56 protein-coding genes and 1 other RNA gene (2 of these 57 only partly in view) are annotated in these 54,643 nt (G+C 66.9%); 31 read left to right on the plus strand and 26 right to left on the minus strand.

Annotation, left to right across the window (positions count from 1 at the left end; translation table 11 throughout):
* From AC13F7_RS02970 to AC13F7_RS02980, 3 genes are all read left to right on the plus strand, one after another.
* Window positions 1-523, plus strand: the 3' portion of a protein-coding gene (locus tag AC13F7_RS02970; protein WP_482999194.1) for a winged helix-turn-helix domain-containing protein. It extends 1,811 nt beyond the left edge of the window; 523 of the gene's 2,334 nt are visible here — the last part of the coding sequence; its start codon lies beyond the left edge, outside the window; its stop codon occupies window positions 521-523.
* A gap of 114 nt (window positions 524-637) precedes the next feature.
* On the plus strand, window positions 638-1,519 hold the full coding sequence (locus AC13F7_RS02975; protein WP_481468996.1) for a helix-turn-helix transcriptional regulator: 882 nt from the start codon (window positions 638-640) through the stop codon (window positions 1,517-1,519).
* Between the two features lie 69 nt (window positions 1,520-1,588).
* The gene (locus AC13F7_RS02980; protein ID WP_482999195.1) at window positions 1,589-4,447 is read left to right on the plus strand and encodes a TonB-dependent receptor domain-containing protein; all 2,859 of its coding nucleotides are present in this window, start codon (window positions 1,589-1,591) and stop codon (window positions 4,445-4,447) included.
* 436 nt (window positions 4,448-4,883) lie between these two features.
* On the opposite strand, the gene AC13F7_RS02985 is transcribed toward AC13F7_RS02980, so the two are convergent.
* Window positions 4,884-6,005 carry an HDOD domain-containing protein gene (locus AC13F7_RS02985; RefSeq protein ID WP_482999196.1) on the minus strand — a complete coding sequence of 374 codons (1,122 nt, stop codon included), beginning with the start codon at window positions 6,003-6,005 and terminating at the stop codon, window positions 4,884-4,886.
* Between the two features lie 154 nt (window positions 6,006-6,159).
* The gene (ppa, locus tag AC13F7_RS02990) at window positions 6,160-6,696 is read right to left on the minus strand and encodes an inorganic diphosphatase (RefSeq protein WP_019183821.1); all 537 of its coding nucleotides are present in this window, start codon (window positions 6,694-6,696) and stop codon (window positions 6,160-6,162) included.
* Between the two features lie 223 nt (window positions 6,697-6,919).
* On the opposite strand from ppa, the gene AC13F7_RS02995 reads away from it, so the two are divergent.
* The 5 genes from AC13F7_RS02995 (at window position 6,920) to AC13F7_RS03015 (ending at window position 12,681) form a co-directional block, all read left to right on the plus strand.
* A complete protein-coding gene (locus tag AC13F7_RS02995) occupies window positions 6,920-7,411 on the plus strand; it encodes a hypothetical protein (protein WP_482999197.1) in 492 nt (163 codons plus the stop codon).
* Window positions 7,412-7,447: 36 nt separating this feature from the next.
* The gene (locus AC13F7_RS03000; RefSeq protein WP_481469005.1) at window positions 7,448-7,921 is read left to right on the plus strand and encodes a hypothetical protein; all 474 of its coding nucleotides are present in this window, start codon (window positions 7,448-7,450) and stop codon (window positions 7,919-7,921) included.
* 127 nt (window positions 7,922-8,048) lie between these two features.
* The gene (locus AC13F7_RS03005; RefSeq protein ID WP_482999198.1) at window positions 8,049-8,549 is read left to right on the plus strand and encodes an RNA polymerase sigma factor; all 501 of its coding nucleotides are present in this window, start codon (window positions 8,049-8,051) and stop codon (window positions 8,547-8,549) included.
* Window positions 8,550-8,661: 112 nt separating this feature from the next.
* Window positions 8,662-9,624, plus strand: a complete 963-nt coding sequence (locus AC13F7_RS03010; protein WP_482999199.1) for a FecR family protein — start codon at window positions 8,662-8,664, stop codon at window positions 9,622-9,624.
* A gap of 141 nt (window positions 9,625-9,765) precedes the next feature.
* A complete protein-coding gene (locus AC13F7_RS03015; RefSeq protein WP_482999200.1) occupies window positions 9,766-12,681 on the plus strand; it encodes a TonB-dependent receptor in 2,916 nt (971 codons plus the stop codon).
* A gap of 93 nt (window positions 12,682-12,774) precedes the next feature.
* Here AC13F7_RS03015 and AC13F7_RS03020 read toward each other — a convergent pair whose 3' ends face one another.
* Window positions 12,775-13,032 carry a DUF2789 domain-containing protein gene (locus tag AC13F7_RS03020; RefSeq protein ID WP_482999201.1) on the minus strand — a complete coding sequence of 86 codons (258 nt, stop codon included), beginning with the start codon at window positions 13,030-13,032 and terminating at the stop codon, window positions 12,775-12,777.
* 166 nt (window positions 13,033-13,198) lie between these two features.
* On the opposite strand from AC13F7_RS03020, the gene AC13F7_RS03025 reads away from it, so the two are divergent.
* The 5 genes from AC13F7_RS03025 to AC13F7_RS03045 all read left to right on the plus strand — a co-directional run bounded on the left by AC13F7_RS03025 (window position 13,199) and on the right by AC13F7_RS03045 (window position 16,234).
* Window positions 13,199-13,786 (plus strand): biliverdin-producing heme oxygenase, encoded by a 588-nt coding sequence (locus tag AC13F7_RS03025; RefSeq protein ID WP_481469013.1) that lies wholly within the window; start codon window positions 13,199-13,201, stop codon window positions 13,784-13,786.
* Between the two features lie 46 nt (window positions 13,787-13,832).
* Window positions 13,833-14,228 (plus strand): YbaN family protein, encoded by a 396-nt coding sequence (locus AC13F7_RS03030; RefSeq protein ID WP_482999202.1) that lies wholly within the window; start codon window positions 13,833-13,835, stop codon window positions 14,226-14,228.
* A 102-nt stretch (window positions 14,229-14,330) separates the two neighbouring features.
* On the plus strand, window positions 14,331-15,074 hold the full coding sequence (exbB, locus tag AC13F7_RS03035) for a tonB-system energizer ExbB (RefSeq protein WP_482999203.1): 744 nt from the start codon (window positions 14,331-14,333) through the stop codon (window positions 15,072-15,074).
* Between the two features lie 9 nt (window positions 15,075-15,083).
* Window positions 15,084-15,509, plus strand: a complete 426-nt coding sequence (gene exbD, locus AC13F7_RS03040) for a TonB system transport protein ExbD (RefSeq protein ID WP_482999204.1) — start codon at window positions 15,084-15,086, stop codon at window positions 15,507-15,509.
* Entirely contained in the window at window positions 15,506-16,234 is a 729-nt protein-coding gene (locus AC13F7_RS03045; RefSeq protein WP_482999205.1) for an energy transducer TonB, read from the plus strand. Before exbD ends, AC13F7_RS03045 begins: the two co-directional genes overlap by 4 nt.
* A gap of 60 nt (window positions 16,235-16,294) precedes the next feature.
* Here AC13F7_RS03045 and AC13F7_RS03050 read toward each other — a convergent pair whose 3' ends face one another.
* Window positions 16,295-18,322, minus strand: a complete 2,028-nt coding sequence (locus AC13F7_RS03050) for a sodium-translocating pyrophosphatase (RefSeq protein WP_482999206.1) — start codon at window positions 18,320-18,322, stop codon at window positions 16,295-16,297.
* A 268-nt stretch (window positions 18,323-18,590) separates the two neighbouring features.
* On the opposite strand from AC13F7_RS03050, the gene AC13F7_RS03055 reads away from it, so the two are divergent.
* Complete coding sequence (locus AC13F7_RS03055) at window positions 18,591-19,094, plus strand: hypothetical protein (RefSeq protein WP_481469025.1); 504 nt, start codon at window positions 18,591-18,593, stop codon at window positions 19,092-19,094.
* Window positions 19,095-19,189: 95 nt separating this feature from the next.
* On the opposite strand, the gene AC13F7_RS03060 is transcribed toward AC13F7_RS03055, so the two are convergent.
* On the minus strand, window positions 19,190-20,446 hold the full coding sequence (locus AC13F7_RS03060) for a 6-phosphofructokinase (RefSeq protein WP_481469027.1): 1,257 nt from the start codon (window positions 20,444-20,446) through the stop codon (window positions 19,190-19,192).
* A gap of 141 nt (window positions 20,447-20,587) precedes the next feature.
* Between AC13F7_RS03060 and AC13F7_RS03065 the strand changes: the two genes are divergently transcribed.
* The 3 genes from AC13F7_RS03065 (at window position 20,588) to AC13F7_RS03075 (ending at window position 23,440) form a co-directional block, all read left to right on the plus strand.
* Entirely contained in the window at window positions 20,588-21,151 is a 564-nt protein-coding gene (locus AC13F7_RS03065) for an adenylate kinase (protein ID WP_123730279.1), read from the plus strand.
* A 333-nt stretch (window positions 21,152-21,484) separates the two neighbouring features.
* Complete coding sequence (gene mpl / locus AC13F7_RS03070) at window positions 21,485-22,849, plus strand: UDP-N-acetylmuramate:L-alanyl-gamma-D-glutamyl-meso-diaminopimelate ligase (RefSeq protein WP_481469029.1); 1,365 nt, start codon at window positions 21,485-21,487, stop codon at window positions 22,847-22,849.
* 12 nt (window positions 22,850-22,861) lie between these two features.
* A complete protein-coding gene (locus AC13F7_RS03075; RefSeq protein WP_481469030.1) occupies window positions 22,862-23,440 on the plus strand; it encodes an LON peptidase substrate-binding domain-containing protein in 579 nt (192 codons plus the stop codon).
* A gap of 54 nt (window positions 23,441-23,494) precedes the next feature.
* Here the strand turns inward: AC13F7_RS03075 and AC13F7_RS03080 are convergent, their stop codons facing one another.
* Window positions 23,495-25,498, minus strand: coding sequence for a bifunctional DedA family/phosphatase PAP2 family protein (locus tag AC13F7_RS03080; RefSeq protein WP_481469032.1), 2,004 nt, complete (start codon window positions 25,496-25,498; stop codon window positions 23,495-23,497).
* Between the two features lie 102 nt (window positions 25,499-25,600).
* On the opposite strand from AC13F7_RS03080, the gene AC13F7_RS03085 reads away from it, so the two are divergent.
* Complete coding sequence (locus AC13F7_RS03085; protein ID WP_481469034.1) at window positions 25,601-26,263, plus strand: serine/threonine-protein kinase; 663 nt, start codon at window positions 25,601-25,603, stop codon at window positions 26,261-26,263.
* Between the two features lie 69 nt (window positions 26,264-26,332).
* On the opposite strand, the gene AC13F7_RS03090 is transcribed toward AC13F7_RS03085, so the two are convergent.
* A complete protein-coding gene (locus AC13F7_RS03090) occupies window positions 26,333-27,004 on the minus strand; it encodes a hypothetical protein (RefSeq protein ID WP_482999207.1) in 672 nt (223 codons plus the stop codon).
* A gap of 115 nt (window positions 27,005-27,119) precedes the next feature.
* Between AC13F7_RS03090 and AC13F7_RS03095 the strand changes: the two genes are divergently transcribed.
* Both AC13F7_RS03095 and AC13F7_RS03100 read left to right on the plus strand, forming a co-directional pair.
* Window positions 27,120-27,938: an SDR family oxidoreductase gene (locus tag AC13F7_RS03095; RefSeq protein ID WP_482999208.1), complete on the plus strand. Its 819-nt coding sequence runs from the start codon at window positions 27,120-27,122 to the stop codon at window positions 27,936-27,938.
* Window positions 27,939-28,020: 82 nt separating this feature from the next.
* Window positions 28,021-28,986, plus strand: a complete 966-nt coding sequence (locus AC13F7_RS03100) for a YiiG family protein (RefSeq protein WP_482999209.1) — start codon at window positions 28,021-28,023, stop codon at window positions 28,984-28,986.
* Between the two features lie 42 nt (window positions 28,987-29,028).
* Here the strand turns inward: AC13F7_RS03100 and AC13F7_RS03105 are convergent, their stop codons facing one another.
* Window positions 29,029-29,901 (minus strand): ion transporter, encoded by an 873-nt coding sequence (locus tag AC13F7_RS03105; RefSeq protein ID WP_482999487.1) that lies wholly within the window; start codon window positions 29,899-29,901, stop codon window positions 29,029-29,031.
* A 65-nt stretch (window positions 29,902-29,966) separates the two neighbouring features.
* Here AC13F7_RS03105 and AC13F7_RS03110 point away from each other — a divergent pair, with 65 nt between their 5' ends.
* Entirely contained in the window at window positions 29,967-31,196 is a 1,230-nt protein-coding gene (locus tag AC13F7_RS03110; RefSeq protein WP_482999210.1) for an acetylornithine transaminase, read from the plus strand.
* Between the two features lie 32 nt (window positions 31,197-31,228).
* Here the strand turns inward: AC13F7_RS03110 and AC13F7_RS03115 are convergent, their stop codons facing one another.
* Window positions 31,229-31,840 (minus strand): HAD-IA family hydrolase, encoded by a 612-nt coding sequence (locus tag AC13F7_RS03115; RefSeq protein ID WP_482999211.1) that lies wholly within the window; start codon window positions 31,838-31,840, stop codon window positions 31,229-31,231.
* 113 nt (window positions 31,841-31,953) lie between these two features.
* On the opposite strand from AC13F7_RS03115, the gene azu reads away from it, so the two are divergent.
* Window positions 31,954-32,412, plus strand: coding sequence for an azurin (azu, locus tag AC13F7_RS03120; RefSeq protein WP_346472461.1), 459 nt, complete (start codon window positions 31,954-31,956; stop codon window positions 32,410-32,412).
* Between the two features lie 49 nt (window positions 32,413-32,461).
* On the opposite strand, the gene hemL is transcribed toward azu, so the two are convergent.
* Both hemL and thiE read right to left on the minus strand, forming a co-directional pair.
* Window positions 32,462-33,751 carry a glutamate-1-semialdehyde 2,1-aminomutase gene (gene hemL, locus AC13F7_RS03125; protein ID WP_482999212.1) on the minus strand — a complete coding sequence of 430 codons (1,290 nt, stop codon included), beginning with the start codon at window positions 33,749-33,751 and terminating at the stop codon, window positions 32,462-32,464.
* A complete protein-coding gene (thiE, locus tag AC13F7_RS03130; protein WP_481469046.1) occupies window positions 33,748-34,389 on the minus strand; it encodes a thiamine phosphate synthase in 642 nt (213 codons plus the stop codon). The genes hemL and thiE overlap by 4 nt, the downstream gene beginning before the upstream one ends.
* Window positions 34,390-34,461: 72 nt before the next feature.
* Here thiE and AC13F7_RS03135 point away from each other — a divergent pair, with 72 nt between their 5' ends.
* Window positions 34,462-34,653, plus strand: a complete 192-nt coding sequence (locus AC13F7_RS03135; RefSeq protein WP_088432661.1) for a rubredoxin — start codon at window positions 34,462-34,464, stop codon at window positions 34,651-34,653.
* Between the two features lie 30 nt (window positions 34,654-34,683).
* Here AC13F7_RS03135 and AC13F7_RS03140 read toward each other — a convergent pair whose 3' ends face one another.
* The 8 genes from AC13F7_RS03140 to AC13F7_RS03175 form a co-directional block, all read right to left on the minus strand.
* The gene (locus AC13F7_RS03140) at window positions 34,684-35,529 is read right to left on the minus strand and encodes a SirB1 family protein (protein WP_481469048.1); all 846 of its coding nucleotides are present in this window, start codon (window positions 35,527-35,529) and stop codon (window positions 34,684-34,686) included.
* A 62-nt stretch (window positions 35,530-35,591) separates the two neighbouring features.
* A complete protein-coding gene (locus tag AC13F7_RS03145) occupies window positions 35,592-36,044 on the minus strand; it encodes a DUF192 domain-containing protein (RefSeq protein ID WP_121039487.1) in 453 nt (150 codons plus the stop codon).
* A 46-nt stretch (window positions 36,045-36,090) separates the two neighbouring features.
* Entirely contained in the window at window positions 36,091-36,738 is a 648-nt protein-coding gene (gene rpiA / locus AC13F7_RS03150; RefSeq protein WP_482999213.1) for a ribose-5-phosphate isomerase RpiA, read from the minus strand.
* 27 nt (window positions 36,739-36,765) lie between these two features.
* On the minus strand, window positions 36,766-37,242 hold the full coding sequence (locus tag AC13F7_RS03155; protein ID WP_482999214.1) for an EVE domain-containing protein: 477 nt from the start codon (window positions 37,240-37,242) through the stop codon (window positions 36,766-36,768).
* A 13-nt stretch (window positions 37,243-37,255) separates the two neighbouring features.
* Window positions 37,256-37,855, minus strand: coding sequence for a 5-formyltetrahydrofolate cyclo-ligase (locus tag AC13F7_RS03160; RefSeq protein ID WP_481469053.1), 600 nt, complete (start codon window positions 37,853-37,855; stop codon window positions 37,256-37,258).
* Between the two features lie 79 nt (window positions 37,856-37,934).
* A non-coding RNA gene (ssrS, locus tag AC13F7_RS03165) (6S RNA) lies at window positions 37,935-38,119 on the minus strand.
* A 131-nt stretch (window positions 38,120-38,250) separates the two neighbouring features.
* The gene (locus AC13F7_RS03170) at window positions 38,251-38,550 is read right to left on the minus strand and encodes a cell division protein ZapA (protein ID WP_123730298.1); all 300 of its coding nucleotides are present in this window, start codon (window positions 38,548-38,550) and stop codon (window positions 38,251-38,253) included.
* A complete protein-coding gene (locus AC13F7_RS03175) occupies window positions 38,547-38,768 on the minus strand; it encodes a TIGR02449 family protein (protein WP_346472466.1) in 222 nt (73 codons plus the stop codon). Before AC13F7_RS03175 ends, AC13F7_RS03170 begins: the two co-directional genes overlap by 4 nt.
* 165 nt (window positions 38,769-38,933) lie before the next feature.
* Here AC13F7_RS03175 and AC13F7_RS03180 point away from each other — a divergent pair, with 165 nt between their 5' ends.
* Together AC13F7_RS03180 and AC13F7_RS03185 are read left to right on the plus strand one after the other, a co-directional pair.
* Complete coding sequence (locus AC13F7_RS03180; protein WP_123730299.1) at window positions 38,934-39,482, plus strand: UPF0149 family protein; 549 nt, start codon at window positions 38,934-38,936, stop codon at window positions 39,480-39,482.
* A 7-nt stretch (window positions 39,483-39,489) separates the two neighbouring features.
* Window positions 39,490-40,815 carry an aminopeptidase P N-terminal domain-containing protein gene (locus AC13F7_RS03185; RefSeq protein WP_482999488.1) on the plus strand — a complete coding sequence of 442 codons (1,326 nt, stop codon included), beginning with the start codon at window positions 39,490-39,492 and terminating at the stop codon, window positions 40,813-40,815.
* Window positions 40,816-40,934: 119 nt separating this feature from the next.
* Here AC13F7_RS03185 and pepQ read toward each other — a convergent pair whose 3' ends face one another.
* The 7 genes from pepQ to rph all read right to left on the minus strand — a co-directional run bounded on the left by pepQ (window position 40,935) and on the right by rph (window position 48,242).
* Window positions 40,935-42,263 carry a Xaa-Pro dipeptidase gene (gene pepQ, locus AC13F7_RS03190; RefSeq protein WP_482999215.1) on the minus strand — a complete coding sequence of 443 codons (1,329 nt, stop codon included), beginning with the start codon at window positions 42,261-42,263 and terminating at the stop codon, window positions 40,935-40,937.
* Window positions 42,264-42,345: 82 nt separating this feature from the next.
* Window positions 42,346-42,696, minus strand: coding sequence for a PilZ domain-containing protein (locus tag AC13F7_RS03195; RefSeq protein ID WP_346472469.1), 351 nt, complete (start codon window positions 42,694-42,696; stop codon window positions 42,346-42,348).
* Window positions 42,693-45,164: a DUF1631 domain-containing protein gene (locus AC13F7_RS03200; RefSeq protein ID WP_482999216.1), complete on the minus strand. Its 2,472-nt coding sequence runs from the start codon at window positions 45,162-45,164 to the stop codon at window positions 42,693-42,695. Before AC13F7_RS03200 ends, AC13F7_RS03195 begins: the two co-directional genes overlap by 4 nt.
* A gap of 156 nt (window positions 45,165-45,320) precedes the next feature.
* Window positions 45,321-46,538, minus strand: a complete 1,218-nt coding sequence (hemW, locus tag AC13F7_RS03205) for a radical SAM family heme chaperone HemW (RefSeq protein WP_481469060.1) — start codon at window positions 46,536-46,538, stop codon at window positions 45,321-45,323.
* Window positions 46,538-47,131, minus strand: coding sequence for an RdgB/HAM1 family non-canonical purine NTP pyrophosphatase (gene rdgB / locus AC13F7_RS03210; RefSeq protein ID WP_482999217.1), 594 nt, complete (start codon window positions 47,129-47,131; stop codon window positions 46,538-46,540). Before rdgB ends, hemW begins: the two co-directional genes overlap by 1 nt.
* Window positions 47,128-47,517 (minus strand): VOC family protein, encoded by a 390-nt coding sequence (locus AC13F7_RS03215; RefSeq protein ID WP_176988321.1) that lies wholly within the window; start codon window positions 47,515-47,517, stop codon window positions 47,128-47,130. The genes rdgB and AC13F7_RS03215 overlap by 4 nt, the downstream gene beginning before the upstream one ends.
* On the minus strand, window positions 47,514-48,242 hold the full coding sequence (rph, locus tag AC13F7_RS03220; RefSeq protein WP_346472473.1) for a ribonuclease PH: 729 nt from the start codon (window positions 48,240-48,242) through the stop codon (window positions 47,514-47,516). Before rph ends, AC13F7_RS03215 begins: the two co-directional genes overlap by 4 nt.
* Window positions 48,243-48,362: 120 nt before the next feature.
* Between rph and AC13F7_RS03225 the strand changes: the two genes are divergently transcribed.
* From AC13F7_RS03225 to recG, 6 genes are all read left to right on the plus strand, one after another.
* Window positions 48,363-49,223, plus strand: a complete 861-nt coding sequence (locus tag AC13F7_RS03225; protein WP_482999218.1) for a YicC/YloC family endoribonuclease — start codon at window positions 48,363-48,365, stop codon at window positions 49,221-49,223.
* Window positions 49,220-49,885 carry a guanylate kinase gene (gene gmk / locus AC13F7_RS03230; protein WP_481469068.1) on the plus strand — a complete coding sequence of 222 codons (666 nt, stop codon included), beginning with the start codon at window positions 49,220-49,222 and terminating at the stop codon, window positions 49,883-49,885. Before AC13F7_RS03225 ends, gmk begins: the two co-directional genes overlap by 4 nt.
* Before the next feature lie 112 nt (window positions 49,886-49,997).
* Window positions 49,998-50,297, plus strand: a complete 300-nt coding sequence (rpoZ, locus tag AC13F7_RS03235; RefSeq protein WP_005410877.1) for a DNA-directed RNA polymerase subunit omega — start codon at window positions 49,998-50,000, stop codon at window positions 50,295-50,297.
* A gap of 157 nt (window positions 50,298-50,454) precedes the next feature.
* Window positions 50,455-52,614, plus strand: a complete 2,160-nt coding sequence (locus tag AC13F7_RS03240; protein WP_481469070.1) for a RelA/SpoT family protein — start codon at window positions 50,455-50,457, stop codon at window positions 52,612-52,614.
* 320 nt (window positions 52,615-52,934) lie between these two features.
* Window positions 52,935-53,327, plus strand: a complete 393-nt coding sequence (locus AC13F7_RS03245; protein WP_121039448.1) for a RidA family protein — start codon at window positions 52,935-52,937, stop codon at window positions 53,325-53,327.
* A 1-nt stretch (window position 53,328) separates the two neighbouring features.
* On the plus strand, window positions 53,329-54,643 hold the 5' portion of the coding sequence (gene recG, locus AC13F7_RS03250; protein ID WP_482999219.1) for an ATP-dependent DNA helicase RecG. 797 nt of this gene lie beyond the right edge of the window; only the first 1,315 of its 2,112 coding nucleotides appear in the window; the start codon lies at window positions 53,329-53,331; its stop codon lies off the right edge, out of view.

Below are 54,643 nucleotides of genomic sequence, written 5' to 3' on the forward strand. Positions count from 1 at the left end.
GCGTGATGAAGATGAGCGGATGCGCCTGTCCCTGTTTGATCGGACCACCACGCCGTGGCGCCTGCTGGGCAGCATCGAGGGTGTCTCCCAGGCACGCTACGACGTGGCCGGCGAGCGCGTGCTGTTCACCCGGCTCTCGGCCAGTGGTCTGTGGTCGGCCGATGCGGCACTCACCCCGCAGAGCATCCGCCAGGTGCGTGACGACCAGCCGTCGCGGTGGCGTTACCGGGCGTGGACCGTCTCCGGCAACGGGCAGATCGATTACCTGTCCAATCGCGCTGACTGTGCGACCGCGTTTGCACGGCTCAGCGCGACGACCAGCGACACCGGCGCCTGTCTGGACCCCGAGCGGCTCGGCACCGGCAATGGATTCAGCGCCAGCCCGGACGGCAGTGCCGTGTATGTGGCCTTGGCGGTGGCCGATGGCTCCGATATCGGCATCATGAGCCTGCCCGAACCGACCACCTCGTTCTTCCCCGCGTTCTCCAACCTCATGTTTATGAAGGGAAAAGACCCTTCGTAAGTTCTTCGTGAGGTTGTCGTGGCGAATTCGGATCAATCTCGCCAAGACGTCCTGAGGGAAGTGGCCTGACTTGGCAAAACTGCACGCCAGCAAAGGCAAACACACGGTGCAGTCATGCGTCAGCTTTCCCTGGCCGATCGCGGTCAATCTCTCTCCCTGGACAAGATCGCCGACGACGGCGTGCTGCCGAGTTGTCTCGGTGTTGCCCGTCTGGGCAGCCTGCAGACGGCCGGCACGACGTTCACGGTGTGGATGCAGGTGCGTGGCAGCGCGTGGGTCGAATCCAAGGAAGGCAAGTTCCGCCTGCGTCAGCGCGAGTGGATCGCCTTCGAGAAAGACTCCAAGCCGATGGTGCAGGCCGGCCGCGATGGTCTGTGCATTGGCCTGAGTCTGTCGCCGGATGCGCTGCGCGCGCTGGGCGATCTGGTCGACTGCAACCTGTACGCCGGTCGCGGCACCATGACCCGCGGCGAGATGCGGGTGGCGATGCGCCTGTGGCGCGATGCGCTGGACAGTGACCGCCCGATGCAGGGCCTGCGTCCGGCGCTGTTGCATCTGGCAGCCCTGCAGCAGGGCATGGCCACCGGCGTGCAGCGCTGCCCCGGCCGTTCGCGCAGCCGCAAGCGCCAGGTGTTCGGGCGCATGCAGCGCGCGCGTCTCTATCTGGAAGGCAACAGCCACCGCGTGGTGCGCATCGGTGAACTGGCCGAACTCACCAACTTCTCCAGTTGGTACCTTTCCAAGACGTTCCAGAGCCTGTATGCAGAGAGTCCGCAATCGCTCTCCGCACGCCTGCGACTGGAGCGGGCGGCTGACCTGCTGCGCGATACCGACATGATGGTGGGCGAGGTGGCCGCGGCGAGTGGATTTGACAACTGCTGCAGCTTCGCACGGGCATTTCGGGCCCGCTTTGGGTTGTCCGCGTCACGCTACCGTGAGGCAGGTGCGAACCTGTCGCCAGAGTCGGCAAAGTCATTGGTTGCATCACGCAAATAATTAACTGCAACGCAATCGTAACTTTCCGAGGCGGTTTTAACACGCTACTAACGTACCTCGGAGAGATAAATGAATTTTCGTACTCCCGCAGTGCGGCTGGGCCTTCTGCCCGCCGGCATTGCGCTTGCGCTGACGCCGACCTTCGCTTCGGCGCAGGAAGCAAGCGGCACGACCGACTTGGACCGCATCCAGGTCACCGGCTCACGCATCCGTCAGGCCAGCACCGAGACCGCCCAGCCGGTCATCGCGCTGCAGCGTGCCGACATCGAGAAGCAGGGCTTCACCAGCGTTGCCGACATCGTGCAGAACCTGTCGGCCACCGGCTCGCCGGCGATCAGCCGCGCCGATGCGCTGTCCTCGGGTGAAGAAGTCGGCGGCCAGTACGTCGACCTGCGCAACCTCGGCCCGGAGCGCACCTTGGTGCTGCTCGACGGCAAGCGCATGGGCGTCAGCTCCGGCGGCTACACCGACCTGGCCTCGATCCCGACCTCGGTCGTGGAGCGCATTGAAGTGCTGACCGACGGCGCTTCGGCGATCTACGGTTCCGACGCGATCGCCGGCGTGGTGAACATCATCACCCGCAAGAATTTCGATGGCCTGGAAGCCAGCGTCTACAAGGGCCAGTACGGCCAGGGCGACGGCGACAAGACCACCTACAACTTCGTGTACGGCCAAACCGGCGATCGCGGTTCGATCACCCTGGGCGCCGAATACAGCGAAGAAGAGCCGGTTCTGGCCAAGAACCGTCGCTACAGCGCCTCCGCCAATGGCTATCGTCATCCCGTTCCGACCGAGGACGACACCAACGGCTGGAGCGCGATCACCGAGAAGGGCGTGCTGGTTACCGATGATGGCAACTATGTCCTGAACCCGGGCGGCGCCTCGAACAACTTCGGCGACTACCACGACCTGGGCAACGCCGATCTGTCCAACCCGTCGCAGCAGATGTACCTGTCGACCGGCATCAAGCGTCGTTCGGTCTTCTCCAACGGTCAGTTCGACTTTACCGACAACATCCGCGGTACCGCCAGCGTGCTGTACACGGAACGCGAAGCGCTGCAGCAGATCGCAGGCTACCCGTACCGTTCGGCTGCCTACGACACCCAGATGTCCGGCAACAGCGTCTTCAACCCGCTCGATACCGACGTTGATTTCATGCGTCGTACGTGGGAAGTGCCGCGCCAGACCAAGTCCGAGCTCAACACCTTCCGCTTCAGCGGCGGTCTGGAAGGCTCGTTCGAGTTCGCCGACAAGTACTTTGACTGGGATGTGGGCTACGTCTACAACCGCAACAAGGGCGTCAAGACCGGCACCGGCAACCTGTTCATTCCGAACGTGAAGAATGCCGTGGGCCCGTCGTACCTGGATGCCAACGGTATTGCTCAGTGCGGTACCGCCGCTGCTCCGATCGCCGGCTGCACCCCGTGGAACCCGCTGCTGCCGTATGGCTCCACCGCCGACGGTTCGCTCTCCAACCCGGACCTGCAGAAGTACCTGTTCCTGCCGACCCACGATACCTCGCTGACCACCAGCAAGGTCTACAGCGCCAACCTGAGCGGCGCCATCGTGACCCTGCCGGCCGGTGACCTGTCCTTCGCAACCGGTTACGAGCACCGTGAAGAAGACGCCGAGTACAACCCGGATGCACTGCTGCAGTCGGGCCTGAGCACCGACCTGGCCGGTGCGCCGACCGCCGGTGGCTACAAGCTGGACGAGTTCTACCTGGAACTTAACGTGCCGATCCTCGCCGATCTGCCGTTCGCCAAGGAACTGTCGGTTGACATGGCCGGCCGTTACTCGGACTACAACACCTTCGGCGACACGGTGAACTCCAAGTTCGGCCTGAAGTGGAAGCCGATCGACGACCTGCTGGTCCGTGGCACCTATGCCACCGGCTTCCGTGCGCCGACCGTGGCCAACCTGTACGGTGGCACCTCGCAGAGCTTCGACAAGTACACCGACCCGTGCGATACCCTCTTCGGTGCTGCCGTGCGCAACGCCGACGTCGCTGCCCGTTGCGGCGGCGCCGTGCCGGCCAACTTCCGTCAGGAAGCTTCGGGTGGCATTGATGCCACCGGCCCGGGCGCACAGTCGAACTATCCGTACCTGTCCGGTTCCAATGACGGCCTGCTGCCGGAAACCTCCAAGACCTGGACCGTCGGCCTGGTGTACAGCCCGAACTTCGTGCAGGGCCTGGACGTCAGCCTGGACTGGTGGAAGATCCGCATCGACAACGTCATCGCGGCGGAGTCGGTCACCTCGATCCTCAACCAGTGCTACGTGCTGAACAACGCCAACGCCTGTGACCGTGTCACCCGTGACACCGATTCGGGCCAGGTCGTCGACGTGACCCGTACGCTGATCAACGGCGGCTACCAGGAAACCGCAGGTTACGACCTGGGTATCCGTTACCGTCTGCCGGAACTGTCCTTCGGCAACATCGTCATCGACTGGAAGACCACCTATGTGGACTACCTCGAGTACAAGCGCGACAACGAAGCTGAAACCGCCGTCGAACAGCACACCGGCTGGGGCACGGGCGACTGGGGCGGTAACTTCCGCGTCCGTTCCAACCTGAACATCGATTGGAGCCTGGGCAACTTCGGCGTCAACTGGGGCATGCGTTACTACTCCGGTCTGAAGGAAGAGTGCGCTTACGACCGCGAAGGCGGTCCGGAGTGCAACAACCCGAGCTACTCCTCGGCCTACACGCTGGCGATCCCGGTGCGCAACACAGGCTCGAACACGTTCCATGACCTGCAGGTGCGTTACAACACCCCTTGGGATGCCACCATCTCGGCTGGCGCGAACAACGTGTTCAACCACGAAGGCCCGGTGATGTACAGCCAGCCGAACTCGAGCTTCTCCTACTACGGCGGCTTTGACATCGGTCGGTTCTACTACCTGAAGTACACCCAGCGCTTCTGATCCATCGAAGCATTGGTGCAAAAAAAGGAGGGCGGACCGCAAGGTCCGCCCTCTTTATCGTTGTGGCGTAGGGAAAGTCTGAGTTTCAGTAGACGGTGATCTGATTCACACTCTTGGGCGAGATTCAGTTGATACCGTCAATCGTCCAATCGTGGGCCATTGAGAGATCGATATGAAAATGACGCTCGCTCAGAAGGTTTCCGCTGTACTCCTTGCTTGCCTGGCCTCCGCCGCCAGTGCGTCGCCCGGCCTGATCATCTGCGCAGGGGGGCGCTACTGCGAAGACGTCCGCATCGAATGCCTCGCCGACGGAGGCTCCGCCGCCGTGTGTGAGCGCCTATGGCGTTTGTGCGTTCTGGATGCCTGTCCGCAGCGCTGAAGCGACGATGGCGCGCCACAAGGGCGCGCCATCGTTCAACAACGGTCGATCCGTCACTCAGGCGTCGGCGGCGACCAGTCCCATCAGCGCGTTGGCATGTTCTTGCCACTGCGGCAGCTTGTTGAGCACGCCGGCACGTTGCAGGTAGTCCTCGTCGACCGGATCGCCATTGATCAATGCGAGCGCCACGTGCACCGCCCCGGTCACCCAGAAACTGCGGGTGTTGGACTTCTGCGGTTGCAGGTGGAAGGCCACGGCCTCGATGATCGGCATGGGCAGGCCCCACAGGCCGAGCAGGTAGGCACCCGCCTCGGCGTGGCCAGGACGGTCATCAGTGGCGTCTGCCGGCTCGCCACGCTCATTGCGTACGCCCGGCAGCAGCAGGCCGATGTCTGCCAGCAAGGCGGCGGTGGCACCCAGTTCCGCGCTGGACTCCGGCAGCAGCTTGGCGGCCAGACGGGACGCCAGCAGTGCGCGCTGCTGCAGCGAATTACGCTCGGCGCCGGACAGTGGCTGTGCGGAAAACACTTCGCTGGCCAGGACCAGATCGCGCAGGGTCGACAGCCCCAGACGGGTCACCGCGGTGCGCAGGTCGGAAATGATGCGGCCGTTGTTGAAGAACGCCGAATTGGACAGCTGCAGCACCTTCGCCGCGATCGCCGGGTCGGCCGCGACCAGCTTGGCCACGTCCGCGGTGTTGGTGTCGTCGTCGTGTTCCAGTGCTTGGGTCAGCGACAGGTAAAGGTGGGGCGGGGAGGGCAGCTTCTCGATCCGGCCGATGGCGCTGCGCAGACGTGCACTGTCGAGCAGTTCGCGCAGCTCTTCCAGGCTGGTCAGTGCTTCCAGCAGGACTTCCGGGGCCAGCGGCATCGGCAGGAAGCGATGGGCCACACCGATCAGGCGTGCAGGTGGCGGGCGGTTGCCGTGTTCGGCGTCCACCAGGGCAATGCGGATGGTCTCAGGGCGCAGCGTACGGATCTGGCCGAGCAGCGTGGTGGCGTTGAGGTCCGGCAGCTGCGGGCACACGATCACTGCATCCACCGGCAGGCCTGCCACGATGCCCATGGCGCTTTGGCCATCCACGGCGGTCAGCGGTTGCCACTCTTCCCCAAGATCGGCAATGAATTCCAACAGCTCAGCCGACAGGCTGGCTTCGTCCCCAACAAGCAGAATGCGCACGACACGGTCCCCTGGCTGACCACGGTGAAACCCACCGTGGACGGTGTGAAGAGACGCAATGTACCCAATCCGGCACGAATAGTGATGTGCCGCATTGAAAAAACGTGATGCGCATCGCTCCGGCAACGGTCCGCCGGAGCGATGGGGTTCAGTCTCAGGCGATGTTGCCGAGGTAGCGCTGGTGCGCCTCAACCAGGATTTTCTTGGCTTCGGCGGCGCCGCCCCAGCCATCCAGCTTGACCCACTTGCCCTTTTCCAGGTCCTTGTAATGCTCGAAGAAGTGGCCGATGCGCTCCAGCCAATGGCTGGACACCTGCTCGATGTCTTCGACGTGGGCATAGCCACTGAACACCTTGGAGATCGGCACGGCCAGGATCTTCTCGTCGCTGCCGGCTTCGTCGCTCATCTTGAGCACGCCGACCGGACGGCAACGCACCACCGAGCCCGGGACCAGCGGCAGCGGCAGCACCACCAGCACGTCGGCCGGATCACCGTCGCCGCACAGGGTGCTCGGCACGTAGCCATAGTTGCAGGGGTAGCGCATCGGGGTGGAGAGGATGCGGTCGACGAAGATCGCGCCGGTTTCCTTGTCCACTTCGTACTTCACCGGCTCGGAATCCTTCGGGATTTCGATGATGACGTTGATTTCTTCCGGCGGGTTCTTGCCGGGCGAGACGAGTTCCAGACCCATGGGTTTACTCCGAGAGGGGGTAGGGGCGCAAAGTCCGACATTTTAGGCCCATTGCCGGCCGGCGTGCAGCGGCCGGTCGCCCGAAGGGCGTTTCACCGACCCGGCCCCAGCCAGGGGACCACATGCCGCTGCCGGAAATCCTCACCCATAGGCATGGGTGGCGCCGATATCTGCCGTCAGCGCATGTGCCGATCATGGCAACCAACCCGTCTGGAGCCTGGTGATGAAGCTGATGAGCCTGCTGCCCCCCCGTTCCCTGGCCTTTGCAGTACTGGCGGCTGGCATCTGCAGCGCCTCCGGGCGCGAGGGCCCGTATGTGGATCTGGTCGACTTCCCACACAAGGAGGCCAACTGGGATCGCTTCTACGACCTGGAGGACCACCTGATCCGGGCGTTCCACGATCTGTGTGGTGATACCTACTGTGAGGGCGAATACAGCAACCATATCGCGCTGCAGTTCCGCTGCTCGGTGCACGCGGCCAGCGGCACGGTCCAGGCCTGCACCCTTGTGATCGGCGCCGGCAACCTCGAGGTGGAGCGTGACACCGGCCGGGTGGTCCCGGACAGCCGCACCTGGGCCTGCGCCGCGCCACTCGGGGCGAATACGCCGGTGGAGACCCTGCACGTGGCCTTGGCAGATCGCGACGCGCTGCGCAGACCCCTGCCCGGCTCGAATTTCTCGATGCATGACGCGCTGTTTGACTGCCTCAATTGACCTGTCAGCCCTTTCAATCTGCACTGGAGACTGCCGATGAAGACCCTCGTTGCGGGCATGCTGCTGCTTGCCTCCTGTACGGCCATTGCCACCGGCCACGCCGCCGGTCCCTACGTCGATGCACGCCAATACCCCAGCGAGGCCGAGGGCTGGGAGCGCTTCCGCGCTGTGGAGGCGCGGCTGGTGCGCGGCTTCGATGCCATCTGCGGGGACACGTTCTGCGAAGGCGAATTCCACAACCTGCAGGCGCTGCGCTTCCGGTGCTCGGTGCTGGCTGCCTCTGGCCGTGTGGGGGAATGCCTGTGGACATTCACCGGCAGCACGGCGCGCGTGGACGACGCGACCGGCCGTATCGCGGTGGAGGCGCGGACGTGGGCCTGCCGCGCCCCGCTGGCGACCCAGACGCTGCTGCCCGTGCTGCTGCAGACGCTGGAGCAGGATGACGCCTTGCATGTGGCACTCCCCGGGACCCAGGACAGCATCTACGACGGATTGACGTCGTGCCTGTAAGGCCCGCGCAGCGCCACGTCACTTCCGCAGTTGGCGCGCTCAAACGTGACGCATTCTCATTTGCGCGGTAACATGCCGCCGCTTACGGATGGCCGCCTTCCGGCAGTCCCGCTACATGCATCGGTCCATGTCTACCAACGCCACCACCCTTACCGAGCTGTTGATCCGCGAGCGCCCGGCGCTGCTGCGCCTGGTCCAGCGCATTCTGGGAAGCGACGGGGGCGCCGAAGACGTGATCCAGTCCGTCTGGTTCAAGGCGCGTGGCGTGGACAGCGGGAAGCCGATCAGCAATCCCCGCGCCTATCTCTATCGTTTGGCGGCGAATCTGGCCACGGATCACGGCCGTGAGCGCACGCGGCGCACGCGCCTGCTCGCCGATCATTACCTGTGGGGGCCGGACGAAGTGCTCTCCACCGAAGAGCAGGTCATGGCGCAGGCCGAACTGCAGCGCGTGCTGGAGGCGGCCGAGCATCTGCCCGAGCCGACCCGCACCATCTTCCGGCTCAACCGCCTGCAGGGCATGACCCAGTCGGACATCGCCAGGCGCCAGGGGGTGTCGGTGACGACCGTGGAGAATCACGTGCGCAGCGCATTGCAGCGATTGGCTTGGGCGCGCAGCGGGCGCTGAACGCGCGGACATCCGGCTTGGGGATACACGCCTGCCGACCGTCTTGATCATAATGGCGTGTTGACTGCGTCCCCCCCTTGCCCGCGCGTGACTGCGCCACCCATCGCCAGCCATGAGCCCGCACCTCCCCTCGTCTTCCTCGCCCTTGCCGCCCCCCTCCGATGCTGTTGCTGTGCAGGCGCGGGCCTGGATTGCCTGGCTGGCCTCTGGCACGACCGATGCGGGGCAGATGCAGGCCTTTGAGCAGTGGCTGGGGCAGCCCGGACACCGGCATGCCTTCGAACACGAACGTCAGCTTTGGCGCAGTCTTGGGCCACGCCCTCCCGCGCCGGCAGCGCCGGTACCGCGTCGGCGTGGTATCCGTTGGCACGCATGGGGCGTGGCGACGGCAGCCTTGCTGGCCCTGGCGTGGGTCGCACCCGATGCCTGGCTGCGGCTGCAGTCCGATCACCGCAGCACGCGTGCGATCGAGACGGTATCGCTGCCCGATGGCAGTCGCGCCGTACTCGATGCCGACAGCGCCATTGCCGTCCACTACGACGGTCATGTGCGCCGCATCGCGCTGCTGCGTGGCCAGGCCTGGTTCGAGGTGGCCCACGAGGCATCCCGTCCTTTCCAGGTAGAAGTGCAGGGCGGTGTGGTTGAAGACATTTCCACCGCGTTTGCGGTCTCCCGCTGGAAGGACGAGGTGGAGGCGGTGGTCGAGCAGGGGCGCGTGCGGGTTGCCGCCACCGAGCGAGGCGGTTGGACCTATCTGGAGGCGGGCCAGCGTGCACGCTTTGCGCCCGCCGGCCGGGTCGCACGGCTGGACGATGTCGCCCTGGACCGCATTGCGGCCTGGCGCGACGGCGAGCTGCTGCTGGAGACGGCCAGCGTGGAGGAGGCGGTGCAGCGCATCGCCCGCTACCGCTCGGGTGCGACCTTCGTGCGTGGCGATCTGTCGGCTCTGCCGGCGGTCAACGCGGCGTTCCGCACTGATCGGCCGGAGCAGGCGCTCGATGCGCTTGCCGTCAGCGCGGGGCTGACCGTCATCCGTCTGCCGATGGGCGTGGCGATCGTGGCACCGGCGCAATAGCGCAACCGGACTTGGGGCTGTGCCCTGTTCGTTCGTCTTACCCGGCATAACGTACCCGCCGCCGCCACGTACGTCCGCTGCATCCGCACCAGCGTGCGGGTGACCCGCCTCTGCGGCACTGATCCTCTGACAGGTTTTTCCATGCGCATCCCCATCCGCGCGGGCCATCGCCCGCGTCCGTCACGTCTCTGCATCGCCCTGCTCACTGCCGGCCTGGCGGCCGCACCCGCATGGCCGGCGCTGGCCCAGTCCAGCCCGGCGTCTACCGTGGCCACGCTGCGTTTCGATATCCCCGCCCAGCCATTGTCCGATGCCCTGCGCACCTACATGCGCCAGTCCGGCGTGCAGGTCGCCTATCCGGCCGCACTGGCCGAGGGCGTGACGTCCACTCCGGTCGCCGGTCCGATGGATGCGCAGGCCGCCTTGCTGCATCTGCTGCAGGGCAGTGGGTTGAGCATGCGCCAGGTCGGACCGGACGCGGTCACCCTGGAGCGCGCTGCGCTGGCCGCCAACGACGACGACCTGATCGTCACCGACGCGCTGAGCGTGGCCGGTGACCGCATCGAGGGTGGCAGCGATGCCGAGCGCGCGCTGGAGGTGTACCGCACCGCCGGTTCCAGCGCCTACATCGCGCGTTACACCATCGAGCGCTTCCGCGGTGCCTCCACCTCGGACATCGTCAAGGGCGTGGCCGGCGTCACCGCAGGCGACCCACGCACCGCCAACGCGCTGGACGTGAACATCCGCGGCATCCAGGGCCAGAGCCGCATTCCGGTGATCATCGACGGTGGGCAGTCCACGATGGATACCTACCGGGGTTACGCGGGCCAGTCGCAGCGCACCTATCTCGATCCGGACCTGATCTCCAACATCACCATCACCAAAGGCCCGAGCCTGGGCGTCAATGCTTCCGGTGGTATCGGCGGCGTGGTCGAGATGGAAACGCTGAAGATCGAGGATGTGCTGCGCGACGGTCGTGACGCCGGGCTGCGCGTGCGCACCGGCATGGCCAATGCCAGCGCCAACAACGTGCCCGCCTACGACGCCGCACCGCGTACCGACCGCAGCGCGCTGGGCAGCCAGTTCTTCAACATCGCCACCGCCAAGCAGTGGGATCGTTTCGACCTGGTCGCGGCATACGCCTGGCGTGAGAACGGCAACTATTTCTCCGGCAAGCACGGCTACGACGATTTCCCGCAGACCCGGCGCACCCTGGCGCCGTTGAATCCGCCGGATACCGAGGTGTTCAATACGTCCTCGCGCTCGGAGTCGTTCCTGCTCAAGGGCACCTGGCGCATTGATGACAATCAGACGCTGGAAGCGGGGTATCGCCGCTATGAAGGCACCGCCGGCGAAATCATGGCCTCGCAGATAATCCGCGTGGACCGCGACCGCGTGCCGCAGTGGGATCCGGGCCATGTCGACATGGATGCCTACAACCTGCGCTACCGCTTCAACCCGGACAACGCGCTGATCGATCTGAAGGCCAACCTCTGGTACACCGACGCCGACAGCCTGATGTACAACGGCCTGACCGGCATCACCCCATGGTATTTCGATCGCCGCACCGAGTGGTACGACGGCCCGTCGTTCAACACCGACCCGGGCTACAAGGACGCCTACCGCAATGAGCTGACGCAGACGCGGCTCGGCTTGGATGTGGGCAACACCACGCATCTGGAGACCGGCGCCGGCCTGTTCACGCTGGACTATGGCCTGTCCTTCAGCGATGAGGACGTCGGTCCCGGCCCGCATTCGCCGGTCATGCAGGACGATCTGGTCAACAACCGCTTCCTGCGCAACGCCAAGCGCAAGGAGTACAGCGCGGTGGCCTCGGTCAAATGGCAGCCGGACGAGCATTGGGAAGTGGTGGTCGGTGGCCGCTACAACCGCGTCAACGTGCACGACCGCAACCGCCTGGCCACGCCGGACACCTACGGCGTGATCGGTCAGTACCGCTACACCCAGCTGCTGGATGGCAACCCGAATCTGCCGGCATGGCGTGCCAAGCGCGTGGCGATGTTGAACTGGTATCCAGATGCCAACGGCCAGTTCACCGAGGCCTCTCTGCTGGCATCACCGTATAAGAAAGGTACGGTCGCCGACATCGCCGGCTGGAACTTCCACGACGTCACCCGAACGCAGGACCTGAGCGTGCCTGTCAGCTGGACCTGGTCGCAGCCGATCCGTCGCCGCGACAGCGCCTTCATGCCCAGCGCCAGCGTCGCCTACCGTTTCGACGAAGACACGATGGTGTACGTGAAGTACGCCGAAGGCGTGAAGCTGCCGAGCCTGTTCGAGACGACCCTGGGCCTGTTCACCGCGGCCAAGCCCACCGGTGAGCTCAAGCCGGAGCGGGCAGGGACCTGGGAAGTGGGGGCAAGCACGGTGCGCCACAGCCTGTTCACCGAGGGCGACCAGGCGGGCTTCAAGCTGGCCTACTTCGATACGCGCATCGATGATCTGATCACCCGCGATTACCGCACCCTGTCGGCCGGCCTGATCCGCAACGTGGACCGCTTCAAGGTCTCCGGCGTGGAGTTCCAGTCCAGCTATGACAGCGGCACGGTCTTCGCCGATCTGTCCGCGCACTACTACATTCAGGCCAAGACCTGCGCGCCGGACATCGCCGCCGAACGCCGGGCCTACGGCATCCAGCGGAAGATCGAGGAACTGAAGAACACCCCGGACTGCGTCGACGGTGGCTTTGAGGGGTCTTACAGCAATACCCAGAACCCGCCGCGCTACAACGTCAACCTGACCCTGGGCTCGCGTCTGTTCGATCAACGCCTGAGCGTCGGCACCCGGGTGATCCACAACGCCGGCCCGATCAGCACGCTGGACAAGGAATGGAACGTCGGCCTGTCGGCGATCCAGCAGCTGTACCGCCCGGCAACCATCGTGGATCTGTTCGCCAGCTGGCAGGCCAGCGAGCAGTTCGCGGTGGACCTCAACGTGGACAACCTGACCGACCGCTACTACCTCGATCCGCTGGCGCTGGGCGTGATGCCTGCCCCGGGCCGGACCGTACGGCTGGCGCTGACCTACCGCTACTGATGTACGTACACGACAGGGGCCGGCATTGCCGGCCCCTGCGTGCCGCCGGCCGGCGCATCGGGTGCCCGGACGGCCTTTCGCTCAGCCCAGCGCTCAGCCGGCGTTGGCCTGCTCGGTCGCATCGGCGTGCAGGGCTTCGCTGAGCTCATCGACCACGATCGCCCATTCCGCATCCGAGCGCAGCTGTTCGGTCAGGAACTGGCGCTGCCCGTCGTTCCAGTACGGCGCTTCGATGAGGCGGATCTCGTTGGACAGCTGGTGGTCGCGGATGAAGGCGGCGATGGCCTCCTCGCTGGCCTCCAGGCCGAGCTGCAGGAACAGATTGGTCATGCGCGGTTCGGTGGTGATCATCAGGTCATTCCAGTGGCAGGGCGTGGTACGTATTATCGGGGCAAGGCCGTGACGGTGGCATGTGACGTTCGCACTCGCTGATCACGCGACAATGGGCTTGGGGTTATCCCCGTGCCAGACGTCTTCGACAGAGAACCGTGCCCCACTTCCCCATTCAAGCAGTGCCATGATCGTCATCGATACTCCCGAAGCCACCCGCAGCCAACGCCTCAAGGCGGCCACCCGTGACAGCCACGGCGCGCTGGACAAGCGCATCATGGCCGGCGACATCTTCGCCAGCCGCGACCTGTTCGCAAAGTTCCTGCGCGTGCAGTACCGCTTCCATCGCGATATCGATGCGCTTTACGGCAGTCCCGCGCTGGACGCGCTGCTGCCCGATCTGGATGAGCGCCGACGGCTGCCACTGATCGCCCGTGATCTGGCTGATCTGGAGCAGACCCTGCCACTGTCCGCTTCCACCCGGTTGGATGGTGACCTGCCACTGCCCGAGGCGTTGGGCTGGCTGTACGTCGCCGAAGGCTCCAACCTGGGCGGCACCGTGCTGTACAAAATGGCCGCCCGGCTCGGATTGGACAGCAACTTCGGCGCCCGCCACCTGGCCGCTCATCCCGATGGTGCCGCCCGCCACTGGCGCGAGTTCACCGCCGCGCTCGATGGCGTGGCGCTGACCGACGCGCAGGAGCAGCAGGTGATCGATGCGGCCGATGCGGCGTTCCGCAGCGTCCACGGGCACGTCGAGGAAGAGTTCGCATGATCGCCGCCCGCTGCACGCCCGCTGTACCGGACCACCCCGGCCGCCCATGATGCGCTGGCTCTGGTTCGGCTTGGGCTGGATCATGGTGGCGCTGGGCGTCATCGGCGCCCTGTTGCCGGTGATGCCGACCACGATCTTCCTGATCCTGGCCGTCGGCTGCTTTGCGCGCAGCTCGCCGACATTCGAGCGCCGGTTGCTCGAGCATCCCCGTTACGGTCCACCGCTGCGCCTGTGGCGTGAGCAAGGTGCGATCAGCCGCAAGGGCAAGGCCTTTGCCGGCGCCGGCATGGCGTTCGGTTTTGTCATGTTCTGCTGGGGCGCACACCCGTCCTGGCCGCTGTTGATCGGCGTCGGGTTGTTCTTCCTGGCCAGCGCGGCGTATGTGCTGTCCCGTCCTGCGCCGCGGCCGCCCGGCGTGCCGGCTCCCCCGTCCGAGCGCTGAATCTACCGCGGGCCCGCCGGGGATCCGCACCGCGTCTGCTCGACACCGCTCCCATTCCTTTCCTGCGTCCGGCCCTGCACCGTGCCGCCACGCCCCTGACCGATGAACCCGCCGATGACCCTGCCGATCGCCCTCCCTGCCACCGTGGCAGCGCTGCCACATGACCTGACCCCGTGGGGCATGTACCAGGCCGCCGATGGCGTGGTACAGACCGTGATGATCGGACTGGCACTGGCCTCCATCGTCACCTGGACAGTGCTGGTCGCCAAGACCTGGGAGCTGGGCCGGCAACGCACGCGGCTGCGCCAGGCACGCGCGCTGCTGCTGCAGGCCGCGCACCTGCCGGGGGCGCAGACCCACGCAGTGCTCGACGACGGCGCGGCGCACGACCTGATCGACGCCGCCCGCACCGAGTTGCGCCTCTCACAGGACGCGCACGACCCGGTCGGGATCAAGGAGCGCGTCGCCTCGCGGCTGGAGCGCATCGAACTGGCGCATGCGCGGCAGCTGCGTACCGGTGTGGGCCTGCTGGCCAGCATCGGCGCGATTGCACCGTTCGTCGGCCTGTTCGGCACGGTGTGGGGAATCATGAACAGTTTCATCGGCATCGCCCACGCCAACACCACGAATCTGGCCGTGGTCGCGCCGGGCATCGCCGAGGCGCTGCTGGCCACTGCGCTGGGTCTGGTCGCGGCGATTCCCGCCGTGGTGATCTACAACCACTTCACCCGCGTGCTGGTCGGCATCCGCGGCCTGCTCGGTGATCTGTCCGCCGGCGTGCAGCAGCTGGTCTCGCGCGATCTGGACCGGCTCGGCAATGCGCCAGCTGCCCGCGACGCGCGCTGAGGACCGGCCATGGCCATCAAGACCGCCCGCCACGACGACGATGCGCTGGAAGAAAGCCACGAGATCAACGTCACCCCCTTCATCGACGTCATGCTGGTGCTGCTGATCATCTTCATGGTCGCCGCGCCGCTGGCCACCGTGGATACGCCAGTGGACCTGCCGGCCAGCACCGCCCAGCCGCGGCCGCGCGATGCCGAACCGGTGTTCCTCTCGGTGCAGGCCGATCTGTCGCTGAGCGTCAACGATGTGCCGGTCGGCACTGACGGGCTGAATGCCATGCTGGAGCGGCTGACCGCTGGCGACCACGAACAGCGCATCTACCTGCGTGCCGATCAGGCCGTGCCCTATGGCGAGCTGATGCAGACCATGAACGCGCTGCGCGCGGCCGGGTATCACAGGATCGCACTGGTCGGCGTGGAGCAGCGCAGCGAATGAGCCGCGACACCACCGCCACGGTGCGTTGGGCGGGCAGCCTGGCCTTCGTGTTGGCCGTCCATGCAGTGCTGATCGGCGGCGCGCTGTGGTGGCATCAGCGTGCCCCGGTGCTGCTCAGTGACACGCCGGTGGAAGGGGTGATGGTGGAGTTGGCGCCGGTACCGGAGGCGCCGGCCGCACCACCGAAGGAGATCCCACCCGGGCCGTTGCAGCAGGAACAGCATCGGCCCGAACCCACGCCGGTGCCGAAGGTGGATCTCCCGCCGGCCGACAGCCCGGACGCACAGGACGTCCTGCGCCGCGAGACACCCCGCGAAGAAGAACCGACGGACCAGCACAACGTGGACCGGACGCTGGCGCCGCCGGACGTGTCGGCGCGACCGTCCGAGCGCTATGCCGCCACGCAGACCGTGGCCGGCCGTCAGGGCAGCGCGGCCGTGACCTGGCAGGGCCTGCTGCTGGGCCATCTGGAACAGTACCGCCGCTACCCGCGCCAGGCCGAGCGGCTGCGCCAGCAGGGCGTGGCCTATGTGCGCTTCTCGGTGGACCGGCAGGGCAACGCCTCCAACATCCGACTGGGACAGAGCAGCGGCCATGCGCTGCTGGATGAGGAAACCCTGGCCACGGTGCGCCGCGGCAGCCCGTTGCCACCGCCGCCAGCGGAGATCACTGGTGACCCGGTGGAGGTGATGGTGCCGGTGACGTTCTTCCTGCGGCGGCGTTGAGGCGCGTGTCACGCGCGCTGCAGGGACACGCTGGCCCGGGGCCAGCGTGTCCGTCCTGACTCAGAGCAGCGGCACCAGCAGCAGGGCCACGATGTTGATGATCTTGATCAGCGGATTGATCGCGGGGCCTGCGGTGTCCTTGTAGGGATCGCCGACCGTATCTCCGGTCACCGCGGCCTTGTGCGCCTCGCTGCCCTTGCCGCCGAAGTGGCCATCCTCGATGTACTTCTTGGCGTTGTCCCACGCGCCGCCGCCGGTGGTCATCGAGATCGCCACGAACAGGCCGGTGACGATGGTGCCGATCAGCAGGCCGCCGAGCGCACGCGGCCCGAGCAGCAGGCCGACCACCACCGGTACCGCGACCGGCAGCAATGACGGGATGATCATTTCGCGGATCGCCGAGCGGGTCAGCAGGTCCACCGCACGGTCGTACTGCGGCTTGCCGGTGCCGTCCATGATCCCGGGAATCTCGCGGAACTGGCGGCGTACTTCCTCCACCACCGCACCGGCCGCGCGACCCACCGCTTCCATCGCCATCGCGCCGAACAGATAGGGAATCAGGCCGCCGATCAGCAGGCCGATGATCACCTCATGGTTGGACAGGTCGAAGGCGAAGACCTCGCCGGGGTTGGCGGCCTGAAGGTTGTGCGTGTAATCGGCGAACAGCACCAGGGCGGCCAGGGCGGCCGAGCCGATCGCATAGCCCTTGGTCACCGCCTTGGTGGTGTTGCCGACCGCATCCAGCGGATCGGTGATGTCGCGGATTTCCGGCGGCAGTTCGGCCATCTCGGCGATGCCACCGGCGTTGTCGGTGATCGGGCCGTAGGCATCCAACGCCACGATCATGCCGGCCATCGAGAGCATCGCGGTCGCGGCGATGGCGATGCCGTACAGGCCACCGAAGTAGTGCGCCAGCCAGATCGCCACGCACACCGCGATCACCGGCAGGGCAGTGGACTTCATCGAGACACCGAGGCCGGCGATGATGTTGGTGCCGTGCCCGGTGGTGGAGGCCTGCGCCACGTGCTGCACCGGCTTGTACTGGGTGCCGGTGTAGTACTCGGTGATCCACACGATCAGCCCGGTCAGCACCAGCCCGATCAAGGCGCAGAAGTACAGGTTCAGCGCACCGTGCGCGTTGTCCGGCATCAACTGCGTGGTGATCGGGTAGAACGCGATCGCCGCCAGCACGCCGGACACGATCACGCCCTTGTACAGCGCGCCCATGATCGAGCCACCGGGTTTCACCTTGACGAACAGCGCACCGACGATCGAAGCGATGATCGAGATACCGCCCAGCACCAGCGGATACAGCACCGCATTTGCCCCGGCCTCGGCGATCATCAGGTTGCCGAGCAGCATCGTGGCGATCACGGTGACCGCATAGGTTTCAAACAGGTCGGCCGCCATGCCGGCGCAGTCGCCGACGTTGTCGCCCACGTTGTCGGCGATCACTGCCGGGTTGCGCGGGTCATCCTCGGGAATGCCGGCTTCGACCTTGCCCACCAGGTCCGCGCCAACGTCGGCGCCCTTGGTGAAGATGCCGCCGCCCAGCCGCGCGAAGATCGAGATCAGCGACGAGCCAAAGGCCAGTCCGACCAGGGCGTGCAGCGTCTGCGCGACATCCAGTCCGAGCCGCAGCAGCAGCGCGTAGTAGCCGGCCACCCCCAGCAGGCCCAGACCGACCACCAGCATGCCGGTGATCGCGCCGCCGCGGAACGCAACGTCCATCGCGGCGCTCAGGCCGTTGCGGGCGGCTTCGGCTGTGCGCACGTTGGCACGCACCGAGACGTTCATGCCGATGTAGCCGGCCGCACCGGACAGCACGGCGCCGATCGCAAAACCGATCGCGGTGTACCAGCTGAGGAAGAGGCCGACCAGCACGAACAGCACGGCACCGGCGATGGCGATGGTGAGGTATTGACGGTTGAGATAGGCGCGCGCGCCTTCCTGGATGGCGGCGGCGATTTCCTGCATGCGGGCATTGCCAGCCGGTTGCCGGAGAATCCAGCGTGCCGACACGATGCCGTAGAGAATCGCGAGGATGGCGCACAACAGCGCCAGAGAAAGCCCGTAACGTTCCAGCATGTCCCCTCCCGGGTGATGGATGGCATCCAGATCTGGATGAACGCACCACGCGGGGGCACAACAGGCTGCAACCATGAACCAACCCGTTCAGACCGTGCCCGGTCGTCAAGCGTGTGGCGGTGTTCAGCACTCCCTGGTGGCCCGAGTATGCGGGCAAATCCTCGATGCATGCCAGCGAGGATTTCAAACCGCTTGCCGGCGGCCTTTGCCACGCCGTTCAGCCACCCACTGGCAGCCTCGGCCCATCCCCAGCCGTTGGAGTCCTGCCATGTCCCCCCGTCATCTGTTGTGGCTGGCCCTGTTGCCTGCCGTGTCCGCCTTCGCCGCCGAAACCCCCGAACTGCAGCGCGCCGCCGGCACACCGCAGGCGGTCGGTGCGGCCCACACGCTGCGCCAGATTCCCGAAGCCTGCGCGCGGCTGGAAGGCGTGTTCACCGGTGAGGCGGCGCAGCCGTACAAGTTCGCGGTGGTCCGCACCAGCGAGCAGTGTCAGCCGCGTGCGCGTTTCGTTGATTACGACAAGGCGCAGCCGAGCGAAGCCAAGGGCTGGAAGCTCAATGATGTGATCCGCGTACCGAATGCGTCGTGCCCGGCGCAGCAGGCAGTGGTGCGCGTGTGGCGGATGCCGGTCACCACCAAGCCGGAACTCGATGGGCAGGGCCAGTCGCGCATCTACCTGGAAGACGCCAAGAAGCAGGCGGCTGCCGGCAAGATTGCGCAGATCCCGATGTTTGCCGCGCAGATGAAGGTCGAAGGCAAGGCCTGCAACTGATCTGACCACGCACCGGTAGCGCCGGCCGCTGGCCGACGCCTCGGGATCGTTCGACGCCTGAAGGTGCCGGCCAGCGGCTGGCACTACCGGGTCGATTACGCCTCGAAGGCAGGCAGCTTCTTCTTCACCGCCACGTTCTTCAGCGTCACGTACTTCGGCAACCCGTCGGGCCCGTAGGGCAACGGGGCTTCCCCCTTGATCAGCGGGGCGAGATAGGCGCGGGCCTTGTCGGTGATGCCGAAGCCATCGCGGCGGATGAAGCCGGCCGGCATCTTCTTCTCGTGGTTGGCCACCTTGTGCAGCGGGGCTGCCTCGATCTTCCAGCGATAGGGCGTGTCGCTGGTGCGCACGATCACCGGCATCACCGCGTTCTGGCCCTTTAGCGCGAACTGCACCGCTGCCTTGCCCACCGCCTGCGCCTGCTCCCAATCGGTCTTGGAGGCCAGGTGGCGCGCCGAGCGCTGCAGGTAGTCGGGCAGGGTCCAGTGGACCTTGTAGCCCAGCCCATCCTTGACCCGCGCGGCCAGCTGCGAGGCCACGCCACCGAGCTGGGTATGCCCGAACGAATCGGTGCCGCCGCCGGCATCGGCGACGAAGCGGCCATCGGCGGTCTGGATGCCTTCGGAGGCAACCACCACGCAGTAGCCCACCCGCTCGACCACCTGTTTGACCTTGGCCAGGAACGCGGCCTCGTCATACGCGCGCTCGGGCAGCAGGATGATGTGCGGGGCGTCATCGGCGCCCTGGCCGGCCAGGCCTGCGGCCGCCGCGAGCCAGCCGGCATGACGGCCCATCGCCTCGTAGACGAACACCTTGGTCGAGGTCTCTGCCATCGCGGCCACGTCCAGCGCGGCTTCGCGCACGGAGACCGCGGTGTACTTGGCCGCCGAGCCGAAGCCCGGGCAGGTATCGGTCACCGCCAGATCGTTGTCGATGGTCTTGGGCACACCGATGCAGGTCAGGTCGTAGTCGAAGGCCTTGGCCAGCTGGGAGACCTTCCACGCGGTATCGGCCGAATCGTTGCCGCCGTTATAGAGGAACCAGCGCACGTCATGGGCACGCAGGACCTCGAGCAGGCGCTCGTACTTGGCCCGGTCGGCCTCCAGCGATTTGAGCTTGTAACGGCACGAGCCGAACGCGCCGCCGGGGGTGTGGGCGAGGGCGGCGATGGCGGCCGCGGTCTCCCTAGAGGTGTCGATCAGGTCTTCGCGGAGCGCGCCGAGGATGCCGTTGCGCGCGGCCAAGACCTTGATTCCTTTGGCCCTGGCCGTGCTGATGACCGCCGAGGCGGTGGCATTGATGACGGCGGTGACGCCACCTGACTGGGCGTAGAGGAGGGTACCTTTGGACATGGTTCGACCTTGGTCTGGGGGGACGGACATTGCAGAGACATTACCCGGATGGGGTAAAGTGCGCGTATTGCGGTGCAGCGTGATTGTGGACATTCCCGGGGCGCGCGCCCTCCGTTTTCTTACCAAGTTGGAGTCAGGTTGATGCGATTGGTTCTGTTGGGACCGCCCGGTTCGGGCAAGGGGACACAGGCGACGCGCCTGAAGGAACACCTCGCCATTGCGCACATTTCCACCGGTGATCTGCTGCGGGCCGAAGTGGCCGCCGGCACCGAGCTGGGCAAGCAGGCCAAGGCCGTGATGGATGCCGGCAATCTGGTGTCCGACGACATCCTGCTGGGCATGCTCGAGTCGCGCCTGGGCCAGGACGATGTGGCCAATGGCTTCATCCTCGACGGTTACCCGCGCAACGTGGCCCAGGCCAATGCGCTCGATACCCTGCTGGCCAAGATCGGCCAGCCGCTGGATGCCGTGGTGCAGCTGGACGTGCCGACCGAACTGCTGGTCGAGCGTATCGCCGGCCGCGCGGCCGAGCAGGGCCGTGCCGATGACAATCCCGAATCCGTGCGCCAGCGCCTGCAGGTCTACAACGACCAGACCGCGCCGGTGGTGGATTTCTATGCGGGCCGCGGCACGCTCGCACGCGTGGATGGCGTGGGCGAACTGAACGATGTGGAAGCGCGCATCCGCGCCGCAATCCAGGCCTGAGCTGGTGGGTGCCGCTACGGCGGCACCGCACCCGCATCGCATGTGCAGGGCCCGCAAACACACACGCCCGGCCCCCGAAGGGACCAGGCGTGTGGTTTGAAGGTGCCAGCGAGCGGGCTTGCTCAGAGCCCCGCAGCATGAGCCCCCCTGGGGATGGCCTCTTGGGGAGTAGGACCAATGGGGTACTGCGGCTGGCCGAGACAATTGTGTCCGTCTTCACAGTACGGCGCTATCGGGAATTCCCCGACACCCCGCTGGACTTTTCTTATGGTCGACTAGGAGTTGTCTGACGGCGATCTCCATCGGCGATGGTGATCGGCGACAATCGTACGCATGAGCACGATCCACATCCTTGGCATTGCAGGCACTTTCATGGGCGGCGTGGCCGCACTGGCGCGCGAGAAGGGCCATACGGTCCGCGGCAGCGACCAGGCGATCTACCCGCCGATGTCCACCCAGCTCGAACGCCTGGGCATCGCCCTGGATCCGGGCTACCGCGCCGACAGCGTGGCGCCGGACTGCGACGAGGTGGTGATCGGCAATGCGCTGTCGCGTGGCAATCCCGCCGTGGAAGCGGTGCTGGATGCAGGCCAACGCTACATCTCCGGCGCCCAGTGGCTGTCCGAGCAGGTGCTGCCGGGCCGAGACACCCTGGCCGTCGCGGGCACCCACGGCAAGACCACCACCACCACCATCCTGACCTGGCTGCTGCACAGCGCCGGACGTGACCCCGGCTTCCTGATCGGCGGCGTGGCCGAGGACTTCGGCGTCTCCGCGCGCGTCGGCAGCGGCCGTGAGTTCGTGGTCGAGGCCGACGAGTACGACACCGCGTTTTTCGACAAGCGCAGCAAGTTCGTGCACTACCGGCCACTGGTGGCGATCCTGAACAACCTTGAATACGACCACGCCGATATCTTCCCGGACGTGGCCGCGATCCAGCGCCAGTTCCACCATCTGATCCGCACCGTCCCCGCGCGCGGGCGACTGATCGTCAATGGCGAAGACGCCTATCTCGCCGAAGTGTTGGCGATGGGCTGCTGGACCCCGGTGGAGCGCTTCGGTTTCGATCCTTCGCTGGAATGGCACGCCGAGCTGGTGCAGGCCGACGGCAGTGTGTTCGTCGTGCACCATCGTGGAAAGCGCGTCGGTGAAGTGCGCTGGTCGCTGCTCGGCCGCCACAACGTCCTCAACGGGTTGGCCGCCCTGGCTGCCGCGCACGCGGTCGGCGTCGAGCTGGCCACGGTGATCCCGGCGCTGGCCGCGTTCCGCAGCGTCAAGCGGCGGATGGAAGTGATCGGGCAGGCACGCGGCATCACCCTCTACGACGATTTCGCGCATCACCCCACCGCGATCCGAACGACCCTCGATGGCCTGCGTGCCAAGGTGGGCGATGCCCGCATCGTGGTGGCGATGGAGCCACGCAGCAATTCCATGCGGCTTGGCGCACACGCGCAGGCGTTGGCGCCTTCGCTGGACGGTGCCGACGCGGTGGTGTTCCTGCATCGCCCCGAGCTGGCCTGGGATGCGGCCCGCGTGATCGCCGCCGTGCGTGGCCAGGCCCATGCCGTGCCGGACACCGATGCCTTGCTGGCCCAGCTGGGCGCGATCGCCGCCCCGGGCGACCATGTGGTGTTCATGTCCAACGGCGGTTTCGATGGAGCGCCGCGCCGCTTCCTGGCGCAGCTGCAGAAACCCTGAGTACCGCCGGCCATGACCGACACCGCTTCGCTGCCCCTGTTTCCCCTGCACACCGTGCTGCTGCCTGGCGCGGCGCTGGGCCTGCGGGTATTCGAACGCCGCTACCTGGACATGCTGCGCGAATGCAGCCGTGCGGGCACGGCCTTCGGTGTCTGCCTGATCCTGGACGGTGAGGAGGTCGGCGCGCCGGCGTTGCCGGCCGCCTATGGGGTCGAAGCGCGGATCGAGGATTTCGACGTGGGCGCCGATGGCGTGCTGGTACTGCGCCTGCGCGGCCAGCGTCGCTTCCATGTCGATCGGACCCGCGTGCGCGACAACGGGCTGATCATCGCCCAAGTGACCTGGTGCGCCGCCGACAGCGACGACGAGCTGCAGCCCGAGCACGCGCTGATGGCGACCGTGCTGGAGCACATCATCGAGCAGGCCGGTGCGGCCTTCGCCCCGGTCAGCCCGGCGCAGATGGAGCAGGCCAGCTGGGTCGGCTGGCGCCTGGCCGAGCTGCTGCCGCTGCAGGACGCGCAACGCCTGCAACTGCTGCAACACGATGATCCGCACCAGCGCCTGCAGGCACTGCTGAACTGGATGCCGTAACGCGCGGTCAGGCCCCGCGTTACGCGCCTCGGCCGGGCAGCCCCCGGCGCTGCATCACTGGGCCGCAGGCAGGCGCACGCGCAGCACCGGCATCTCGGTTTCCGGGTGGGTATCGACCTGCTGCGGCAGGCCATCCAGTGCCTGGCGGACCGCATTGAGCGACGGGTCGATGCCGCGCATCGGCCGCCACATCCCGATCAGCTTGAAATGCTGCTGGTAGTGCAGGGTCTGTGCACTGCCCAGCCACAGCGGTTCGTTGTCCGGCGCCGCCAGGCGTGCCGGTGCCGGCCACAGGCGCAGGGCGAAGATCTCATTGGGTGCATTGCCCGCACGCAGCATCAGCAGCGATTCGACCTGCGTATCCAGCGTGGCCGGCAGCACCGGTACCTTGTCCTTGTCGGAGGACTTGTCGAGCATCAGCAGCGCCTGCTCCCAGCCGGCCTGCGGCTGCACGCGCCAGCCCTGGCTTTCCAGTCGGCGCTGCAACGGAGCCAAGGGACCGGCCACCTGCACATCCAGCGGCCAGCGCTGATCGTCGTCGAACTCATTGCGGCGCGAGGGCAGGTTCTGCCACTCGGTCGTCCACCAGGCTTGGGCGTCCAGCGGGGCCGGGGTCGGCTGGGCCGGCTCGAAGCGCGCCAGTTTCAGCGGGATGTTGCGCGGGGCATACCAGAGCGCCGCCACGGCGAAGGTGCCGTAGAACAGCCACGCCACCGGCTTGACCCAGAACGAGCGGTTGAAACGGCGGCGGTAGGCGATGCCCAGCACCAGCAGCCAGAACAGACCGAACAACATGCCGCCGATCACATCACTCAGCCAATGCGCGCCCAGGTAGATGCGCGCGAAGCCGATCAGGCTGACGATGATGCCCGACAGCAGGTAAGGCCATACACGGGTACGCCCCGGCAGTTCGCGGGCGATCAGCACCGCGAAGAACCCGAAGGTGATCGTGGCCATCGTCACCGAGACGGAGGGGAAGCCGAAGCCACTGCTCGCATCCGGCGGGCGGACCACGTCCACCGTCGCACCGAGCAGCTTGCACAGCGCCAGACCGAAGGCGAGCGCGGCCAGCCAGTGTGCGGCCGCCATCCAGCGTCGGCGCCAGAGCAGGTAGCCCATGCCGGCGGCCGTGGCTGGCAGCAGGACCTGCCACGCCCCCAGCGAGGCCAGCGCGGCCATCGGGTAATCGGCCAGCGGATTGCGCAGGGCCAGCATCGCGTGATGCACGGCCAGATCCACCATCAGCGGTTCACCGTGCGCGACCACGGCCATCAGCAGGGCGAACCAGCCCCAGCCCAGCAACAGCAGCATCACGGCCAGCATCGCCAGCGGCACCGATTCACGGCGCTGCGGGTCGAACACCGCCACGGAATAACGGCCGAGGGTGGGGTGGCGCTGCGACCAGGCCAGCAGGCTGGCCAGCCAGCTGTCCATGCGCGAGGCTGACCAACGGTAGCCATACAGCACGATCGCCCAGACCAGGCCCATGATCACGCCGAGCAGGGCGAGCACCATCACCAGCCGGCCGGCGACCGCCGCGACCGCGTCATACGCTTCGCCGAGTACCCAGCCGGGCGCCAGGAACAGCACCGCCCAGGACAGACTGGCGATGCCGCTGGCCTGGATGTAGCGCGTCAGCGGCATCTTCATCATGCCGGCGATGGCCGGCACGAACGGGCGGATCGCGCCGACATAGCGCGCCACCAGGATGCTCTTGAAGGCATTGCGGCGGAACATCGTCTCGCCACGGTCGAGCAGCTGCGGGTACTTGCTGAAGGGCCAGAAGCCGCGCAGGCGATCGCCCCAGCGGCGGCCGATCCAGTAGCTGATGCCGTCACCGGCAAACGCGCCCAACGCGGCGCACGCCACCGCGTACGGCCCGGAGATCTGGCCCAGGCCGATGAACACACCCACGGCGAACAGCAGCGGCAACGCGGGCACGATCGCGCCCAGCACGATGACCGCATCGCAGAAGGCGATGAGGAAAATGACCGCACCGGCAAGCACGGGGTGAGCTGAGATCCACGCAAGCGTGGCATCGATCCATGACGAGTCCATCGGGGGATTATAGAGGGGGCAAAGTGACTGACTGCCCGCCAGACGCTGGGAATGTGCGGCATCTGCAGTGAATGAACGCGATCACCCGCCTAGAATGGCGGCATGACACGCCCTGCCGACCCCGCGCCGACCGCCCTCAAAGCCGACAGTTTCGGCCGCATCCTGCTGATGGAGGAAGACGGCCACCGCTTCGTGCGTCGTGATCTGGAGGCAACGCCCTGGTGGCTGCGGCTGCCGGCGTGGTGGCTGGCGCGGCGCGAGGCGCGCGCGCTGGCGCATCTGGATGGCATGCCTGCCACGCCGCGGCTGCTGGGCTGGAACGGGCGCTGGCTGGACCGCAGCTTCATGGCAGGTGATGCCATGTACCAGCGTCCGCCGCATGGCGACCTGGCCTACTTCCGCGCGGCCCGACGTCTGCTGCAGCAGGTACATCGCCACGGCATCGCACACAACGACCTGGCCAAGGAAGCCAACTGGCTGGTACGCGAGGATGGCTCGCCGGCCCTGATCGATTTCCAGCTGGCGGTGATCGGCGATCCGCGCTCACGCTGGATGCGCCTGCTTGCCCGCGAAGACCTGCGCCATCTGCTCAAGCACAAGCGGATGTACTGCCGGCAGTCGCTGACCCCGGTGGAAAAGCGGCTGCTCAAGCGCACCTCATGGGTGCGTGATGTGTGGTTCCGTACCGGCAAGCCGGTCTATCGCTTCGTGACGCGGAAAATCCTGCACTGGGAAGACAACGAAGGGCAGGGCCCCAAGCCGTGAGCGCAGGTAGCGCGCACTCGCCGCAATGACCGGGCGAGCGGCCGGCTGACGCTGACCACGCACAGGTGATCAGCGCAGATCGAGAATCTGCTTCCCGTTGAAGCGGCGCTGCGCATCGAAATCGTAGGCGACCCGCAGCACCCCATCGTCCGCGCAGGCGTGACAGGTGCGCATCGGCGTGCTGTAGATCAGGCGCACGCCCCCATTGGGCAGCGCTTCGCTGCCGCTGGCGTCGGCCGGTGCGAACGGTGTGGCCTCCGGGTGTGCATCCAGGAACGGCCTGACCGTGGCGTCGGCGCGCGACATCTCCGGCAACACGTCCGCGTCCACATCCACCGTGTGTCCGGTGCTGTCGACCAGCAAGGTACCTTCGTTGGTGTTGGCGCGGAACGGATACTCAATGGTGGCGATGCCCACGCCGTCCTGGTTCCGCCATGCACTCACATAGCCGGGGTTGCCCTGCGCGCCCAGTTGATGCGCTGCCGCGATGGCCTGGGGACTGGCCTTGGCGGCCTGCATCGCCTTGGCCAGGCAATCATCAGCGACCGGTGCCTGGCCACGGCAGGCATCCACCTCACCATCCCAGATCGCCGCTTCGCTGAAAGGCGAGACGCCACCGGCGGTGCCCGGTACCGTGGCGGCCGCCGACGTGGCGGATGTTGCCGGATCGCCAGCGGGCTGGCAGGCCGCAACGCTCAGCACCAGGGCCAACGCGGTCAGGGGAAGGCGGATCGCCGTCATGTCGCTGATTCCATGCAGAACGGAAGCAGCCAGTATCGACGCCGCGCATGAATCCGGCGTGTGCGCAGGGCGGCATAATGCGGGTCCATTGCAATCGCACTGAAGGAACCTGCGCATGGCCAGTCTGCAAGGCAAGACCCTGTTCATCACCGGCGCCTCGCGCGGGATCGGCCTGGCCATCGCGCTGCGTGCGGCACGCGACGGCGCCAATGTCGCCATCGCCGCCAAGTCGTCCGTGCCCAATCCCAAACTGCCGGGCACCATCCACAGCGCCGCCGAGGCAGTGACCGCCGCGGGCGGGCAGGGGCTGGCGCTGAAGTGCGACATCCGTGAAGAGGACCAGGTGCGCGCGGCGGTCGCCGCCACGGTCGATACCTTCGGCGGCATCGACATCCTGATCAACAACGCCAGCGCGATCTGGCTGCGCGGCACGCTGGATACACCGATGAAGCGCTTCGACCTGATGCAGCAGGTCAATGCGCGCGGCAGCTTCCTGTGCGCGCAGGCCTGCCTGCCGCACCTGCTGCAGGCGCCCAACCCGCACATCCTCACCTTGGCGCCACCGCCGACGCTGGACCCGAAGTGGTGGGGCCCGCACACCGGCTACACCCTGGCCAAGATGGGCATGAGTTTCGTCACGCTCGGCCTGGCGGCCGAGTTCGGCCCGCAGGGCGTGGCGGTCAATGCACTGTGGCCGCGCACGGTGATCGCCACCGATGCGATCAACATGATTCCCGGTGTGGATGTCAGTGGCTGCCGCACGCCGGCGATCCTGGCTGACGCCGCGCATGCGGTGCTGTGCCGCGACGCGGCCGGTTTCAGCGGGCAGTTCCTGCTGGATGACGAGGTGCTGGCGCAGGCCGGCATCACTGATCTGAGCGGGTACGCCGTCGATCCGTCGCGTCCGCTGATGCCGGACCTGTTCCTGGAGTGACGCGCGTTCGTGGCGCGCGATGACAACAGCTGCACACACTGGGCTGCTATGGTGCGTCCCCCCAATTGGTATGGACACTCGCATGTCATCTCGCACACGGACCGCGCCGCTCGCCGCCGCCATCGCCTTGATCAGCCTGCTCGGCGCCTGCAGCAAGGGCCCGGGCAGCGTCGCCGAAACCCAGGGCGTGGAGAAGGTGAACGCCTACATCGCCTGCTTCAACGCCGTTGAACAGCCGATCCACGAAGGCTTCCAGCAGTACATCGGCTGGATGCAGGATCCAGAGGCCGGCCCGACCGGCAACGAGGACAAGGTGCGTGGACCGGGTACGGTGCTCTCGCATCGTGTGGAGGCGTGCAACGCCCCGATGGTCGCCGCACTGGCGATGACGCCGGCCGAGCCGGCACTGGATCCGGCAGCCCGTAACTACCAGAAGACCTTCGTCGACCTGTACGCCCTGATCGAGCAGGCCGACCGGTACTACAGCCGCGAGGACTACCTGCGCGATGACCATGCCGGGATGCGCAGCCAGCATGCGCCGTTGATGAAGGCGTACATGGCCTTCTTCGATGCAGGCACCGCGCTGGATGCCGCGCTGGAAAAGCGCGAAGACGAACGCCGTGCGGAACAGCTCAAGGAGATTGAAGCTTCCGAAGGCCGCTCGATGGCGTACTACCAGATAAAGATCCTCGGTGATGGCAAGCAGCTGACGCAGCTGCTCAACAGTGAGACCCCGGATCTGGCGGCGGCACGCACCCAGCTCGCTGCGTTCCAGGCGCTGTTGCAGCAGGCGCAGGATGACAAGATCGGCAAGGGCGATGCGATGTGGGGGCACGTGGAGCGCGCAGCCGATGCGCTGGCCCGCGATGCCGGCCGCCGTATCGAGCGCGTCGAGTCAAAGAAGCCGTATACCCGCAGCGAGCAGATGCTGATGGAGAGCGGTGGGCGGATCAGCAACCCGCAGGGCTCGGCCGAAGCCTTGCTGGTCAGTTACAACGATCTGGTCGACATGAGCAACCGCCTGGCCCAGACCAGCGGCGCTCGCTGAATGATCGCGTGGCGGGCTGCGAGGGGGCCCGCCACGCGTTGATCAGACATTGAAGGCCGGTGGCAGTTTCTCGCCGCAGTGTCGGCAGTGCACGGCGTCCGGTTCGTGGCCCTCCAGCCCGCAGTGCGGGCAGCCGCGCGCATCCCGGCGTGCGGCATGCTCGGCATCGCGCATGGTGTTGGCCAGTTCAGCGGTGTAGATGCCGGTGGGTACCGCGATGATGCTGTAGCCGATCAGGATCAGCACCGAGGTGACGAAGCGGCCCAGCACGGTTTGCGGCACGATGTCGCCGAAGCCCACCGTGGCCATGGTCACCACCGCCCAGTACATGCTGCTGGGGATGCTGGTGAACCCATGGTTGGGGCCTTCGATCACATACATCATGGTGCCGGCGATGATGGTGATGGTGATCACCGTGAACAGGAACAGCAGCACCTTACGGCGGCTGCGCCACAACGACTCCATCAGCACGCCGCTCTCTTCGATGTAGCGGGTCAGCTTGAGAATCCGGAACACCCGCAGGATGCGCAGCGCGCGCACCACCAGCAGGCTCTGCGCGCCGGGGATGAACAGCGACAGGTAGGTGGGCAGGATCGAGGCCAGATCGATGATGCCCCAGATGCTGAATGCGTAGCGCAGCGGGCGTTTGACCACCACCAGCCGCAGCAGGTACTCGGCGGTGAACAGCACCGTGAAAACCCATTCCAGCACGTAAAGCCCGTCGGCATAGGCCGCATGGAAGCGTTGCACGCTGTCGAACATGACCACCACCACGCTGGCGATGATCGCGTAGACCAGCAGCAGGTCGAAATTGCGCGAGGGCCGGGTGTCGTGGCGGTAGATGATGTCGAACCACTGGCGGCGCCAGCCGGATTCGGTAGCGGGGTTGAGCTGGGGGGCGGTGAACGGTCGCATGGGGCGCATTGTGCCCCACCTGCTCAAAGCGCGAGAATGGGATCTTTCCTGAGCCGTTGACCGCCATGACTGCCGCTGCCACCGATCCGCTGTTGTCCCTGTCGCATTACTACCTGCCGGTCTACAAACCGCGCCAGGTGGTGCTCGAGCGCGGCCAGGGCGCGCGCGTCTGGGACAACCAGGGCCGTGAATTCATCGATCTGGCGGCCGGCATCGCCGTGTGCGGCCTGGGCCACAACGATCCGGACCTGACCGCGGCGCTGATCGAGCAGGCCGGCAAGCTGTGGCACACCAGCAACGTGTTCTACAGCGAACCGCCGCTGCGCCTGGCCGAAGAGCTGGTCACCGCCTCGCGTTTCGCCGAGCGCGTGTTCCTGTGCAACTCCGGTGCTGAAGCCAACGAAGTGGCGATCAAGCTGGTCCGCAAGTGGGCGTCCTCACTGGGCCGCCCGGCGCACCAGCGCGTGATCGTGACCTTCCGTGGCAGCTTCCACGGCCGTACCCTGGCTGCGGTGACCGCCACCGCCCAGCCGAAGTACCAGGAAGGCTACGAGCCGCTGCCCGGTGGCTTCCGCTATGTCGATTTCAACGACGAGGTACAGCTGGAGACCGCGATGGCCGCCGGCGATGTCGCGGCGGTGATGCTCGAGCCGATCCAGGGCGAGGGCGGGGTGATGCCGGCCAAGCCGGGCTTCCTCAAGCGCGTGCGCGAGCTGTGCGATCAGCACAACGCGCTGGTGGTGCTGGATGAAATCCAGGCCGGCATGGGCCGCACCGGCACCCTGTTCGCGCACTGGCAGGACAACATCACGCCGGACATCGTCACCCTGGCCAAGGCGCTGGGCGGCGGCTTCCCGATCGGCGCGATGCTGGCCGGCCCGAAGGTGGCCGAGGTGATGCAGTTCGGTGCGCACGGCACCACCTTCGGTGGCAACCCGCTTGCCGCGGCTGTGGCGCGCGTGGCGCTGCGCAAGCTGTCCTCGCCGGAGATCGCGCACAACGTGAGCCGTCAGTCGCAGGCGCTGCGCGATGGTCTCGGCAAGATCAACGACGAGTTCAAGGTGTTCAGCCAGGTCCGTGGCCGCGGCCTGATGCTGGGCGCGGTGCTGGACAAGGATTTTGCCGGCCAGGCCGGCGCCATCCTGGACCACGCCGCTGAGCATGGCCTGCTGACCCTGCAGGCTGGCCCGGACGTGCTGCGCTTCGTGCCGTCGCTGAACATCACCGATGAAGAAATCGCCGAAGGCCTGAAGCGTCTTCGCGCGGCCGTGCAGTCGTTCATCGCGACGCGCTAGCCAATGGCGGTAGAGCCGACCATTGGTCGGCTCTACGCCAGGGCGTACCGCTTCAACACCTTGCCGAACGCGCGGCTGTCCGTCGCGGTCTCGGCCTGCAGGCCGGCCTGCCGTGCCCCGCGCACGTTGACGAACAGGTCATCGATGAACAGCGTGCGCTCGGCGCGCGCGCCCAGCAGCGTCACCGCCTGCGTGAATATTGTCGGCTCCGGCTTGCGCCCGCCCAACGCACCGCTGCACAGGATGCGGCCCCGCAGGGCATCGGCCAGGCTCGGCAGCAGCTGCGGAATCGTCTGCGCCATCAGCGTGCCGTTGTTGGTCAGGATGCCGATCGGCAGTGTCTGCGCGATACGTGCCACGCGTTCGATGACGCCCGTTTGCGGTGAGCACGCTGCGATGCGTGCGGCCTGCCACTGCACGACGCTGATCGTGGTCTGCAGCGCATCGCCCAACTGCTGCAGGTAGATGTCGGTCGCCATGCCGCTGTCATAGGCGCGTTCCAGCCCACTGTCGAACAGCGCCGCCTGCACCTGCGCCACAGGGCAGCCGACGCTCGCCGCCAGATGGCGCACACGCAGGTGCCGCGCATAGCGCACCAGTACGCCATCGAAATCCAGCAACAGGCACTCGATCACACGCGGCATGGGGCCGTCTCGTCCAGATCCAGCGCTGACCGTAACCCAGCCAGTGCCTGCGCTGCGACATCGCGTCGCACGTCGCCTGCACGGGCGGTCACTAGAATCGCGTGGACTGCCTGATGGAGATCGCCTTGAAACTGCTTGCCCCCGTGTTGCTCGCTGGCCTCATGCTGGCCCCGGCCGCCCATGCGCGCGTCTGCGCGATCGCCATCGACAGTACCGACCAGATGAGCTTCAGCCAGAAGGAACTCAAGGTCGCCGCCGATTGCACCCAGGTCAAATTGACCCTGCGCCACACCGGCAAGCTCGCCGCGACCGCGATGGGCCACAACTGGGTACTGACCCGCACCGCCGATTACCAGCCGGTCGCGATGGCCGGCATGCGCACGACGCTGGCCGACAGCTACCTGCCCAAGGGCGATGCGCGCGTATTGGCGCACACGCCGGTGATCGGCGGTGGCCAGAGCACCAGCGTCACCTTCTCCACCGCCAAGCTGACCAAGGGCGGTGACTACACCTTCTTCTGCTCGTTCCCCGGCCACTTCGCGATGATGAAGGGCCGCTTCGTGTTCGGTTGATTAACAGGGACGGAGGTAGTTATTAACTACCTCCGTCCCTGTCATTTGATCAGCCTTTGACGACCTTGAACGCTTCGCGGGCGGCGTCGAGCGTCGCCTCGATGATGCTGTCGTCGTGGGCGCTGGACAGGAAGCCGGCTTCGTACGCGGAGGGAGCCAGGAACACGCCGCGCTCCAGCATTGCGTGGAAGAAGGTGTTGAACGCGGTGATGTCGCACGCGGTCGCCTGAGCGTACGTTTCCACCTTCTGGTCAGTGAAGAACAGGCCGAACATCGCGCCGACCTGGGTGGTGGTCACGGCCACGCCTGCATCCGCCGCCGCCGCTTCCAGCCCCGCGCACAGGCGCGCGGCCGACGCACTCAGGCGATCATGGAAGCCCGGCTCCTGCACCAGTTCCAGCATCGCCAGGCCGGCGGCCATCGCCACCGGATTGCCGCTCAGCGTGCCCGCCTGGTAGATCGGGCCCGCCGGGGAGATCTGCGACATCAGTTCGCGACGACCACCGTAGGCGCCCACCGGCATGCCGCCGCCGATGATCTTGCCGAAGGTGGTCAGATCCGGAGTGACGCCGTAATGCGCCTGCGCGCCGCCGAGCGCCACGCGGAAGCCGGTCATCACTTCATCGAAGATCAGCACCGTCCCGTATTGCGTGCACAGCGCGCGCAGGTGCTGCAGGTAGCCTTCGCGCGGCGGAATGCAGTTGGCGTTGCCGACCACCGGCTCGATGATCAGCCCGGCGATGTGCTCGCCCTGTTCGGCGAACAGCGCGGTGGCCGCCTCGACATCGTTGTACGGCAGGGTCAGGGTGAGTTCGCTCAGGCCGGCCGGGACGCCGGGCGAGGTCGGCACGCCCAGGGTCAGCATGCCGCTGCCGGCCTTGACCAGGAACGAGTCGCCGTGGCCGTGGTAGCAGCCTTCGAACTTGACGATGCGGGTGCGGCCGGTGGCACCGCGTGCCAGCCGGATCGCCGACAGCGTGGCCTCGGTGCCGGAATTGACCATGCGCACCATCTCGCAGGACGGCACCAGCCGGGTCAGGGTCTCGGCCATGGTCACTTCGGCTTCGCACGGCGCACCGAACGACAGGCCATTGCCGATCGCCTGCTTGACCGCCTGGCGCACGGCGGTGTGATTGTGGCCGACGATCATCGGGCCCCAGGAGCCGACGTAATCGATGTAGCGGTTGTCGTCCACGTCATACAGGTAGGGGCCGTCGGCGCGCTTGACGAAGAACGGCTCCCCGCCGACCGACTTGAACGCGCGCACCGGCGAGTTGACGCCACCCGGCAGCAGCTTCTGGGCGCGGGTGAACAGGGCGTGGGACTGGTCGTGGTTCATGCGGGTTCCTGGAAGCAATCGAGGTAGGCGTGCAGCGTGGCGACCGGATCCGGTGCGGCGTACACGCTGCTGATGACGGCGATCAGATCGGCGCCGGCAGCGATGAGCGGTGCCACATTGTCCGGCGTCAGCCCGCCGATCGCCACCCGCGGCAGCCCGAGTGCGGCGCTTTGCCGCAGCAGGTCGGGCGTGGCGCGGCGCGTGGTGGCCTTGCTGTTGCTGGCGAAGAAGGCGCCAAAGGCGAGGTAGCTGGCCCCGGCGGTGGCCGCCCGTTCGGCGCGCGCATGATCGTCGTAGCAGGAGATGCCGATGATGGCGGTCGGGCCAAGCAGGGCGCGTGCGGCAGCGATCCCTTCATCGTCCTCCCCCAGGTGCACGCCAGCCGCACCGACTGCCTGGGCCAGCGCGGGGTCGTCATTGATGATCAGCGGCGTGGCGTAGCGGGCGCACAGCGCCTGCAGTGCCTCGGCCTGTGCGCGGCGCAGCGGGGCATCGGCGGTCTTGTTGCGGTACTGCAGCAGGGTGACGCCGGTGGCCAGCAGCGGCGCGGTACGCGCCAGCAGGCGGGCGGTATCGGGCTCGTCCGGGGTGATCAGGTAGACGCCGCGCGGCGGCGTGGGGGCTGAAGCGTGATTCATCAATGGCTACCGGTAGTGCAACGGGAGTGGGACAATGCGGGCTGTCAGCCCTTGTCCCACCGTGATTATCCGATGACCGACGCTACCGCCACCACCTTCCGCACCTGGATGTGCGTTGTCTGCGGGTTCCTGTACAGGGAAGAGGATGGCCTGCCGGAAGAGGGCATCGCGCCGGGCACGCGCTGGGAAGACATTCCCGAGACGTGGACGTGCCCGGACTGCGGCGTGACCAAGGATGATTTCGAGATGGTCGAAGTCGACTGAGGCACCGCCAGGCGCCGTGTCACGGCGCCGTCAGTGCAGGCGCGGCACCACGCCACCGAGGCCGACCAGCTTCTCACGCACGAACTGCGCATCGCTGGCCTTGGCATTGCGCTTGAGATACAGCCCCAGATCGCTGCGCGCGCCGGCCTCGTAGTCCAGCTGCAGGTAGGCCATGCCGCGATCGCGCAGGGCATCGTCCTGCTCGGGGGCGAGTTTCAGCAGGCGATCGGCACTGCGCGCGGCGCGGTCCCATTCCCCCCGTTCGACGTACACGCCATGCAGGTTGCGCAGCATCCGCATCAGGATCGCGCGTGCCGGGGCCGGATCCAGGATCTGGGCCAGCACATCGTCGTCGGGGACTTCCCCGCCCAGGTGTGAGCGCGCGCGTTCGCGCAGTTCGTCCACGCCAAGCGGGCGGCCGCCGTTGAACGGGTCCATCACCAGCACGCCGTCATTGAGCGGCAGGCGCACCAGGAAATGCCCGGGGAAGGACACCCCGTCCAGCGGGATGCCGAGCCGGCGCGAGACTTCCATCTGCACCAGTGCCAGCGAGATCGGGTTGCCCAGGCGGCGTTCGAAGACCTGGTTCAGATAGCTGTTGCGCGGGTCGTAGTACTCGCCGTGGTCGCCGCTGTAGCCCAGCTCGTCGAACAGATGACGGTTGACCGCGGCAATCTTCAGCGGCCACATGTCGATCGTGGCGATCTCGGTACGCAGGTGGTCGGCGTGGCTTTGCAGGACCGCCTCGTAGACGGCGGGGTCCAGATCCGGGTATTCATCCCGGGCAATCAGCAACGCGGTCGGCAACAGCGGCAGCGCCTCGTCATCCAGCTCGGCCAGTGAGTCCCACGTCGGCAATGTGATCTGCCCCTGCATGGGACAAGACTGGCGACAAACGCGCCGCGATTCAAGGGCGCGGCGCGTTTATCAGGACAGTTTTATTTGCCGTCGGCGATGCCGGGACCGAACGTCAGCTCGGTGCCGTCTTTGAGCGCCATCTTTTCGGCCTGCCCGGCATTGAGTTCCAGCACGTAGCGAGCCGGCTCGCTGCTGGGGTAGGGCGGGCAACGATCGCCGGCCGAACACGGCGGCACATCGCGCTGCTGGCTGACCAGGCGGCGCTGCGCGTCGAAGTACAGGATGTCCAGGGCGATCTTGGTGTTCTTCATCCAGTACGCCTGCAGCTCTTCGCGTTCGTGGATGAACAGCATGCCGTGATCCTCGGGCATCTGGTCGCGGAACATCAGCCCGCGGGCGCGGGTGTCGTCGTTGGTGGCCAGCTCAACGTGGTAACGGTTGCCGTCCAGTTCCACCCAGTGACGGGCGTTGGTGCTGGCACAGCCGGCCAGGGTGAACAGCAGGAGCAGGGGCAGCAGGCGCAACAGGGACATGGGCGTACCTCGTTGGGGCAGCCGGCGCGGGCGCCGGCCACGGGGATCAGATCACGATCGGCGGCTCACCGCCGATGATCACCACATCGGCCGGGCGGCGCGCAAACAGGCCGACGGCGACCACGCCCGGCAGCTGGTTGAGCTCGCGTTCCAGCTTCACCGGATCGGTGATCTCCAGATGGTGGATGTCCAGGATCACGTTGCCGTTGTCGGTGACCACGCCCTCGCGCCACGCCGGCTGGCCGCCGGTCATGTCCATGATGCGGCGGGCGACCAGGCTGCGCGCCATCGGGATCACTTCCACCGGCAGCGGGAACCTGCCCAGCACCTTCACCTGCTTGCTCGGGTCGATGATGCACACGAAGCGCTCGCTGGCCTCGGCGATGATCTTCTCGCGGGTCAGCGCGGCGCCGCCGCCCTTGATCAGGTTCTTGTTGGCGTCGCACTCGTCGGCCCCGTCCACATACAGCGACAGGTTGCCGGTGTGGTTGAGCTCGAGCACCTCGATGCCGTGCTGCTTCAGGCGCGCGGTGCTCTGGTCCGAACTGGACACGGCGCCCTTGATGCGGTGCTGGATCCTGGCCAGGGCGTCGATGAAGTAGGCCACGGTGGACCCGGTGCCGACCCCGACGATCATGCCGTCTTCGACGTATTCAATGGCTTTTTCAGCGGCCAGGCGCTTGGCTTCGGACATGGCGGGCAACTCTTGGAGGAAAGGGGGTCAGTGCTTTTCCAGCGACAGCAGCAGCTTCCACTGCGCGGCCGTCACCGGGAGGATCGAGAGGCGGTTGCCGCGCGCGGTCAGCGGAAAACCCTCGCCCAGCGCATCGGCGTGCAGCTTGATCTCGTCCAGCGAAATGGTGTCGCGCAGTTTGCGCTCGAAGGCCACGTCCACCAGCATCCAGCGCGGTTCTTCGCGGGTTGCCTTGGCGTCGTAATAGTCCGAGCCGGGATCGAACTGGGTATCGTCTGGATAGGCCTCGCTGGCCACCGTGGCCAGCCCGACGATGCCTGGCACCTTGGTATTGGAGTGGTAGAACATCACCCCGTCGCCGATCTTCATGCCATCGCGCATGAAGTTTCGCGCCTGGTAGTTACGCACGCCGTTCCAGGGCTCACGGCCCACGCGCTGCAGATCATCGATGGAAAAGGCGTCCGGTTCGGACTTCATCAGCCAGTAGCGCTTGCGTGCGGTCATGCGGAGTCTTTGATTACGGTAGGTGCCGACCGTTGGTCGGTACGCAGACAAGGGTGGAGACGTCGGTGCAGATCGCATCCACCGCGACGTCCCACGGCTGTACCGGCAGATCATCGACCTGCTGGACCGAGAAGCCGACCCCGACCAGCCACGGCGGCGCCGGGCGCTGGTGGCGGAATGCGAAGCTGCGATCATACCAGCCGCCTCCCATGCCCAGCCGCCGGCCCTGTGCGTCGAAACCGACCAGTGGCGCGACCACCAGCGCCATCTGCTCCGGTGCGAGGGTGTCGTCCAGGGCGAGATCGGGTTCGGGGATGCCGAAGCGGTTGGTGGTCAGCGCCTGCCCCGGGCGCCAGGGCGCGAAGCGCAGCGTCTTCTCGTGCAGGATCGGCAGGCAATAGGTCAGGCCGGTGGGCAACTGCATCTGCCAGCGGTGCAGCGCGATCTCGCCATCCATCGCCCAGTAGCCGGCGACATGGCCCTGCGTGGGCGCGAATGGAAGGGCGAGCAGGCCATCGGCCAAGTGTTCGGCAGCGGCCAGGCGCACGGCGGCGGGGAGATCACGGCGGCGTTGGCGCAGCTGCTGGCGCAGTGCGGAGCGCGGGTCGGTCATGCCTGGGTCCGGGGCGTGCGGGGGAAGCGGATAAAACAAGAGCGACGTCCCAAGGGAACGCCGCTCTTGCTGGAATATTGCATTCTCCGCCGTGACGATGCATGCGAAACGACCTTGAACCCGGGGTTCAAGTGGGTACGCTGGGGTTCCATCGGGCTTCCCGCTACAAGGCGGACTTGCACTCCCGGCGCCGTCGCGCACCCGTGGTCGTAATTAAGGGACAAGGCGAATGTTTGCACACGCCGTCGTTCACAGCAGAGAACGCGACGAGGATTATAGCCCTCTTGTGCGATTCGACCAGTCCGTTCGTCGGTCCAATTGCATGTCAATTCAGATCGATGAAGACCGCGCGATGCACGTGTGCAATCAAACACCGCGTGGAACCGGCGCGTGGATCAACCTGCGCCGTCAAAGGCGCGATCCAGCCGCCGGTTCAGATCACTCAGGGTCTGCTGCAGGGCGATGGCCTGGCGTGCGTGCTCGTCGCGCAGCTGCTGCAGCTCGTGCGCCAGGTTCAGCGCGGCGAGCACCGCGACGCGGTCGACCGCGGCCATCCGGTTGCTGCCCCGGATCTCGCGCATCTTCGCGTCCAGCAAGCGGGCGGCGGCGGTCAGGCTTTCGCGCTCCTCGGCGCCCACGCCCACGGTGTATTCACGATCCAGGATGCGGACACTGACCGGTTCGGTCTGGCTCATGTGTGCTGCTCCAGGGATTTGAGGCGGGTGATCATCGCTTCCACCCGGGAGCGGGCCTGCTCGTTCTTGGCCAGCAGCTGGGAGCGCTCGCCGACCAGCTGCTCCTGCTGGTGGCGCAGGCTGCGGTTTTCCTCGGCCAGGCGCTGGTTGCGCTCAAGCAACGCCTCCACCCGGGCGGCGAAGGCCTGCAATTGGGCGATGGCGTCGGCGGGTTCCATGTCCGGCACGATAGGCAAGGGCGGATGGGGCGGTCAAGCGAATAATGACGGGGCCTGCTGGCAGTTGACGCGCCGGTGGCGGGGCGTGGCTCGGGGCGGGCCATGGCAACCCGGTGGACACAGGTGGATTGCTACACTGTGGCGCTCACAAACCGTAGCCTCAAGATGACCGAACTCCCGAGTGTCGACGACGTAAACCAGGCCAGCCAGGCCCTGGGCCTGGGCGCCAGCGCCGCTGAACTGCACGGCGGCCTGTGCGGCTGGCTGTCCGCCGGCGGTGCGCCGGTGCGTGAATGGCCGGCCCGCGTGCTGGCTGATGACAACCTGCCGACCCCGGCCGAAGGTGACGCCTTGTCGCGCCTGCTCGATGCCAGCGTGGCGCAGATGGAAGACCGCGATTTCGCCTTTGAGCTGTTGCTGAGTGATGCCACCGAGACCGCCGCGCAGGCCGATGCGCTGTTCACCTGGGCGCGCGCGTTCCTGGGCGGCTTCGGGCTGGGCTCGGGCCAGAACCGGCCGGCCTTGTCCGAAGAGGGCGATGAGGCCCTGACCGATCTGGCCAAGCTGGCCCAGGCCTCCAGCGAGGACTTTGAAAGCGGCAACGACGATGACGAAGACGCGCTGGCCGAGATCGAGGAGTTCATCCGCGTGGCGGTGCTGCTGCTGCACGGCGACTGCGTCATGGCCGCGCGCCATCGGCAGCGCCTGAACTGAGATGGATATCCGGCAGCTGACCGGCATCTCCGCCGCCGAATACACCCGCCGCCGCCAGCAGTTGATGGAGATGGCCGGCGACGACGCGATCCTGGTGCTGCCGGCCGCGTCCGAGCGGGTGCGCAGCCTGGATACGCATTATCCGTTCCGCCAGGACTCGGACTTCTGGTACCTGAGCGGCTTCCCGGAACCGGACGCCGTGCTGGTGCTGATCCCGGGGCGCCGCCATGGCGAGGTGATCCTGTTCTGCCGCGAGCGCGATGCGGACCGCGAAGCGTGGGATGGCGCGCGCGCCGGCCAGGAAGGCGCGGTCTCGCAGTACGGCATGGACGATGCGTACCCGATCGACGATCTGGACGACATCCTGCCCGGCCTCCTGGAAGGGCGCTCGCGGGTGTACTACCACTTCGGCCGCGATGCCGAGTTCGATCTCAAACTGATCGGCTGGGTCAACCGGGTGCGCTCGCAGGTGCGGCATGGCGCGCAGCCACCGCATGAGTTCCTGGAACTTGGCCACCTGCTGCACGAGCAGCGGCTGTTCAAATCGACCGCGGAAATCTCGCTGATGCAGCGCGCTGCCGATATCAGCGTGCAGGCGCATCTGGCCGCGATGCACGTGGCGCGACCGGGCATCCACGAGTACGAACTGCAGGCCGATCTGGAGCGTGTGTTCCGTGCCAATGATGCGTGTGCGGCTTACAGCAGCATTGTCGGTGCCGGTGCCAACGGCTGCATCCTGCATTACCGCGACAACAATGCGTGCTCACACGATGGCGATCTGGTCCTGATCGATGCCGGTGCCGAGTACCGCGGCTACGCCAGCGACATCACCCGGACCTTCCCGGTCAACGGCCGTTTCACCGCCGAACAGCGCGCGCTGCATGATCTGGTCGGTGCGGCGCAGGCTGCGGCACTGGCCCAGGCACGGCCAGGCAATGCGTACGAAGCCGGCCATCTGGCCGCGGTGGAAACCCTGACCGAGGGCCTGCTGCGGCTCGGCCTGCTCAAGGGCACGCTGGAAGAGAACATCGCCCAAGCGCATTACCAGCGCTTCTACCGGCACAAGACCGGGCACTGGCTGGGCCTGGACGTGCACGACGTGGGTGATTACCGGTTGGCGGGGGATTCGCGGATGCTGGAGCCGGGCATGGTGTTCACCATCGAGCCGGGCCTGTATGTCTCACCGGATGACCGCAGCGTGGACGCGCGCTGGCGCGGTATCGGCATTCGTACCGAAGATGACGTGCTGATCACCGAGGACGGCCACCAGGTGCTGACGGCTGCCTTGGCGCGCAGTGCCGATGAGATCGAAGAAGCGATGGCCAAGCGCTGATCCGCTTCAGGGTGGAGCCACCCCATGGGTGGCTGCGCGGTGCGTGACGAAGGCACCGCTGGCCGTGCAGTGCATCACACCGGTAGTGCCGGCCGCTGGCCGGCACCCGCATTCCCCGCTCAGCTGGCCGCCGCAAACACCGGACGGGTCAGGTTGTCGGCCTCGCCTGCAGTGCACAGCACCTCGTCCTCGATCCGCACACCGCCATACGGGCGGAAGAAATCCACGCGGTCCCAGTTGATGCTGGCGCCATTGCCGGCCTGCTTGACTTCGTCCAGGAGCATGTCGATGAAGTACACGCCCGGCTCGATGGTGACCACCATGCCGGGTTCCAGCACGCGGGTCATGCGCAGGTACGGGTGACCCTGCGGGCGCTCGATGCGGCCACCGCGGTCGCTGGCCGCAAAGCCGGCCACGTCATGCACCTGCAGGCCGATCAGATGGCCCAGGCCGTGCGGGAAGAAGGCCGCGCTCACACCGGTGGCCAACGCTGCCTCCGGCGAGACGTTGAGCACGCCGACGTCCTTGAGGATGCCCATCAGCGACAGGTGTGCGTCGATGTGAAGCTGTTTGTAATCCACGCCGGCACGCACGGCGGCGCCCATCTGCTGCTGGGCCGCGTCCACAGCGTCGATCAGGGCCTGGAATTCATCGTGGCCGCTCGCCGCGTAGGTGCGGGTGATGTCGCTGGCATAGCCGTACGCGCTGGCACCGGCGTCGATCAGGAAGCTGCGCAGCGGGGTCGGCGCGCTGCGGCCAAGATCGGTGTAATGCAGCACAGCGGCGTGTTCGTTGAGGCCGATGATGTTGCCGTACGGCAGCTCATTGGCGTCCTGGCCAACCGCACGGCAGTACGCCATGTGGATCTCGAACTCGCTGGCGCCAGCGCGGAAGGCGGCCTCGGCGGCACGATGGCCGCGCACGCCCAGTCGCTGCGCTTCGCGCATCAGCGCGATTTCATAGGGAGTCTTGTAGCCGCGCTGCCAGTCCAGGTAATCGATCACCGGCGCCGGGTTGTTCGGCACGAACGCGCCCAGCGTACTCTGCGGCTCACCGAGGATCGCGCAGCGGGTCGCGTCCTTCGGCAGCAGCGCCAGGGCATCGTCGGGTTTACGGATGATCTTGATGTCGACATGCTCTACCCACCAGCCGTTCGGCGCATCCGGCACTACGTGCCAGTAATCGAAGGGCTGGTAGAAAATCAGCGTGGGGCGCTGCCCCGGGGTGTACACCAGCCAGCTGTTGGGCAGCTTGGTCAGTGGCAGCCAGGCCTTGAAGTTCGGGTTCACCGCATACGGGTAATCGCGATCGTCGAACGCCTGGTAGTGCTGGGTACCGCTGGGAATCACCAGATGGTCGAAGCCGCCACGGGCCAGCGCTTCATCGGCGCGCTGGCGCATCACGCTGGCATGGTGGGAATACAGGGCGCCGAGGTCTGGCTGGTTCATGGCATGAAGCTCGCTGACAGTGCGGAATGCAGCCCTAGATTCTGCCGTAATCACGCCGTCGGCGCTGTGCCGGAACCGGCGCTCACACTGCCGAAGTTTCCTCGGCGATCCACTGCCGCAGCTGCTCGCGTGCTTCGCGCGCCAGGGTCAGGAAGCGGAAGCCCACCCAGGCCTGGCCCGGCGCATGGGTCTGCTCGCTCCACAACAGGTGCACGCCCACCTCGATCAGCAGCGGCTGCCCCTGTGGCCCGGCGATGGTGAACTGCAGCTGGTACAGCGCATCGTCCTGCATCGGCACTGAGGCCAGCATCAGCATGCCGGTCTCGGAGACATTGCCGAGCCGGCCGATCACGGTCTCGGCCATCTGATCGGTGACGGGCACCAGCTCGGTCACCTGGCGGCGCGGCGCGCGGCGGGTATCGGGTGTGGTCATCCGGCGTTCTCCGCAGGGTTGCCGGCCAGCGAGCGCAGGGTGCGCAACGTGGCCTGCCAGGCGCGGTCGATCAGCCTGCCCTTGTCTTCGGTAACGATCCGCACCTGGCCGTGTGCCATCAGCCGCGCCAGGGCATCGAGCGAATGCTCGCCGACCTTCTGCCCGCGTTGATTGACGAACAGGGCGTTGTCGGTGATCAGGCTGTACCAGGACAGCCGCTGGCGGCGGATGTCGCCCTGCTGGTTGGTGGTGAACTCGAACCAGGTGCCGAACGGCAGCGTGCGCAGCTGGCGATAGCAGTCGTCTTCGGCGGTGCTGCGCGCGAGCGGGGCGACCTTGCGCGGGTCGCTGGCATCGGCCTGTTCGCCCAGCCGGGTGCGGGCGCGCAGGCGTGCGGTGAGTTCGGTGCGCGAGCTGCTGTCGTCCTCGCCCCCGGGCGTGGACAGGCGCCGCGCGATGGCGGCGGCTTCGTCCTGGTGGTAGCCAACCTGCAGCAAGGCGGACTCGACTTCGTTGCCCAGCACGTCATCGCGCGCGGCCGCGCCGGGCGCCAGACAGGTGACCTCGGCGATCCGGGCCGTTTCCTGCTGGCGCTGCTGCCACTGCGGCGAGGTTTCGCCGTTGCGCAGCAGCGTGAGCGTGAGTACGTCCGACCACGCCTGTTTGAGCAGCGCCTGCACGAAGCGCGGGGGCGCGGCCTGTGCGCACAGCTGCTCGATACTGGTGCTGGCCTGCTGCTTGGCCGCTTCCAGCCGCTCCTTGCCGCGGGCAGCTTCGACATGCCGCCGCTCGGCCAGCTCGGCCTTGTGGGCCAGGGCGCGGAAGTGCTGCTGGATGTCCTCGTTGGCGGTGTCGAACACCGCCACATCGCCGTCGTACTCGTTGACCACCTGATCTACGGCGTGGCCGAGCTTCTGCACCAGCTGCGGGTCCACGTCTTCCTCGCCCAGCCAGTTGGCGCCGGCCTCGGCCACCGCATTGAGCAGTTCACGCGCGGGGTGCTGGTCACGCACGAAGAACGCCGGGTCGGACAACGCCGCACGGGCGACCGGCACCTGCAGCCGGGTCAGCAGGTCGGCGGCCACGGCCTCGGGCCGGACCTCGCGCTGGATCTGCCCGTACAGCATGTCCAGCAGATCGAAGGTGTCGCTGTCCTTGACGGTCAAGGCCGCCTGCGCGCCATGGTCCGCGCGGACCTGGGCAAGCAGGGCGTTGTGCAGATCGGCCATGCTGCGGCGTGCTCCGCCCGGGGCAACTGCCTGGGTCTGCAGCTTGGCCAGCGTGGCGTGCACGGCCTCAGCAGGAACGGCCAGCGCGGGGGGAGTTTCGGGGGTGAGCAACGCGGTGTTGGTGGGATGCCCGGGTGCCTCACCCGGCGGCGCGACGGCCTGCGCGGCCATCGCGCCACCGTCCGGCGCCGTATGGGCGGCATGCGCCTGGCGGGCCGCGCCCAGCAACTGGAGCAGGGCCGACATCGCCGGGGCGCCAAGGTCGGCCGCCGCAGGCGCGGCGTGGGTGGCCGTTGACGATGCAGGCGTCGACGCCGATGCCGCGGCACCGTCATCGGTGGGGGTGCGGTCGGCCGGGGGGGCGGCCGGCGGCGACATCGCCATGGCTTCCTGGGTCATGGCCGCCCAGCCGGCGCTGGGGGCGCTGCCGTTCCAGCCGGTCAACGGGCGTGCGGCGGCGCCGCCACGGGCGCCGGGCAGGCCGCGCTCGGGACCGGTGATGATCCGGCGCGTCGTGGCCGAGCGCGCCAGATACGGGGTGTAGACCAGCCCGGGCAGCACACCTTCGTGCGCCAGCAGGATGTTGGCGCGCTCCAGCAGCTCACCCAGCCGTTCCAGCAGTTGGCGGTCGAACACGCGGTACAGCGCCAGCTGCGTTTCCAGGCCCAACGCGAAGTCCTCACCCAGGTCGCGCACGATCCGGCACAACGCCTGCGGACCGAACGGCAGGTCATCGACATCGAAGGCCGGGCCGGCGGCGAGCACGCCGAAGCGTTGGCCAAGCAATTGCAGCGCGCTGGCCGAGCGCTGGGCTTCGCGGCGGATGATATCGACCAGGACGATGTCGCGATCCACGTCGGTGTCGTTGACCAGGGTCAGCGCAGTGGCAGTGACGGCTACCTCGGTCGACACGGTGCGCTGGGTGTGCCGCGGCCCGCGCAGGTTGGCCAGGCTGTCGCCCAGTGCGTCCAGAAAGCGTGGGCCGAACTGCGCGTTGACCTCATGCAGCTGCCGGGCCTGCGCGAAGATGTCCGCCTGGATCTGGCTGTTGCGGGCGCGCTCGGCATCGCGGAACAGCTCGCGCTCCAGCTCCACGACGGTCATTCTGAGCGGGGTGGTGAGGGTCTGCACCGCCAGCCCGTGCAGCGCGGCCAGCAGGCGGCGCACGCGCGGGGGCGCGGCCACGCCCGCAAAGCGGGTCATGTCGGGCTGGGACGACGAAGGTGCGGGCGCAGACATCCGATGTTCTTCCAGCTCCCCTGAGAACACGGAATCTAACGGTTTCGCGGGGAGCCGGCCAGCGGCCGGCACTACCGGGCATCTGGAGAGCCGGCCGGCGCATAGGCGGGGTGCCGGCCAGCGGCCGGCATTACCCCTTGAGGCAGGCGCCGTCCTTCAGGGCAGGAACAGCTCGACCACGTCGTTGGTGAAGCGCCGGCCCAGCTCGGTCGGCGTGGCGCGATCGCCGCTGACGGTCATCCAGCCCTTGGCCACGGCCACACCCAGCGGCGTGGCGATCTGCGCACGGTCCAGCCCGGTACGCGATTCGAAATCCTTCAGGCCAAACCCTTCATGCAGGCGCAGCAGGTTGAGCATGTACTCGAACGGCAGGCGCTCGGCGCTGATCACATCGTCGCCGCCGATCGAGGCCAGCGTGCCGGCGGTATCCATGAAGGTCTGCGGGTGCTTGTGCTTCCAGCGGCGCAGCACGTGCTGCTCGGCACCGCTGCTGATCTTGCCGTGCGCGCCGGCGCCGATCCCCAGGTAATCGCCGAAGCGCCAGTAATTGAGGTTGTGCTGGCTCTGCCGGCCCGGCTTGGCATAGGCGCTGACCTCGTACTGCGCAAAGCCGGCCTCGGCCAGCATCTGCTGGCAGTGCTCCTGGATGTCCCACGCCGAATCCTCGTCGGGGATGCCCTGCGGCGGCCGCGCGAAGAACACCGTGTTCGGCTCCAGCGTGAGCTGGTAGTGCGACATATGCGTGGGCTGCAGCGCGAAGGCGCGCTCCAGGTCATGCTCGGCCTGGGCCAGCGTCTGCTGCGGCAGCGCGTACATCAGGTCGATGTTGAAGTTGTCGTAGCCGGCGTCCTGCGCCAGCTTCACCGCCCGCTCGGCCTCGCCACTGTCGTGGATGCGGCCCAGGCGCTGGAGCGCCGCATCGTTGAAGGTCTGGATGCCGAAGCTGATCCGGTTCACGCCGGCCGCACGGTAGCGGTCGAAACGGCCGTGCTCGGCGGTGCCCGGGTTGGTCTCCAGGGTCACTTCCAGATTCGGTGCGAAGCGCAGCCGGGCCGAGGCCGCCTGCAGGAAGCGGTCGATGGCTTCCGGCGGGAACAGGCTCGGCGTGCCGCCACCGAAAAACACACTGCTCACCACCCGGCCCCAGACCAGCGGCAGGTCCTGGTCCAGATCGCGGATCAACGCATCGATGTAGGCCTCGAACGGCAGTTCGCCCTTGGCCGCATGCGAGTTGAAATCGCAGTACGGGCATTTGCGCACGCACCACGGCAGATGCACGTACAGCGCCAGCGGCGGCGTCACCAGCCGCGGGGCATGGTCGTGATCGCCGGTGCAGGCCTCGCCGGGCAGGTGGGAGCAGTGGTCGTGTGACATCAGAGCAGGGCGGGCAGTTTCTGCTTCAGCAGTTGCAGGGCTTTTGCGCGGTGGCTCATCGCGTTCTTCAGGTCCGGCGCCATTTCAGCAGCGGTCTGCGCCAGCACCGGGTCCAGGAACAGCGGGTTGTAGCCGAAGCCGTGGCTGCCGCGAAGCTCGTCTACGATCACGCCTTCCCAGCTGCCTTCGCAGATCAGCGGCTGCGGATCATTGGCATGGCGCAGCAGCACGATCACCGCGTAGAAGCGGGCAGTGCGGCGGTCAGCGGGCACATCGCGCATGGCCTCAAGCAACTTGGCATTGTTGGCGGCATCGTTGGTCGGGCTGCCGGCATAGCGTGCGCTGTACAGGCCGGGTGCGCCGTCGAGCGCATCCACGATCAGGCCCGAGTCGTCGGCCAGCGCGGGCAGGCCGGTGCTTTCGCAGGCGTGGCGCGCCTTGATCAGCGCGTTCTCGACGAAGGTCAGGCCGGTTTCCGGCACGTCGCTGACGCCCAGCGCGCCCTGCGCCACGATCTCCAGCGGCAGGCCGGCGAGCATCGCCTGCAGTTCTTTCAGTTTGCCGGCGTTGCCGCTGGCCAGGACCAGTTTCATTGCTTGGGCTCCAGCAGATCCCACGTGTTGCCGTACAGATCGCGGAACACCGCGACCGTTGCGTAGACCTCCTCGCGTGGGGTTTCGAGGAAGGTCACGCCACGCGCGGTCATCGCCGCGTGGTCACGCCAGAAATCATCGGTGTTCAGGAAGAAGCCGACCCGGCCGCCGGTCTGGTTGCCGATCCGCGCGCGCTGTTCGTCGTTGCTTGCGCGCGCCAGCAACAGGGCTGCGGCGCTGCCGTCGGTCGGCCCGACCACCACCCAGCGCTTGTCCCCCTGGTCGATGTCATCGATCAGGGTGAAGCCCAGCGCGCCGGTGTACCAGGCGATCGCCTCGTCGTAGTCGGCCACCACCAGGGTGGTCAGGGCGATGCGACGGTTCATGCCTGGGCCAGGGCCGCCTGCTGCGCGGCGAACAGGTCCTTGATGCCCTTCTCGGCCAGGGCCAGCAGTGCATCCAGTTCATCGCGGCGGAAGGCGTGGCCTTCGGCGGTGCCCTGCAGTTCGATGAAACCGCCGCCGTCGTTCATCACAACGTTCATGTCGGTATCGCAGTCGCTGTCTTCGGCGTAATCCAGATCCAGCACCGGGGTGCCGCGGTACACGCCGACCGACACCGCCGCGACCGCGCCGAAGATCGGGTTGCGCTTGATGTCGCCGCGCTTGATCAGGAAGTTCACCGCATCCACCAGGGCCACGTAGGCGCCGGTGATCGCGGCGGTACGGGTGCCGCCATCGGCCTGCAGTACGTCGCAATCGAGGGTGATGGTGCGCTCGCCGAGTGCGCCACGGTCGATGCAGGCGCGCAGCGTGCGGCCGATCAGGCGCTGGATTTCCAGCGTGCGGCCACCCTGCTTGCCGCGGGCGGCTTCGCGGTCGTTACGGGTGTGGGTCGAACGCGGCAGCATGCCGTACTCGGCGGTCACCCAGCCTTCGCCCTTGCCACGCAGGAAACCCGGCACGCGGTTTTCCACGGTAGCGGTGCACAGCACGCGGGTCTCGCCGAAGCTGACCAGGACCGAGCCCTCGGCGTGACGGGTGAAGGCGCGCTCGATGCGCACTTCGCGCAGCTGGTCGGCCTGGCGGCCACTGGGACGGGAATCAGTCATGCTCAAGTTCCGGTAAGACGGGGGATGCGGGGCCACGCCCGGGCCGGGGACCGGCGGGCGAGGAGGCTCTGAGGAGACCGCTAGGGTACCATTTGCACTTTGAGAGCACCGGAAACCCGCATGATTCGAAGCATGACCGCCTATGCCAACGGCGAGCGCGCCACCCGCTGGGGCACGCTGGCCTGCGAGCTGCGCTCGGTCAACCACCGGTTCCTGGAGGTCGGCGTTCGCCTGCCTGAAGAACTGCGTGCGTTGGAGCCGCACCTGCGCGAGCGCGTCGCTTCCCGCTGCAGCCGCGGCAAGATCGATCTGGTCATGCGCCTGCGCGCGCCGGAGGTCACCGGGGCGCTGGTGGTCAACGATGCGCTGCTGGGCCAGCTCGGCGAGCTGGCGACCCGGCTGTCCTCGGGCTTCCCCAGCCTGCAGGTGAGCTTCACCGAACTGCTGCAGATGCCGGGTGTGATGCAGGGCGAGGCGGTCGATGCCGCCGCGCTGCATGCCGAAGCCCTGGCGCTGCTGGATACGGCCCTGGACGGCTTCGTCGCCGCGCGTGAGCGTGAAGGCGACAAGCTGGCCACCGCGATCCAGGAGCGCGTGGACAGCATCGAGCGCATCGCCGCCGAGGTCACCATCCTGATTCCGCTGATCCGCGAGGGCCAGCGCACCAAGCTGGCGGCCCGTCTGGCGGACCTGCCGCACCCGGTCGATCCCGGCCGTGCCGAGCAGGAGCTGGTGATGTGGCTGCAGAAGCTGGACGTGGATGAAGAGCTGGACCGCCTGGGCAGCCACATCGCCGAGATCCGCCGCGTCTTCCAGCAGCGTGAGCCGGTCGGCCGCCGCCTGGACTTCCTGCTGCAGGAGTTCAACCGCGAGGCCAATACGCTGGGCTCCAAATCGGTGGACAGCCGGACCTCCAATGCCGCCGTCGAGCTGAAGGTGCTGATCGACCAGATCCGCGAACAGGTGCAGAACATCGAATGAGCAGCCCGATCCCCTCTGTCGGCGCGCCTGCGCGCGGCACCCTGTACATCGTCGCCGCACCTTCCGGGGCCGGCAAGAGCAGCATCGTCAACGCCACCCTGGCCCGCGACCCGCAGATCGCCCTGTCGATCTCCTTCACCTCGCGCGCCACGCGCCCGGGTGAAATCAATGGCGAGCACTACCACTTCGTCAGCGCCGAGGAATTCGAGCGGATGATCGCCGCCGGCGATTTCTTTGAACATGCCTGGGTGCATGGCGACTGGAAGGGCACCGCGCGGCAATCCGTGGAGCCGCAGCTGTCGGCCGGCCAGGACGTGCTGCTGGAGATCGACTGGCAGGGCGCCCAGCAGGTTCGTCAGCTGGTGCCGGGCACGGTCACCGTGTTCATCCTTCCCCCGTCCAAGCAGGCGCTGCAGGACCGGATGCGCAAGCGCGGGCAGGACAGCGAGGCGGTGATCGCCCAGCGCCTGTCCGCCGCGCGTGAAGAGATGCTGCACTTCAACGACTTCGACTACGTGATCGTCAACGAGGTCTTCGAGACCGCGGTGGACGAACTGTGCGCGATCTTCACGGCCAGCCGCCTGCGCCGGGAGGCCCAGAAGGTCCGCCACGCGGGGCTCATCCAGGCCCTGCTGACCCAGGATCCGGCCACAACCGACTGATTCGCAACGGCCTACTAGCCGGTTGGCTTGATTTTGTCCAGCCCTGGCCGGTACAATCCGTCCCCTTTCCCTCATTCGATTGAGCAGCCCTCACCGGCTGCCGGGAGCCCGCATGGCCCGCATCACCGTAGAAGATTGTCTGGAAGTCGTTAACAACCGTTTCGAACTGGTCATGATGGCGTCCAAGCGCGCCCGTCAGCTGGCCAATGGCGTCCAGGCCACCCTGGACAACAGCGAAACCGAAGACAAGCCGACCGTGCTGGCGCTGCGCGAAATTGCCGCCCGCAAGATCGACAACGCCCTGATCGACGAAGTCGAGAAGGCCGAGCGCGAGCGTGCCGAGCGTGAAGCACTGGAATGGGCCGCTGCCGAAGTCGTTGCCGACGAAGACATGTCCAAGAACGACGACTGATCGCCTCACGCGTTCGTTGTTGTTGCTGCGAACAGCCCGCCTTCTGGCGGGCTGTTTCGTTTGGGCGGCTGGTGGATCCGGTGCACGCGTGTTGTTGCAGGTGAAACTCCCTGTTCAGGGATTTGCCGATATCACGCCGCTGGCATAGTCTTTGAGCATGAACCCAGGCCCCACTGCCAAGGTCGCCACGCCCGCCGGCGCGGCCGTACCCGACTATGTCCTCCAGCTTGAGCGCGCAGCGCACTATCTGCCGCCCGACCAACTGCCGCTGCTGCGCCGCGCCTGGGAAGTAGGCGCCGCTGCGCATGCCGGCCAGACCCGCAAGTCCGGCGAGCCCTACATCACCCATCCGGTTGCCGTCGCGCAGGTGCTGGCCGAGCTTGGCCTGGACGTGGAGGCGCTGATCGCCGCGATCCTGCACGACACCATCGAAGACACGCCACTGACCCGTGAGGAGCTGGCCGCCGAGTTCGGCGAGGCCGTGGCCGAGCTGGTCGATGGCGTCACCAAGCTGGACAAGCTGAAATTCCGCGATCGCCAGGAAGCGGCAGCGGAGAGTTTCCGCAAGATGCTGCTGGCGATGTCGCGCGATCTGCGCGTGATCATGATCAAGCTCGCCGACCGCCTGCACAACATGCGCACGCTGGGCGCGCAGAGCCGCGAGGCACGCAGCCGCATCGCACGCGAGACGCTGGAGATCTACGCCCCGATCGCGCAGCGGCTGGGCATGAGCCTGGTCAAGAGCGAGCTGCAGAACCTCGGCTTCAAGGCGCTGTACCCCTGGCGCCACGCGATTCTGGAAAAACACATCCGCAGCCAGCCGGTGGTCCGCCGCGAGGCGATGGCGCAGGTGGAGGTGCAGTTGAGCCAGCGCCTGGCCAAGGAAGGGCTGGAGCACCGTCTGGTCAGCCGGATCAAGACGCCGTGGAGCATCTACAACAAGATGTGCGACGAGAACAAATCCTTCGATCAGGTGATGGATGTGTTCGGATTCCGGTTGGTGGTGCGCAACGTGCCCAACTGTTATCACGCGCTCGGTTCGGTGCATGCCACCTTCAAACCGCTGGATGGGCGCTTCCGCGATTTCATCGCCATCCCCAAGGCCAACGGGTATCAGTCGCTGCACACGGTGCTGTTCGGGCCGTATGGCTCGCCAATCGAGGTGCAGATCCGCACTGAGGAGATGGACCTGATTGCCGAGCGCGGTGTGGCGGCGCACTGGACCTACAAGTTCGGTGGCGACTCGCCCAACAGCGCACAGAGCCGTGCGCATGCCTGGATCGTCGAGTTGATCGATTCGCAGCGGGCCGCGGGCTCGTCGCTGGAGTTCCTGGACAACGTCAAGGTGGACCTGTTCCCGGACGAGGTCTATCTGTTCACGCCCAAGGGGAAGATCCTGGCGCTGCCGCGCAATTCCACGGCCCTCGATTTCGCCTATGCGGTGCATACCGATGTGGGCAACATGGCCGTGGCCTCGCGCGTGGACAAGAAGCTGGTGCCACTGCGTACCAAGCTGGTCAGTGGGCAGACGGTGGAAGTGATCACTGCGCGCTCGGCCACGCCCAAGCCGCAGTGGCTGGAGTTCGTGGTCAGTTCGAAGGCGCGCACGGCGATCCGTCATCAGCTCAAGCAGCTGGAGCACGAGGACGCGGTGCAGCTGGGCCATCGGATGCTCGATCGCGCGCTGGAGGCGATGGACAGTTCGCTGGAGCGCCTGCCCAAGGGGCGCCTGGATGCGTTCCTGGCCGAGCACCGGTATCCGCGCCTGGAGGCCCTGCTGGCCGAAGTGGCGCTGGGCAACTGGATGCCCAACCAGGCCGCGCAGGCGTTGATGGCGTATGCGGAGCTGCGCGGTGGGGCGCACTCCAGGCATTCGCAGGAGAAGATCCTGATCAACGGCAGCGAGCGCGGCGTGGTCAGCTTCGCGAACTGCTGTCAGCCGATTCCGGGGGACGACATCATGGGGTACCACACGGCCGGCAAGGGCATCGTGGTGCACCGGCTGGATTGCCCGAACCTGGCCGAGCTGCGCAAGTCGCCGGAGCGTTGGGTGCCGATCGGGTGGGATACGACGGTGTCGGGTGACTACGATACGTCGTTGATCGTGGAGGTGGAGAACGGCACCGGCGTGCTGGCGCAGTTGGCGGCGGCGATCGCGCAGAGCCATTCGAACATCGAGCGGGTGGATTATCTGGACCGCGATTTCAATGCGGCGGTGCTGTGTTTCAACGTGCAGGTGCGCGATCGGAACCATCTGGCTGAAGTGATGCGGCGTCTGCGGCGGTTGTCGGTGGTGCAGTCGGTCAGGCGCCAGTAACGCGCGAACTGCTACCCGCCAACGGCGGTTCACGTGCGCCTTCTCGCTGCGTGGAGGAGGTGACGGGCAGGCCGGGGCAGGACCCGCTGCAAGTACGTCCCTGTAAGCTCGTGTGTTGCCATCCATGGCAACACACGGTCCTGTCCCGGCCCACCCGTCACCTCCCTGCCAGGGCGTGCGGGGGTGCGGAGAGAGGTGGCGTGGCTACCGCGAACGGATGGGTCATTGGCGCTGCGCGGTTGGGGGGCGTCCACGCATGGCGTGGCGCTACCCGCGGGGGCGCTACAATTGCGTTCCCCCTTTTGAATCGTGGAGCTTCCATGTCCCGTCAGATCATTACCAGCGCCAAGGCCCCGGCGGCCATCGGTCCGTATTCGCAGGCCGTGCGTGCGGGCAACACCGTGTATTTCTCGGGCCAGATTCCGCTGGATCCGGCCACCGGTGACATCGTGGGTGTCGGCGATATCGAGGCGCAGGCGCGTCGTGCGTTCGACAACCTGAAAGCCGTGGCCGAAGAGGCCGGTGGTTCGCTGGATCAGATCGTGCGTCTGGGCCTGTACCTGACCGATCTGGGCGAGTTCGCCAAGGTCAACGCAGTGATGCAGGATTACTTCAAGGCGCCGTTCCCGGCGCGGTCGACCATCGAAGTGGCGGGTCTGCCGAAGGCCGCGAACTTCGAAGTCGATGCGGTGATGGTGCTCGACCAGGCCTGACGTGGCGCGGTCACGGGCTCCTGCACCGGCGCTGGCCGCAGCCGGGGAGGCATCGTTGTCGATGCTCTCCGGTATCGGGCCGGCGGTGGCGATCAAGCTGGCCGCCCGTGGCCTGTCCTCGCTGCAGGACCTGTGGCTGCATCTGCCGCTGCGCTATGAAGACCGTACCCGGCTGACCACCATCGCCCAGTTGCAGCCGGGGGTGGCGGCGCAGGTGGAGGGGCGGGTGAGTGCGGTCGAGCGCGGGTTCCGCTATCGGCCGGTGCTCAAGGTTGCGATCGAGGATGATTCGTACGGCACGCTGGTGCTGCGGTTTTTCCACTTCCGCGCCCAGCAGGTCTCGCAGTTTGCCGTGGGCACGCGCATCCGCTGCTACGGTACCGCCAAGCCTGGCCATCACGGGCTGGAGATCGTCCATCCCAGTTACCGGGTGATGGGCGGCAATGAGGATGACGCGCTGGGCGACAGCCTCGATCCGGTGTATCCGGCGGTCGAGGGGGTTGGGCCGGCGACGATGCGGAAATTCATCGGGCTGGCACTGGACAAGCTGCCGGAAGAATCCCTGCTGGAACTGTTGCCGGCGGGTTGGTTGTCCGGGCTGGGCCTGCCGTCGCTGCGCAGTGCGCTGCTGACCGTACACCGGCCACCGCCGGACGCGGATCTGGTCGCGCTGGCCGCAGGCCGGCATCCGGCGCAACGCCGGTTGGCCATCGAAGAACTGCTGGCACACCACCTGAGTCTGCGCCGGCAGCGCATGGCATTGCAGGCGCATCACGCGCCATCGCTGCGCGGGCAGGGGGCGTTGGTGGCGCAGTTGCGCGACAGCCTGCCGTTCCAGTTGACCGGTGCGCAGCAGCGCGTGTTCGAGCAGATCCGCAAGGACCTGGCCAAGGCGCATCCGATGTTGCGGCTGGTGCAGGGCGATGTGGGCTCGGGCAAGACCGTGGTGGCCGCGCTGGCGGCGATGCTGGCGGTGGAGCGGGGCAAGCAGGTCGCACTGGCCGCTCCCACCGAACTGCTCGCCGAGCAGCACATGAACAATCTGCGCGCGTGGCTGGAGCCGCTGGGCGTGCGCACCGCATGGCTGGCCGGCAAGGTCACCGGCAGGGCGCGCACCAAGGTGCTGGCCGAGGTCGCCTCGGGCGAGGCGCAGGTAGTGGTCGGTACGCACGCGCTGATGCAGGACAGCGTGGTGTTCAAGGACCTCGCGCTGGCCATTGTCGACGAGCAGCACCGCTTCGGCGTGCACCAGCGCCTGGCGCTGCGCGACAAGGGGGCGGACGGGCGCAGCGTGCCGCACCAATTGGTGATGACCG

It is taken from the genome of Stenotrophomonas sp. K-6 (genome assembly GCF_056861555.1).

What these genes read in the sequence shown, in the direction of transcription:
- AC13F7_RS02975 (WP_481468996.1), top strand. Translation starts at nt 638, where the DNA reads ATGCGTCAGCTTTCCCTGGCCGATCGCGGTCAATCTCTCTCCCTGGAC.
- AC13F7_RS02980 (WP_482999195.1), top strand. Translation starts at nt 1,589, where the DNA reads ATGAATTTTCGTACTCCCGCAGTGCGGCTGGGCCTTCTGCCCGCCGGC.
- ppa (WP_019183821.1), bottom strand. Translation starts at nt 6,696, where the DNA reads ATGGGTCTGGAACTCGTCTCGCCCGGCAAGAACCCGCCGGAAGAAATC.
- AC13F7_RS02995 (WP_482999197.1), top strand. Translation starts at nt 6,920, where the DNA reads ATGAAGCTGATGAGCCTGCTGCCCCCCCGTTCCCTGGCCTTTGCAGTA.
- AC13F7_RS03000 (WP_481469005.1), top strand. Translation starts at nt 7,448, where the DNA reads ATGAAGACCCTCGTTGCGGGCATGCTGCTGCTTGCCTCCTGTACGGCC.
- AC13F7_RS03005 (WP_482999198.1), top strand. Translation starts at nt 8,049, where the DNA reads ATGTCTACCAACGCCACCACCCTTACCGAGCTGTTGATCCGCGAGCGC.
- AC13F7_RS03010 (WP_482999199.1), top strand. Translation starts at nt 8,662, where the DNA reads ATGAGCCCGCACCTCCCCTCGTCTTCCTCGCCCTTGCCGCCCCCCTCC.
- AC13F7_RS03015 (WP_482999200.1), top strand. Translation starts at nt 9,766, where the DNA reads ATGCGCATCCCCATCCGCGCGGGCCATCGCCCGCGTCCGTCACGTCTC.
- AC13F7_RS03020 (WP_482999201.1), bottom strand. Translation starts at nt 13,032, where the DNA reads ATGATCACCACCGAACCGCGCATGACCAATCTGTTCCTGCAGCTCGGC.
- AC13F7_RS03025 (WP_481469013.1), top strand. Translation starts at nt 13,199, where the DNA reads ATGATCGTCATCGATACTCCCGAAGCCACCCGCAGCCAACGCCTCAAG.
- AC13F7_RS03030 (WP_482999202.1), top strand. Translation starts at nt 13,833, where the DNA reads ATGATGCGCTGGCTCTGGTTCGGCTTGGGCTGGATCATGGTGGCGCTG.
- exbB (WP_482999203.1), top strand. Translation starts at nt 14,331, where the DNA reads ATGAACCCGCCGATGACCCTGCCGATCGCCCTCCCTGCCACCGTGGCA.
- exbD (WP_482999204.1), top strand. Translation starts at nt 15,084, where the DNA reads ATGGCCATCAAGACCGCCCGCCACGACGACGATGCGCTGGAAGAAAGC.
- AC13F7_RS03045 (WP_482999205.1), top strand. Translation starts at nt 15,506, where the DNA reads ATGAGCCGCGACACCACCGCCACGGTGCGTTGGGCGGGCAGCCTGGCC.
- AC13F7_RS03050 (WP_482999206.1), bottom strand. Translation starts at nt 18,322, where the DNA reads ATGCTGGAACGTTACGGGCTTTCTCTGGCGCTGTTGTGCGCCATCCTC.
- AC13F7_RS03055 (WP_481469025.1), top strand. Translation starts at nt 18,591, where the DNA reads ATGTCCCCCCGTCATCTGTTGTGGCTGGCCCTGTTGCCTGCCGTGTCC.
- AC13F7_RS03060 (WP_481469027.1), bottom strand. Translation starts at nt 20,446, where the DNA reads ATGTCCAAAGGTACCCTCCTCTACGCCCAGTCAGGTGGCGTCACCGCC.
- AC13F7_RS03065 (WP_123730279.1), top strand. Translation starts at nt 20,588, where the DNA reads ATGCGATTGGTTCTGTTGGGACCGCCCGGTTCGGGCAAGGGGACACAG.
- mpl (WP_481469029.1), top strand. Translation starts at nt 21,485, where the DNA reads ATGAGCACGATCCACATCCTTGGCATTGCAGGCACTTTCATGGGCGGC.
- AC13F7_RS03075 (WP_481469030.1), top strand. Translation starts at nt 22,862, where the DNA reads ATGACCGACACCGCTTCGCTGCCCCTGTTTCCCCTGCACACCGTGCTG.
- AC13F7_RS03080 (WP_481469032.1), bottom strand. Translation starts at nt 25,498, where the DNA reads ATGGACTCGTCATGGATCGATGCCACGCTTGCGTGGATCTCAGCTCAC.
- AC13F7_RS03085 (WP_481469034.1), top strand. Translation starts at nt 25,601, where the DNA reads ATGACACGCCCTGCCGACCCCGCGCCGACCGCCCTCAAAGCCGACAGT.
- AC13F7_RS03090 (WP_482999207.1), bottom strand. Translation starts at nt 27,004, where the DNA reads ATGACGGCGATCCGCCTTCCCCTGACCGCGTTGGCCCTGGTGCTGAGC.
- AC13F7_RS03095 (WP_482999208.1), top strand. Translation starts at nt 27,120, where the DNA reads ATGGCCAGTCTGCAAGGCAAGACCCTGTTCATCACCGGCGCCTCGCGC.
- AC13F7_RS03100 (WP_482999209.1), top strand. Translation starts at nt 28,021, where the DNA reads ATGTCATCTCGCACACGGACCGCGCCGCTCGCCGCCGCCATCGCCTTG.
- AC13F7_RS03105 (WP_482999487.1), bottom strand. Translation starts at nt 29,901, where the DNA reads ATGCGACCGTTCACCGCCCCCCAGCTCAACCCCGCTACCGAATCCGGC.
- AC13F7_RS03110 (WP_482999210.1), top strand. Translation starts at nt 29,967, where the DNA reads ATGACTGCCGCTGCCACCGATCCGCTGTTGTCCCTGTCGCATTACTAC.
- AC13F7_RS03115 (WP_482999211.1), bottom strand. Translation starts at nt 31,840, where the DNA reads ATGCCGCGTGTGATCGAGTGCCTGTTGCTGGATTTCGATGGCGTACTG.
- azu (WP_346472461.1), top strand. Translation starts at nt 31,954, where the DNA reads ATGGAGATCGCCTTGAAACTGCTTGCCCCCGTGTTGCTCGCTGGCCTC.
- hemL (WP_482999212.1), bottom strand. Translation starts at nt 33,751, where the DNA reads ATGAACCACGACCAGTCCCACGCCCTGTTCACCCGCGCCCAGAAGCTG.
- thiE (WP_481469046.1), bottom strand. Translation starts at nt 34,389, where the DNA reads ATGAATCACGCTTCAGCCCCCACGCCGCCGCGCGGCGTCTACCTGATC.
- AC13F7_RS03135 (WP_088432661.1), top strand. Translation starts at nt 34,462, where the DNA reads ATGACCGACGCTACCGCCACCACCTTCCGCACCTGGATGTGCGTTGTC.
- AC13F7_RS03140 (WP_481469048.1), bottom strand. Translation starts at nt 35,529, where the DNA reads ATGCAGGGGCAGATCACATTGCCGACGTGGGACTCACTGGCCGAGCTG.
- AC13F7_RS03145 (WP_121039487.1), bottom strand. Translation starts at nt 36,044, where the DNA reads ATGTCCCTGTTGCGCCTGCTGCCCCTGCTCCTGCTGTTCACCCTGGCC.
- rpiA (WP_482999213.1), bottom strand. Translation starts at nt 36,738, where the DNA reads ATGTCCGAAGCCAAGCGCCTGGCCGCTGAAAAAGCCATTGAATACGTC.
- AC13F7_RS03155 (WP_482999214.1), bottom strand. Translation starts at nt 37,242, where the DNA reads ATGACCGCACGCAAGCGCTACTGGCTGATGAAGTCCGAACCGGACGCC.
- AC13F7_RS03160 (WP_481469053.1), bottom strand. Translation starts at nt 37,855, where the DNA reads ATGACCGACCCGCGCTCCGCACTGCGCCAGCAGCTGCGCCAACGCCGC.
- AC13F7_RS03170 (WP_123730298.1), bottom strand. Translation starts at nt 38,550, where the DNA reads ATGAGCCAGACCGAACCGGTCAGTGTCCGCATCCTGGATCGTGAATAC.
- AC13F7_RS03175 (WP_346472466.1), bottom strand. Translation starts at nt 38,768, where the DNA reads ATGGAACCCGCCGACGCCATCGCCCAATTGCAGGCCTTCGCCGCCCGG.
- AC13F7_RS03180 (WP_123730299.1), top strand. Translation starts at nt 38,934, where the DNA reads ATGACCGAACTCCCGAGTGTCGACGACGTAAACCAGGCCAGCCAGGCC.
- pepQ (WP_482999215.1), bottom strand. Translation starts at nt 42,263, where the DNA reads ATGAACCAGCCAGACCTCGGCGCCCTGTATTCCCACCATGCCAGCGTG.
- AC13F7_RS03195 (WP_346472469.1), bottom strand. Translation starts at nt 42,696, where the DNA reads ATGACCACACCCGATACCCGCCGCGCGCCGCGCCGCCAGGTGACCGAG.
- AC13F7_RS03200 (WP_482999216.1), bottom strand. Translation starts at nt 45,164, where the DNA reads ATGTCTGCGCCCGCACCTTCGTCGTCCCAGCCCGACATGACCCGCTTT.
- hemW (WP_481469060.1), bottom strand. Translation starts at nt 46,538, where the DNA reads ATGTCACACGACCACTGCTCCCACCTGCCCGGCGAGGCCTGCACCGGC.
- rdgB (WP_482999217.1), bottom strand. Translation starts at nt 47,131, where the DNA reads ATGAAACTGGTCCTGGCCAGCGGCAACGCCGGCAAACTGAAAGAACTG.
- AC13F7_RS03215 (WP_176988321.1), bottom strand. Translation starts at nt 47,517, where the DNA reads ATGAACCGTCGCATCGCCCTGACCACCCTGGTGGTGGCCGACTACGAC.
- rph (WP_346472473.1), bottom strand. Translation starts at nt 48,242, where the DNA reads ATGACTGATTCCCGTCCCAGTGGCCGCCAGGCCGACCAGCTGCGCGAA.
- AC13F7_RS03225 (WP_482999218.1), top strand. Translation starts at nt 48,363, where the DNA reads ATGATTCGAAGCATGACCGCCTATGCCAACGGCGAGCGCGCCACCCGC.
- gmk (WP_481469068.1), top strand. Translation starts at nt 49,220, where the DNA reads ATGAGCAGCCCGATCCCCTCTGTCGGCGCGCCTGCGCGCGGCACCCTG.
- rpoZ (WP_005410877.1), top strand. Translation starts at nt 49,998, where the DNA reads ATGGCCCGCATCACCGTAGAAGATTGTCTGGAAGTCGTTAACAACCGT.
- AC13F7_RS03240 (WP_481469070.1), top strand. Translation starts at nt 50,455, where the DNA reads ATGAACCCAGGCCCCACTGCCAAGGTCGCCACGCCCGCCGGCGCGGCC.
- AC13F7_RS03245 (WP_121039448.1), top strand. Translation starts at nt 52,935, where the DNA reads ATGTCCCGTCAGATCATTACCAGCGCCAAGGCCCCGGCGGCCATCGGT.